Source organism: Aquitalea sp. ASV11 (assembly GCF_016429185.1).
Classification (GTDB): Bacteria; Pseudomonadota; Gammaproteobacteria; order Burkholderiales; family Chromobacteriaceae; genus Aquitalea; species Aquitalea pelogenes.
In genome coordinates this window covers 1-45,577 of the sequence record NZ_JAELUD010000030.1, presented here as the reverse complement: position 1 = coordinate 45,577, position 45,577 = coordinate 1, and the positions used below count along the sequence as shown (strand labels likewise).

Annotated in this window: 40 protein-coding genes; 19 read left to right on the top strand and 21 right to left on the bottom strand. The window is 59.2% G+C overall.

All coding sequences use genetic code 11. The features are described from left to right. The first annotated feature begins 8 nt into the window (after positions 1-8). Positions 9-155, top strand: coding sequence for a substrate-binding domain-containing protein (locus JHD62_RS23070; protein WP_370541055.1), 147 nt, complete (start codon positions 9-11; stop codon positions 153-155). Positions 156-212: 57 nt separating this feature from the next. Here the strand turns inward: JHD62_RS23070 and JHD62_RS11455 are convergent, their stop codons facing one another. Further along, entirely contained in the window at positions 213-1,142 is a 930-nt protein-coding gene (locus tag JHD62_RS11455) for a LysR family transcriptional regulator (RefSeq protein WP_199103001.1), read from the bottom strand. A 90-nt stretch (positions 1,143-1,232) separates the two neighbouring features. Between JHD62_RS11455 and JHD62_RS11450 the strand changes: the two genes are divergently transcribed. Continuing rightward, entirely contained in the window at positions 1,233-2,750 is a 1,518-nt protein-coding gene (locus JHD62_RS11450; RefSeq protein WP_199103000.1) for an MFS transporter, read from the top strand. A gap of 52 nt (positions 2,751-2,802) precedes the next feature. Here the strand turns inward: JHD62_RS11450 and JHD62_RS11445 are convergent, their stop codons facing one another. The 3 genes from JHD62_RS11445 to aroA form a co-directional block, all read right to left on the bottom strand. After that, positions 2,803-3,351 (bottom strand): cytochrome b, encoded by a 549-nt coding sequence (locus JHD62_RS11445; protein WP_045846196.1) that lies wholly within the window; start codon positions 3,349-3,351, stop codon positions 2,803-2,805. 73 nt (positions 3,352-3,424) lie between these two features. Further along, entirely contained in the window at positions 3,425-3,871 is a 447-nt protein-coding gene (locus JHD62_RS11440) for a nucleoside triphosphate pyrophosphohydrolase family protein (protein WP_199102999.1), read from the bottom strand. A gap of 146 nt (positions 3,872-4,017) precedes the next feature. Further along, positions 4,018-5,304, bottom strand: a complete 1,287-nt coding sequence (gene aroA, locus JHD62_RS11435) for a 3-phosphoshikimate 1-carboxyvinyltransferase (RefSeq protein ID WP_199102998.1) — start codon at positions 5,302-5,304, stop codon at positions 4,018-4,020. 275 nt (positions 5,305-5,579) lie between these two features. On the opposite strand from aroA, the gene cmk reads away from it, so the two are divergent. The 10 genes from cmk to cysM all read left to right on the top strand — a co-directional run bounded on the left by cmk (position 5,580) and on the right by cysM (position 15,195). Further along, positions 5,580-6,248: a (d)CMP kinase gene (gene cmk, locus JHD62_RS11430; RefSeq protein ID WP_199102997.1), complete on the top strand. Its 669-nt coding sequence runs from the start codon at positions 5,580-5,582 to the stop codon at positions 6,246-6,248. A 110-nt stretch (positions 6,249-6,358) separates the two neighbouring features. After that, positions 6,359-8,035, top strand: coding sequence for a 30S ribosomal protein S1 (gene rpsA / locus JHD62_RS11425; protein ID WP_199103003.1), 1,677 nt, complete (start codon positions 6,359-6,361; stop codon positions 8,033-8,035). A gap of 7 nt (positions 8,036-8,042) precedes the next feature. After that, entirely contained in the window at positions 8,043-8,357 is a 315-nt protein-coding gene (locus JHD62_RS11420) for an integration host factor subunit beta (protein WP_045846200.1), read from the top strand. Positions 8,358-8,498: 141 nt separating this feature from the next. Then, complete coding sequence (locus JHD62_RS11415; RefSeq protein ID WP_062789441.1) at positions 8,499-8,792, top strand: lipopolysaccharide assembly LapA domain-containing protein; 294 nt, start codon at positions 8,499-8,501, stop codon at positions 8,790-8,792. A gap of 77 nt (positions 8,793-8,869) precedes the next feature. After that, on the top strand, positions 8,870-10,030 hold the full coding sequence (lapB, locus tag JHD62_RS11410) for a lipopolysaccharide assembly protein LapB (RefSeq protein WP_199102996.1): 1,161 nt from the start codon (positions 8,870-8,872) through the stop codon (positions 10,028-10,030). 20 nt (positions 10,031-10,050) lie between these two features. After that, positions 10,051-10,797 carry an orotidine-5'-phosphate decarboxylase gene (pyrF, locus tag JHD62_RS11405; protein WP_199102995.1) on the top strand — a complete coding sequence of 249 codons (747 nt, stop codon included), beginning with the start codon at positions 10,051-10,053 and terminating at the stop codon, positions 10,795-10,797. Next, on the top strand, positions 10,794-12,113 hold the full coding sequence (locus tag JHD62_RS11400; RefSeq protein ID WP_199102994.1) for a UDP-glucose/GDP-mannose dehydrogenase family protein: 1,320 nt from the start codon (positions 10,794-10,796) through the stop codon (positions 12,111-12,113). The genes pyrF and JHD62_RS11400 overlap by 4 nt, the downstream gene beginning before the upstream one ends. A gap of 5 nt (positions 12,114-12,118) precedes the next feature. Further along, positions 12,119-13,081 carry a D-glycero-beta-D-manno-heptose-7-phosphate kinase gene (rfaE1, locus tag JHD62_RS11395; RefSeq protein WP_199102993.1) on the top strand — a complete coding sequence of 321 codons (963 nt, stop codon included), beginning with the start codon at positions 12,119-12,121 and terminating at the stop codon, positions 13,079-13,081. Positions 13,082-13,156: 75 nt separating this feature from the next. After that, positions 13,157-14,152 carry an ADP-glyceromanno-heptose 6-epimerase gene (gene rfaD / locus JHD62_RS11390; protein WP_199102992.1) on the top strand — a complete coding sequence of 332 codons (996 nt, stop codon included), beginning with the start codon at positions 13,157-13,159 and terminating at the stop codon, positions 14,150-14,152. A gap of 155 nt (positions 14,153-14,307) precedes the next feature. Next, positions 14,308-15,195 carry a cysteine synthase CysM gene (gene cysM, locus JHD62_RS11385; protein WP_045846206.1) on the top strand — a complete coding sequence of 296 codons (888 nt, stop codon included), beginning with the start codon at positions 14,308-14,310 and terminating at the stop codon, positions 15,193-15,195. A 65-nt stretch (positions 15,196-15,260) separates the two neighbouring features. Here the strand turns inward: cysM and JHD62_RS11380 are convergent, their stop codons facing one another. The 3 genes from JHD62_RS11380 to JHD62_RS11370 all read right to left on the bottom strand — a co-directional run bounded on the left by JHD62_RS11380 (position 15,261) and on the right by JHD62_RS11370 (position 18,102). Next, positions 15,261-16,439 (bottom strand): patatin-like phospholipase family protein, encoded by a 1,179-nt coding sequence (locus JHD62_RS11380; RefSeq protein WP_199102991.1) that lies wholly within the window; start codon positions 16,437-16,439, stop codon positions 15,261-15,263. A 124-nt stretch (positions 16,440-16,563) separates the two neighbouring features. Then, entirely contained in the window at positions 16,564-17,346 is a 783-nt protein-coding gene (locus tag JHD62_RS11375; RefSeq protein ID WP_199102990.1) for a 3-hydroxybutyrate dehydrogenase, read from the bottom strand. 15 nt (positions 17,347-17,361) lie between these two features. After that, complete coding sequence (locus JHD62_RS11370) at positions 17,362-18,102, bottom strand: acetoacetate decarboxylase (RefSeq protein WP_199102989.1); 741 nt, start codon at positions 18,100-18,102, stop codon at positions 17,362-17,364. 281 nt (positions 18,103-18,383) lie between these two features. Here JHD62_RS11370 and zapE point away from each other — a divergent pair, with 281 nt between their 5' ends. Continuing rightward, entirely contained in the window at positions 18,384-19,547 is a 1,164-nt protein-coding gene (gene zapE, locus JHD62_RS11365) for a cell division protein ZapE (protein ID WP_199102988.1), read from the top strand. Between the two features lie 48 nt (positions 19,548-19,595). On the opposite strand, the gene JHD62_RS11360 is transcribed toward zapE, so the two are convergent. The 3 genes from JHD62_RS11360 to earP form a co-directional block, all read right to left on the bottom strand. Next, complete coding sequence (locus JHD62_RS11360) at positions 19,596-20,138, bottom strand: DinB family protein (protein WP_199102987.1); 543 nt, start codon at positions 20,136-20,138, stop codon at positions 19,596-19,598. A 103-nt stretch (positions 20,139-20,241) separates the two neighbouring features. Next, a complete protein-coding gene (gene efp, locus JHD62_RS11355; RefSeq protein ID WP_045846211.1) occupies positions 20,242-20,805 on the bottom strand; it encodes an elongation factor P in 564 nt (187 codons plus the stop codon). 57 nt (positions 20,806-20,862) lie between these two features. After that, positions 20,863-22,020 (bottom strand): elongation factor P maturation arginine rhamnosyltransferase EarP, encoded by a 1,158-nt coding sequence (earP, locus tag JHD62_RS11350; protein WP_199102986.1) that lies wholly within the window; start codon positions 22,018-22,020, stop codon positions 20,863-20,865. 161 nt (positions 22,021-22,181) lie between these two features. On the opposite strand from earP, the gene JHD62_RS11345 reads away from it, so the two are divergent. Next, on the top strand, positions 22,182-25,523 hold the full coding sequence (locus JHD62_RS11345) for a DUF748 domain-containing protein (protein WP_199102985.1): 3,342 nt from the start codon (positions 22,182-22,184) through the stop codon (positions 25,521-25,523). 231 nt (positions 25,524-25,754) lie between these two features. Next, the gene (locus JHD62_RS11340; protein WP_199102984.1) at positions 25,755-28,622 is read left to right on the top strand and encodes an adenosylcobalamin-dependent ribonucleoside-diphosphate reductase; all 2,868 of its coding nucleotides are present in this window, start codon (positions 25,755-25,757) and stop codon (positions 28,620-28,622) included. Positions 28,623-28,679: 57 nt separating this feature from the next. Here JHD62_RS11340 and JHD62_RS11335 read toward each other — a convergent pair whose 3' ends face one another. The 9 genes from JHD62_RS11335 to JHD62_RS11295 form a co-directional block, all read right to left on the bottom strand. Then, on the bottom strand, positions 28,680-29,573 hold the full coding sequence (locus tag JHD62_RS11335; protein WP_199102983.1) for an SMP-30/gluconolactonase/LRE family protein: 894 nt from the start codon (positions 29,571-29,573) through the stop codon (positions 28,680-28,682). Next, positions 29,570-30,289, bottom strand: a complete 720-nt coding sequence (locus JHD62_RS11330) for a GntR family transcriptional regulator (protein WP_199102982.1) — start codon at positions 30,287-30,289, stop codon at positions 29,570-29,572. The genes JHD62_RS11335 and JHD62_RS11330 overlap by 4 nt, the downstream gene beginning before the upstream one ends. Continuing rightward, positions 30,289-31,155 carry a carbohydrate ABC transporter permease gene (locus JHD62_RS11325; RefSeq protein ID WP_199102981.1) on the bottom strand — a complete coding sequence of 289 codons (867 nt, stop codon included), beginning with the start codon at positions 31,153-31,155 and terminating at the stop codon, positions 30,289-30,291. Before JHD62_RS11325 ends, JHD62_RS11330 begins: the two co-directional genes overlap by 1 nt. Then, a complete protein-coding gene (locus JHD62_RS11320) occupies positions 31,155-32,108 on the bottom strand; it encodes a carbohydrate ABC transporter permease (RefSeq protein WP_199102980.1) in 954 nt (317 codons plus the stop codon). The genes JHD62_RS11325 and JHD62_RS11320 overlap by 1 nt, the downstream gene beginning before the upstream one ends. Before the next feature lie 49 nt (positions 32,109-32,157). Further along, positions 32,158-33,393 (bottom strand): ABC transporter substrate-binding protein, encoded by a 1,236-nt coding sequence (locus tag JHD62_RS11315; protein WP_199102979.1) that lies wholly within the window; start codon positions 33,391-33,393, stop codon positions 32,158-32,160. Beyond that, positions 33,390-34,523, bottom strand: coding sequence for an ABC transporter ATP-binding protein (locus JHD62_RS11310; RefSeq protein ID WP_199102978.1), 1,134 nt, complete (start codon positions 34,521-34,523; stop codon positions 33,390-33,392). The genes JHD62_RS11315 and JHD62_RS11310 overlap by 4 nt, the downstream gene beginning before the upstream one ends. After that, positions 34,516-35,754 (bottom strand): enolase C-terminal domain-like protein, encoded by a 1,239-nt coding sequence (locus JHD62_RS11305; protein ID WP_199102977.1) that lies wholly within the window; start codon positions 35,752-35,754, stop codon positions 34,516-34,518. The genes JHD62_RS11310 and JHD62_RS11305 overlap by 8 nt, the downstream gene beginning before the upstream one ends. A 3-nt stretch (positions 35,755-35,757) precedes the next feature. Beyond that, the gene (locus JHD62_RS11300; RefSeq protein ID WP_199102976.1) at positions 35,758-36,519 is read right to left on the bottom strand and encodes an SDR family NAD(P)-dependent oxidoreductase; all 762 of its coding nucleotides are present in this window, start codon (positions 36,517-36,519) and stop codon (positions 35,758-35,760) included. 358 nt (positions 36,520-36,877) lie between these two features. Next, on the bottom strand, positions 36,878-37,504 hold the full coding sequence (locus JHD62_RS11295) for a response regulator transcription factor (protein WP_045846221.1): 627 nt from the start codon (positions 37,502-37,504) through the stop codon (positions 36,878-36,880). Positions 37,505-37,697: 193 nt separating this feature from the next. On the opposite strand from JHD62_RS11295, the gene JHD62_RS11290 reads away from it, so the two are divergent. The 4 genes from JHD62_RS11290 to JHD62_RS11275 all read left to right on the top strand — a co-directional run bounded on the left by JHD62_RS11290 (position 37,698) and on the right by JHD62_RS11275 (position 44,507). After that, positions 37,698-38,924, top strand: a complete 1,227-nt coding sequence (locus JHD62_RS11290) for an EAL domain-containing protein (protein ID WP_199102975.1) — start codon at positions 37,698-37,700, stop codon at positions 38,922-38,924. Positions 38,925-39,441: 517 nt separating this feature from the next. Next, a complete protein-coding gene (locus JHD62_RS11285; protein ID WP_233160865.1) occupies positions 39,442-40,674 on the top strand; it encodes an MFS transporter in 1,233 nt (410 codons plus the stop codon). Positions 40,675-40,935: 261 nt separating this feature from the next. Then, positions 40,936-42,738, top strand: a complete 1,803-nt coding sequence (locus JHD62_RS11280) for a DUF1302 domain-containing protein (RefSeq protein ID WP_199102974.1) — start codon at positions 40,936-40,938, stop codon at positions 42,736-42,738. 89 nt (positions 42,739-42,827) lie between these two features. After that, complete coding sequence (locus JHD62_RS11275; protein ID WP_199102973.1) at positions 42,828-44,507, top strand: tetratricopeptide repeat protein; 1,680 nt, start codon at positions 42,828-42,830, stop codon at positions 44,505-44,507. 6 nt (positions 44,508-44,513) lie between these two features. Here the strand turns inward: JHD62_RS11275 and JHD62_RS11270 are convergent, their stop codons facing one another. Both JHD62_RS11270 and JHD62_RS11265 read right to left on the bottom strand, forming a co-directional pair. After that, positions 44,514-44,855 (bottom strand): FKBP-type peptidyl-prolyl cis-trans isomerase, encoded by a 342-nt coding sequence (locus JHD62_RS11270; protein ID WP_199102972.1) that lies wholly within the window; start codon positions 44,853-44,855, stop codon positions 44,514-44,516. A 74-nt stretch (positions 44,856-44,929) separates the two neighbouring features. Beyond that, positions 44,930-45,577: NnrS family protein (locus JHD62_RS11265; protein WP_199102971.1), on the bottom strand; the 648-nt coding region annotated here is incomplete at its 5' end.

Here is a 45,577-nt window from a genome sequence, read left to right as displayed (position 1 = left end):
TGTACGACATTGGCCGCACCGCCATGAAGATGCTGCTGGAGCGACTGGAAGACCCGGCGCGCAGTGCGCGCAAGGTGGTGCTGTCCGGCCGCTTGATTGCCCGTGGTTCTACCGCACACAACCTGGCAGCCGATGCCAGGCCAGATGCTCACTGATTACGTGCTGCATCTGCTGCGACAAAGGGCGTCGGGAGACGTCCTTTTTTATTGTCGTCAGTGGCTGCTGGTATGGACTGTTTGTTGTTCTGTTGCGGCGAAATGCCGCTCCAGCCCGTCCAGTAGCAGCCTGGTCTTGGTGGGCAGCAAGCTGCGGTTAGGCACCAGCGCATAGGTTTTCAACGGTGGCAGGGTCCAGTCGCCAAGTATGTTTTGCAACTGCCCTGCCGCCTGCGCCGCAGCGGCAAAATTGCGCGACACCAGACATACCCCGCGCCCGGCAATGGCCGCTTGCAGGCGCAGCCCGGCATTGGCCGTTTGCAGGTGCAAGCCCTGCTTTAGCGTGAACACGCTGCCATCCGCATGCTGCAAATGCCAGGGCAGGGCGCTGGCCGCACCCAGCAGCGGCCAGTCCTGTAGCTCAGCGGGGTGTTGTGGTCGACCGCGTGCCGCCAGCAAGGCCGGAGCAGCAAACAGCCCTTGTTGCAAGGTGTACAGGCGCTTGCCCAGCAGGCTGGAGTCCGGCAGGGGCTGGCTGGTCATGACAAAACTCAGATCATGCCCGCTGCCGAGTGGGTCGGTCTGGTTGCTGATGACATCCACCTCGATATGCAAGTCCGGATGCGCTTGCATGATGTCGCACAGCACCGGGCTCAGGTGCAGGCTGGCGAATTCATAAGGCGCGGCAATGCGTAGCGTGCCGCTCAGTGGCGCCTCAGTCAGGCCTTGCAGGTGGTCGGCTACATCTTCCAGCCGGGCAAACAGCGGGCTGATTTCCTCCAGTAAATGAAAGCCGGCCTCGGTGAGCCGCAGGCGACGGGTACTGCGTTCCAGCAAGCGTGATCCCAGTTTCTGTTCCAGTCGTGTCAAGGCGGTGCTGACTGTTGATTTGGGCAGTTGCAGTCGTTCTGCAGCCCGACTGAAACTGCCCAGCTGCGCGACACAACTGAATAGATACCAGTCATTCCAATCGTTTGTACGTGGCATTGAATAATGATTTCAATTTTGACGGTTTATTCAAAATAACATGGTCTTTATAGTCGGCGCGATCCATCCAAGTCCAAAGCCTCCAGTCGAATGAATGCCTATCCCGTGCTGTTGCAAGCCCACCCCGAATGCCGACCCTGGCAGGTAAGACTGTTTGGCCTGACGCTGGGTCTGGTGACCGGGGCGGACTTTGTCGCCGTCAGCATGATGGGGGTGGCGGGCGGGGCCATTCAGGGTGGTGTGGCAGCGGCACCGCAAGAGTATTTGTGGGCGCTTACCAGCTTTGCCGTGGGCGCGGTGCTGGTCAATCTGTTGCTGGGCCGCTTTGCCACCCTGATCAGTTACCGGCGTTATACCGAGTGGGCCTTGCTGCTGTTCATGGCGGGCAGTGTGGGCTGTGCGCTGGCGGAAGGAATCACCAGCCTGGCGGTGGCGCGCCTGTTTCAGGGCCTGGGTGGTGGCGGGCTGTTTACGGCCTCGCGCATCCTGCTGCAACTGGTGGCGCAGCCCAAGGAGCGCAAGCCGCTGATGTATGGCTTCTTGCTTGGCTTGTTCAGCTTGTCCGGAATCTCCCCGTGGTTATCGGCCCTGCTGGTGGAGGATTGGGGCTGGCAGGCCATTTTCTGGTTGCAGGCCGGTTTTGTCCCGCTGTTATTGCTACTGGTACAAATCAGCTATCCCCGGCATGCCGGTGCGCCCACCCGTGCCCAGGCTGGGGAACTGGACTGGTTGGCCGTGGCGGCGCTGGGGCTGGGGGCCTTGCTGGTATTGCATACGCTGGAAGATCTGCGCTTTTTGCGCTTTAGCGCCCGTCCCGGCATGTGGCTGGCCTTGCTGGCTGGTGTGGCCTTGCTGTTGCTGGCCTGGCGGCGCGGCCATACCCACCCGGACCCCTGGTTGCAGCTGCATGCCGTATTGCGACGGCGTTATCTGATGGGGCTGGCTTTTTATGCGCTTTATTACCTGTGCAACGGGATTTGGTCTTACCTGCTGTCTGCCATGCTGCAACACGGGCTGGGTTTCGACTTTGTCACCACCGGCTGGGCCATGAGCATGGGCAGCCTGGTGACGGTGGTGATGGCCTTGTCCTATTTGTATACCAGTCGCTGGCTGACACGGCGTCACCATGTGCTGGCGCTGGGTTTTGGCCTGCTATTGCTCTGCTGTGTGTGGCTGTCCCACGTGGCCATGCCGGGCGCAGCACTGGCCAGCGTGCTGCCGGCCATCCTGCTGCATGGCCTGGTGCCGGTGCTGTCGGTATTGCAGATTGCCGCCATGACCTATGCCGAGGTGCAGGCAGAGGATTTCGCCCATGCCTATCAACTGAAAAACATCCTGCGTGAACTGGCCATGGCCATGGGAACCGGTTTGGCTGCCTTGCAGTTGCAAGCGGGAGAGGCTGTGGCCCGCATGAGCCTGCTGGACCGTCTGGACGCTCTCAGTCTGAGGCAATGGGGGATGGGGCTGGATTTGCCTGATCTTGCGCGTTTGTCGGCCCGGGTGACGCAGCAGGCGGTATTGATTGCCTGCGACCACGCCTTGCTGGCCCTTGCCTTGTTGGCCGGACTGGCCATGGTGATGGCGCTGTGGCAAAGGGATTTGCGCTGATGCAGGGCAGTAAATGCAAACACCCCGCCAAGGCGGGGTGTTTGCATGGATATCAGGGGCGAATCGGCCCGGTCAGGCGGGTGAGGGTGTCGTCCTTGACAAAACGGTGGTGCCAGACTGCCGCTGCGGCATGGAAAATGGCCAGCCACAGCAAGAGGTTGCCCAGCGCTTCGTGAATTTCCTTCAGGTTGTGCGCGGTTTCCTTGCCCAGAGAGAAGAACACCGGCAGCGTGCTACCCAGGAAAACCACGTCCTTGCCATTGCCCTGCACAATGGCGATGCCCAGTATCGGCAGGGCCAGCATCAGTGCATACAGCAACCAGTGTGCCGCGTGAGCCAGCAGCATGGCGGCCGGCTGCGGTGCGGGGGTGATATCAGGTACGCGGTTGGCCAGTCGCCACAGCAGGCGCGGCAGGAACAGCAACAGCACGATGATGCCAGCCTGGAAATGGCCGGACTTCAGGAAGTCACGCAGCGGGCTACCCTTGGGCGCAATATCCTTGAATTCGATGAAAACCAGTGCAGCAATCACTGCCAGTGCACTCAGCCAGTGCAGGGCACGTGCCAGACGGCCATAACTGTGTTGTGAATTTTTCAGCATGATGCTTCCTTTGTTCTGTTGGCATGCCCGAATCAATCAGTTTGCATGTTACGCCGCATTTATTAAATCAGACTTAATCATTGTCAGCAGTAGGGTAATGCAATGGCTGGGCCTGGCGGATCACCGCACATTTGTCTGCGGCTTGCCAGCCTTCGGGTTTCAGAATCTTGCCATCGGCACGGCGCAGCACCTTGCCACCAATCTGCTTGCGCAGATTGGCCTGATGAATGGCCTCGGTCATGGCCTCCAGCGGCATGCCCTGCGACAGCAGCAGCCCGGTCAGCACATTCAGCACGTCCACGCCTTCTGCGGTCAGCTCTGCCATGCGGCGTACCTGTTCCTGCTGGTCGCAGCCGGCCAGCTGTTTGAATTCCTGCAAGGCGTGCAGGAATTCAGCCATTTCTTCGTGCAGCATGGTTTCCCACATGGTCAGGGTGTTTGCTTGCAGTCCGGGTTGATCTGCGGCGGGAAGGTCGAAACGCTGCATGAATTCACGACGGATGGTGTAGAGATTGGTCATCTTGTTGTGTCTTTAATTTTAAAAATATCTATATATTGTGTTTATTGTCCGGATTTGACAATGAAAAACGCCCGCAAGGCGGGCGTTAGCATTGTGGCGAGTCCCATGTGGCCTCCAGCAAATGAAGTCGGGGCCGGGAGGATGAATTAGCCGTGCAGGGTAGCCAGCACCTCGAAATAGTCCGGGAAGGTTTTGGCTACGCATTTGGGGTCGTTGATGACGACCGGCACACCCAGCAGGGAAACCAGCGAGAAACACATGGCCATGCGGTGATCGTCGTAGGTGTCGATCTCGGCATCGGCCAGCAGCTGTGCGGGTGGAGTGATGCGGATGTAATCCTGACCTTCTTCAACGGTGGCTCCCAGCTTGCGCAGCTCGGTGGCCATGGCCGACAGCCGGTCGGTTTCCTTCACGCGCCAGCTTTCGATATTGCGCAAGGTGGTGGTGCCGTCGGCAGCCAGTGCGGCCACGGCAATGGTCATGGCGGCGTCAGGAATGTGGTTCAGGTCGGCATCTATAGCCTTGAGCTTGCCAGTGGCTTTTGCCTCGATCCAGTTGTCGCCCATGGTAATGGCCACGCCCATCTGGCGCAGGGTGTCGGCAAACTTAACGTCGCCCTGGATACTGTTGGCACCTACGCCTTCCACCCGCACCGGGCCACCTGCCAGCGCACCCGCAGCCAGGAAGTAGGACGCGCTGGAGGCATCACCTTCTACATGCACTTCACCCGGAGAGATATAGTGCTGGCCGCCCGGAATGACAAAACGCTGCCAGCCCTGACGTTCCACCTGCACGCCAAAGCGTGCCATCAGGTTGAGGGTAATTTCGATATAGGGTTTGGAAATCAGCTCGCCTACCACCTCGATGGTGGTGGTTTCGCCGGTCAGTGGCAGCGCCATCAAGAGGGCGGTCAGAAACTGGCTGGAGACATTGCCCTTTACCGGAATGACTTCCCCGGCGCGCAGGCTGGCCGGACGAATGGTCAGCGGCGGATAGCCAGGCTGCCCCTGGTAGCTGATATCGGCACCGGCAATGCGCAGTGCATCCACCAGGTCGCCAATCGGGCGTTCGTGCATGCGGGCCACGCCTGACAGCTGATAATGGCCTTGCATCAGTGCCAGTGCTGCGGTCAGCGGCCGAAAAGCCGTGCCGGCATTGCCCAGGAACAGGTCGGCACTCTTGACCGGAAACTCGCCGCCCACGCCTTGCACGCGGAAGTCACGGCTATCGCCGATCTGTTCCACCTGCACGCCCAGCAAGCCCAGGGCTGCCAGCATGTGGCGGATGTCATCCGAATCCAGCAGGTCGCGCACCAGCGTGCTGCCACTGGACAGTGCGGCCAGCAACAAGGTGCGGTTGGAGATGCTTTTGGAGCCGGGTAGCTTGATGGTGCCGGCAAGGTGCGGTGTCGGAGTGAGGCGGAGCTGTTCCATGGCGGTGCGTCGTGTCTCTGTAGTGTCTGGGTAAGTTGTCCGGGTCTTGTCATCACGCACCCTGCCTGCAGGCAGTAGTGTGCGTTGCAGCCCACCACTCTAAAGGGCAGCGGGGTAACGTGCAAACTACAATCATGGCCATTGGCGGCATTTTTTATCTATTCCCACCAGAAAATCCGCCCGAAACCGTTCCTGAGGCAAGGGGGCTGCGGTAAAATCAGCATTTTGGCCGTGCGCGCCTGTCGCGGCCTGCCTTGCGGATGCAAACCAAACCCATGTCTGTCCCTGTCATTACCATTGATGGTCCCTCTGCCTCCGGCAAGGGAACTGTCGCCGCCATCGTCGCCCAACGCCTGGGTTTTCATTATCTGGATTCCGGTTCGCTCTATCGCCTGCTTGCCCTGCATGCGCGCAAGCTGGGGGTGAGCTGGGACGATGAAACGGCGCTGGCCGCCCTGGCTGCCGCGTTGCCTGCCGCATTCGAGCACGGTGTGGTGTTGCTGGATGGCAACGATGTCAGTGCGGAAATTCGTGCTGAGGAAATCGGCATTGGCGCTTCCAAGGTGGCTGCGCTGCCGGCAGTACGTGCCGCCCTGTTACAGCGCCAGCGTGATTTTGGCGTGGCACCGGGCCTGGTGACGGACGGTCGGGACATGGGTTCGGTGGTGTTTCCGCAGGCTGCGGTAAAGATTTTTCTGACCGCCAGCGCGGACGAGCGCGCAAGGCGCCGCTATAAGCAGTTGATCGGCAAGGGAGAATCTGCTAACCTCCCGCAGATTAAGCAGGACATTATCGATCGGGACACGCGTGACGCGGCCCGGCCGGTAGCGCCGCTGCGACAAGAGCCGGACGCCTTTCTGCTCGACACCACGGAGCTCACCATCGACCAGGCGGTCGAAACGGTCCTCCGCTGCTTCGGGCAGTACCAGGCCTCCGGCATATGATTTTTTAAAGGGGCAATTCCTGCTGCATTGCAAGATGCGCCCTGTGTTCAACCCTAACCCCGCACGCCGCAAGGTGTGCACCGAGAGTAAGCTTGATGACTACCCTCTCCATGGAAAACTTTGCCCAGCTGTTCGAAGAAAGCCTGACCCTTCACGACATGCGCGTGGGCGAGGTGATCACTGCCGAAGTCGTTGCAGTTGATTCCAACTTCGTAACTGTAAATGCCGGCCTGAAGTCCGAATCCCTGATTCCGGCCGAAGAATTCAAGAACGACGAAGGCGTTGTTGAAGTTGCCGTTGGCGACTTCGTGACTGTTGCCATCGACGCACTGGAAAACGGTTTTGGCGAAACCAAGCTGTCCCGTGAAAAAGCCAAGCGTCTGGCTGCATGGGTTGAGCTGGAAGAAGCGCTGGAAACCGGCAAGATCCTGTCCGGCCTGATCTCTGGCAAGGTCAAGGGTGGCCTGACCGTTATGGTCAACGGCATCCGCGCCTTCCTGCCGGGTTCCCTGGTTGACGTACGTCCGGTGAAAGACACCACCCCGTACGAAAACAAGAACATCGAATTCAAGGTTATCAAGCTGGATCGCAAGCGCAACAACGTGGTTGTTTCGCGTCGTTCCGTTCTGGAAGAAACCCTGGGCGAAGAGCGCAAGGCTCTGCTGGAAACCCTGAAAGAGGGCGCCGTTATCAAGGGTATCGTCAAGAACATCACCGACTACGGTGCATTTGTTGACTTGGGCGGCATCGACGGCCTGCTGCACATCACCGACCTGGCATGGCGTCGTGTGAAGCACCCGTCCGAAGTTCTGGCTGTTGGCGACGAAGTAGAAGCCAAGGTCCTGAAGTTCGACCAGGAGAAGAACCGTGTATCCCTGGGCCTGAAGCAACTGGGCGAAGATCCGTGGGTTGGTCTGTCCCGTCGCTACCCGGCCAGCACCCGTCTGTTCGGCAAGGTAACCAACCTGACCGACTACGGCGCGTTCGTTGAAATCGAACAAGGCATCGAAGGCCTGGTACACGTGTCCGAAATGGACTGGACCAACAAGAACGTACACCCGTCCAAGGTAGTTCAGGTTGGTGACGAAGTTGAAGTCATGATCCTGGAAATCGACGAAGACCGTCGTCGTATCTCCCTGGGCATGAAGCAGTGCCTGGCCAACCCGTGGAACGAGTTTGCCGACAACTTCCACAAGGGCGACAAGCTGAAGGGCGCGATCAAGTCCATCACCGACTTCGGTGTGTTCGTTGGTCTGCCGGGCGGCATCGACGGCCTGGTTCACCTGTCCGACCTGTCCTGGAACGAAACCGGTGAAGATGCCGTACGCAAGTTCAAGAAGGGTGACGAAGTTGAAGCCGTTGTTCTGTCCATCGACGTGGAAAAAGAACGCATCTCCCTGGGCATCAAGCAACTGGAAGGTGATCCGTTCAACAACTACGTTGCCATGAACGACAAGGGCGCCATCGTCAAGGGTACCGTGAAGACTGTTGATGCCAAGGGCGCTGTTGTGGCTCTGGACATGGACGTTGAAGGTTACCTGCGCGCTTCCGAGCTGTCCCGTGACCGCGTGGAAGATGCTCGTACCCTGCTGAAGGATGGCGACGAAGTGGAAGCCGTGATCATTGCCGTGGATCGCAAGTCCCGCAATATCAGCCTGTCCATCAAGGCCAAGGATGCTCAGGAAGACAGCACCGCGATGAAGAACCTGTCGGTTGACAGCGCTTCTGCCGGTACGACCAACCTGGGTGCTCTCTTGAAGGCCAAGCTGTCCGGCTCCAACGAGTAATTGCATCATGACCAAGTCTGAGCTGATCGCACGGCTGGCAGAACGTCTTGCCGAGCGCAATTCTCAGTTGGTCTACAAAGATGCTGAGCTGGCCGTCAAAACCATTCTGGATGCGATGGCCAGCAACCTGGCACAGGGTAGCCGTATTGAAATCCGTGGCTTTGGTAGCTTCGACCTGAACTACCGTCCGCCCCGCGTAGGGCGGAACCCGAAATCAGGTAGCAGTGTCTCGGTTCCTGAGAAATATGTGCCGCATTTCAAGGCCGGCAAGGAATTGCGCGAACGGGTAGATCTGTCCCTTCTGGAGCAGACCCAGGCCTGAACGCCATGACCGCTGGTCTCGCAAGCCGAAACAAAGCGCCGCTTATGCGGCGCTTTTTCTTTGTTTGACCATCCTCTTGCTTGGGTTGCAGCACACTATCGTTTAAACTTGCACTCCGGTCACCCCTTCCGAGTAAAAAGCATGCGCTACATCGTGCGTATCATCGAATTGGCCCTGCTGGTTTTTCTGATTGCCGTCACCGTGCAGAACAGCCACATGGTCGAATTCAAGCTGTTTTTCGGCCAATCCTGGTCGGCACCGCTTATCGTGTTCCTGCTGGTGTTCTTTATTGCCGGTGCAGCTGTCGGTTTGCTGGCCACATTTTCCTATTATCTGCGCATGCGCAAAGAGCTTTCCCTGCTCAAGAAAGAGCTGCGCAGTCGCCCCCCCTCCAGCAAGGTTGCGGTTGATCCCAGCGATGCGCTGGCGGATTGATCCGGCCTGTCTCTACTGACGCCGCGGTGCGCATGGCACGCGGCGCAGAATCTTACCTCTGTTGAAGGAAGCTTTCTTTGGAACTGGATCTGTGGTGGCTGTTGCTGCTCCCGGCATTTTTCGGGCTGGGCTGGCTGGCAGCACGGGTGGATATGCGCACCGTATTGAAACAGGCAAAGTCGGTCCCTACCGGCTTTTTCCGTGGTCTGGACGCCCTGGTGGATGACAAGACCGATATTGCAGCCCAGTCTTTGGCCGAGGTGTCCCGGCAGCAAGGCTCTGCACCGGAATTACAGCTGACCCTGGGCAAGCTGTACCGCAAGCGTGGTGAAAACGACCGTGCCATCCGCCTGCACCAGCGCATGCTGGAGTCGTCTGATTTGCCCGCCGAACAGCGCGACATCGTGCGTAATGAACTTGCGCAGGATTTTCGCAAGGCCGGCCTCGTGGACCGGGCCGAAGAAATCTTGCTGAAACTGTTGAACGGCAATATGACCCTGGCGGCGCGCCGTCAATTGCTGGATATCTACCAACAGGACAGGGACTGGTACAAGGCGATTGAAACCGCCAGGGAGTTGCGTAGCGATGCCCATTCCTTCCAGCATGAAGTAGCGCAGTTTTATTGTGAGTTGGCACAGGGCGAGTTGTACCGCTCCAATTACCTTGCCGCCCGCGAACTGGTGGCCGAGGCCATGCATGTCAATCGCAAATGTGTGCGCGCCAGCCTGATCCTTGGCGATATCGAGTTTGCCGAAGGCAAAATCGAGGCTGCCATTGCGGCATGGCAACATATTGAAAAACAGAATGCGGAATACTTGTCGATGGCGGCAGAGCGTCTGTTTGATGCTTATGAAAAGCTGGACAAGCCGCAGGAGGGCATTGCGCTGTTGCAGGGTTACCAGAAAACCTTCCCGCAACTGGAAATGACCGACTTGCTGTACCAGAAACTGTCGGCCTACGAAGGTGAAGAGCGCGCGCTGGAGGTGGCACGCCAGGCCGTGCATGCCCGCCCCAGCCTGATGGGTGTATATCGCTTGATCGAAGCGCAAATGGACGAGCTGTCACCAGAGGGGCGCATGGACGCTGAAGTGGCGCGTGCCCTGATTCAGAAGCATGCAGCGCGGCTGACCGTACACCGCTGCAAGTGTTGCAATTTCCGCTCGCGGGCCTTCTTCTGGCATTGCCCCGCCTGCGGCGAGTGGGAAAGCTTTACGCCCAACCGCTCGGAAACCCATTGAGAAAATATTCAGGAGAAAGAATGAATCCGCTAATTGCCGCCGGTATGGATCTGGAACCGGCATCTCCTGTGGTAGTGGCGCTGGATTTTGCCGATGCGCCGTCGGCCCTTGAATTTGCAGCCCGTCTGGACCCGCAGCAATGCAGGCTCAAAGTGGGCAAGGAGCTGTTTACCGCTTCGGGCCGCAATCTGGTGGAAAGCCTGGCTGCCCGTGGTTTCCAGGTATTTCTTGATTTGAAATTCCACGACATTCCCAATACCGTGGCACACGCTTGCAAGGTGGCGGCGGATGCCGGTGTCTGGATGGTGAATGTGCATGCTTCCGGCGGTCGCCGCATGATGGAAGCCGCACGTGAAGGGCTGGCCCATTACAGCCAGCGTCCGCTGCTGATTGCCGTGACGGTGCTCACCAGCATGGAAGCAGCCGATCTGGTGGATATCGGCATCACCGCTTCGCCGCAGGAGCACGTATTGCGTCTGGCCACGCTGACCCGCGATTGTGGTCTGGATGGCGTGGTGTGCTCGGCACAGGAAGCGCCCATGCTCAAGTCGGCACTGGGACAGGAATTCAAGCTGATCACCCCGGGCATCCGCCTGGCCGACAGCGCCGCTGATGACCAGCGCCGGGTGATGACGCCGGTAGCCGCCTTGCAGTCCGGGGCTGATTATCTGGTGATCGGCCGCCCGATCACCCGCGCGGATGCGCCGCTGGAAGTACTGCGCAAGATCAATGCCGATATCGCTAACTACCGGGCTACGCTGTCATGAAAATTACCGTTGTTGGTTCCGGCTACGTTGGCCTGGTCACCGGTACTTGCCTCGCTGAAATGGGCAACCATGTTCTGTGCCTGGACGTTGACCCGGTCAAGATTGCTACCTTGCAACAAGGTGGTATTCCCATCTACGAGCCCGGCCTGGAAGACATGGTCAAGCGCAATGCGGCAGCCGGTCGCTTGTCCTTTACCACCGATGTAGCCGAGTCGGTTGCGTTTGGTGAGATCCAGTTCATTGCTGTGGGTACTCCTCCTGACGAAGATGGTTCAGCCGACTTGCAGTATGTGCTGGCCGCTGCACGCAATATTGCCCTGCACATGTCCGAACCCAAGGTGGTGGTGGACAAATCCACCGTGCCAGTGGGCACGGCTGACAAGGTAAAGGCACAGATTGCTGCTACTTTGGCCGAGCGTGGGGTGGACATTGCATTCAGCGTGGTTTCCAACCCGGAATTCCTCAAGGAAGGTGCGGCCATTGATGACTTCATGCGGCCGGATCGCATTGTGCTGGGGGTTGAGGATGAGCGTGCGATCGAACTGATGCGCCGCCTGTATGCACCGTTTCACCGCAATCATGATCGTATTCTGGTAATGGATGTCCGTTCGGCCGAACTGACCAAATACGCGGCCAATGCCATGCTGGCAACCCGTATTTCTTTCATGAACGAACTGGCAAATCTGGCGGAATCGTTGGGTGCGGATATTGAACAAGTTCGTCTGGGCATGGGTTCCGATCCGCGTATCGGCTACCACTTCCTGTACCCCGGTGCCGGCTATGGCGGCTCTTGTTTTCCCAAGGATGTCAAAGCCCTGGTGGCCAGTGGTCGCGAACAAGGCCATGCCATGCGTGTGCTCAATGCTGTGGAAGAAGCCAATGAAGCGCAAAAACGCCGCTTGGTTGACAAGCTGGTCAAGCGCTTTGGCGAAGACTTGGGCGGGCGGCATTTTGCCCTGTGGGGCCTGGCATTCAAGCCAAATACCGATGATATGCGCGAAGCTTCCAGCCGGGTGATCGTGGCTGAACTCACGCGACGTGGCGCCACCGTGGCTGCCTTCGACCCGGTAGCGGCCGTTGAGGCACAACGCGTGATGGGCGACAACCCGTCATTGAGCTTTGCTCCTGACATGATTTCTGCGCTGCACGGTGCTGATGCCTTGTTGATCGTGACCGAATGGAAGATGTTCCGTACTCCGGATTTTGACGCCATCAAGGCCAGCCTCAAGCAGCCGGTGATTCTGGATGGCCGGAATATGTATGACCCCGCCTGGCTGCGCGAGCTGGGCTTCGACTATCAGGCGATAGGACGCTGAAGAGCATGAATCTGTTGCAACAACTTGGACTGGACCGCAGCAAGCTGGCTGCTGACCTTGCTGGTGCCCGCGTATTGGTGGTGGGGGACGTGATGCTGGACCGTTACTGGTTTGGCGATGTGTCACGCATTTCACCGGAGGCACCTGTGCCGGTTGCCCGTATCGGCCGCATGGAAGAGCGTGCCGGTGGCGCTGCCAATGTGGCGCGCAATATCGCCAGTCTGGGCGGCAAGGCTTCCATTTTGTCCGTGGTGGGCGATGACGAGGCGGCCACTGCACTGGAACGGCTGATGAAGGACGATGGCATCACCACCTTGTTCAAACGGGATGCCGCCATCTCCACCACCATCAAGCTACGGGTGGTGGCGCGCCAGCAGCAGTTGATCCGGCTGGATTTTGAAGATGCACCCAGCCATGAAATCCTGGCTGACAAGCTGGAGCAATACCAGTCGGTACTGGCCAGCCACGACGTGGTCATCCTGTCCGATTACGGCAAGGGTGGCCTCACCCATGTGGCGCGCATGATCGAACTGGCACGTGCTGCCGGCAAACCGGTGCTGATCGACCCCAAGGGCGATGACTATGCCAAGTATGCTGGTGCTACCTTGCTGACTCCCAATCGCAGCGAGTTCAAGGAAGTGGCAGGCAGCTGGCAGAACGAAGAGCAGCTGATTGCCAAGGCGCAGGCACTGCGCAACCAGTTGCAGCTGGATGCGCTGCTGGTGACCCGCAGCGAAGAGGGCATGACCCTGTTCCGCGCTGATGGCGCCTTGCACCAGCCTACCTTCGCCCGAGAAGTATTCGATGTCTCCGGTGCCGGCGATACGGTCATCGGTACGCTGGGCCTGGCCATGGCCGCCGGTCTGCCCCTGCCGACCGCCATGAGTCTGGCCAATGCCGCCGCCGGCATCGTGGTGGGCAAGCTGGGTACCGCCGTTTGTACCCAGCAGGAGCTGTTTGCCAGCTGATTGGCACGACACCGCATCATGCAGCCGGATGACAGGAGGGATCCCTGCCGGCTGCAAATAGAAAAAGGATGAATCATGACTATCGTGGTGACCGGCGCAGCCGGCTTTATTGGTTCCAATATCGTCAAGGCGCTCAATGCGCGTGGCATTACCGACATCATTGCGGTAGACAATCTCACCTCGGGTGACAAGTTCCGCAATCTGGTGGACTGCGAAATCACCCATTACCTGGACAAGCATGATTTCCTGAATCTGCTGCTGGAAGGCGAGTACGAGGGCGAGATCAGCGCCATCCTGCATCAGGGTGCCTGTTCGGACACCATGAATCACGACGGCAAGTACATGATGGACAACAACTATCAGTACACGCTGGCGCTGTTTGATTACTGTCAGCACGAGGAAATCCAGTTCCTGTTTGCCTCCAGTGCGGCCACCTATGGCAAGGGCACCATCTTCAAGGAAGAACGCCAGTACGAAGGCCCGCTCAATGTCTACGGTTATTCCAAGTTCCTGTTCGACCAGGTACTGCGCCAACGCATGAAAGAAGGCCTGTCCGCCCAGGCGGTGGGTTTCCGCTATTTCAATGTCTATGGCCCGCAAGAGCAGCACAAGGGACGCATGGCATCGGTAGCCTTCCACAACTTCAACCAGTACCGCGAACACGGCAAGGTCAAGCTGTTCGGCAGCAATGACGGCTGGGGCAATGGCATGCAAAGCCGGGACTTTGTTTCGGTGGAAGATGTGGTCAAGGTCAACCTGTATTTCCTGGACAATCCGGGCAAGAGTGGCATCTTCAACCTGGGTTCCGGTCGCGCTCAACCCTTCAATGATGTTGCGGTGTCCACCGTCAATGCCTGCCGCCGCCACGAAGGCAAGCCGGCCCTGAGCCTGGACGAACTGGTAGCCCAGGGCATCATCGAGTACATCGACTTCCCGGACGCACTGAAGGGCAAATACCAGAGCTTTACCCAGGCCGATATCGGCAAGCTGCGCGATGCCGGTTACAGCGCGCCCATGCTGACGGTAGAGCAGGGCGTTGATCGTTACGTAGATTGGCTGATCAGCCGCTAAGGCTTGTTCACCCCGACCAAACCGCCATGCCATGCGCTGGCGGTTTTTTCATGCCCGCTGCGAGCAGGCTGGAAATGGTTATTTGATTAGAAATAACGGTTCGACTGGAAGGTGGCAGCAGGCCGTATAATGGCGCTCTCGCAAGGAGACCCACTGTGTACAAGTATCTGGAAGATTTCGTCGGTCACACTCCGCTGGTACGGCTCAAGCGCATGCCGGGTGACAGCAGCAATATCGTGTTGCTCAAGCTGGAAGGTAACAATCCGGCCGGTTCGGTCAAGGACAGGCCTGCGCTGTCGATGATCCGCCGGGCCGAGGCGCGCGGCGATATCAAACCGGGTGACACCCTGATTGAGCCGACCAGTGGCAATACCGGTATTGCACTTGCCATGGCAGCGGCGATGATGGGCTACAAGATGATCCTGCTGATGCCGGAGGGTTCCAGTGCCGAGCGGGTGCAAACCATGCGTGCCTATGGTGCCGAAGTCATCCTGACTCCCAAGGAAGCCTCCATGCCCGGTGCCATTGACGAGGCGCACCGCATGCAGCGTGCCGGGTTAGGGGTGATTCTGGATCAGTTTGCCAATCCGGATAACCCGCTGGCGCATTATGAAAGCACCGGTCCGGAAATCTGGGCCGATACCCAGGGACAGGTCACTCACTTTGTCTCCAGCATGGGCACCACCGGTACCATCATGGGTAACAGCCGCTTTCTCAAGGAAAAGAATCCGGCCATCCAGATCATCGGCGTGCAGCCGGAAACCGGCAGCCAGATTCCCGGCATCCGCAAATGGGAAGATGAATACCTGCCCAGGATCTGCGATTTCAGCCGTATCGATCAGCTGATTCATGTATCGCAGCAAGAGGCAGAAGACACCGCGCGCCGACTGGCTCGCGAAGAAGGCATTCTGGCCGGCCCGTCCTCTGGCGGGGCGCTGGCAGTAGCGCTGCGGCTGAACCAGCAACTGGAGAATGCAGTCATCGTTTCCATCGTCTGCGACCGGGGCGACCGTTACCTGTCGACCGGCCTGTTTCCGCTGTAAGACGAGCAGTGCAATACAAAAGCCGTTTCCATCGGGAAACGGCTTTTTGCTTTCTGCGAGGTGGTTTAGCGATGAATATCGTGGGTCACGCAGGGGTTGGCGGCATCCGGCATGTCCAGCCAGCCAGGGCGCTGCAAGCTGTTGCGAATGTCCTGATAGCCGCTGTGCCAGTGCTGGCGCATGGTTTGCATGCCAAACTGGTAGTCCTTGTAGTGATCGTCGTAAACCTTGTCCTGATAGATCAGATGGATGATATTCAGCCGCTGGCTACCGGCGGCCCGCCGCGCAGCCTGGAATATTTCCTTGTCGTGATGCTCGGCCGGAACCAGCTTCATCAGCTCGGACAGCATTTCGCGAACGTGCAGTTCATGGCGCAGCACATCGGTTGTCATCCGGGTGCGACTGGAGTACTGAATGTCTTTCTGCCGCATGGCCACTTCCTTCATATTGCAGGGCAGATCGCCACGCGCGCTCCACAGGTCCACCTGGAATGCCAGGATATTGCTGTGCTCGTCTGCATCAATCAGCTGCCCCAGCGGGGTATTGGATACCACGCCGCCATCCCAGTAGAACTCGCCGTCGATTTCCACCGCGGGAAATCCTGGTGGCAATGCGCCCGAGGCCATGAAGTGTTCTGCGCGCAGCGTGTGCCGCGTATTGTCGAAACACACAAAGTTGCCGGAACGTACATTGACCGCGCCCACTGACACCCGCATCTGTCGGCTGTCATTCAGCCGATCAAAATCCACCAGCTGTTCCAGCGTCTGCTTGAGCGGGCTGGTGTCGTAAAAGCTGACCTCTGCCGGACTGCAATTCGGGTGAAAACGCCAGGGCAGGCGCGGACGATAAAAACCGTTCTGACCTTCCAGCAGCGAGCGCCAGGCTTCCCAGCCGGCCAGCATGTGTTGCATCGGGTCTGGCCATTGGCTGGTATCCAGATGACTCAATGGCGTTGAGGGCAGCAATGGTGGCTGGCAGATGGTTTCCCAGAAGCGCCGGAGCTGATCCACCCGTTTGTCTGGCGGATTACCGGCAATGATGGCGGCGTTAAGTGCGCCAATGGAGATGCCCGCAACCCAGTTGGGATGCAAGTCTGCCTCTGCCAGGCCCTGGTAAACCCCGGGCTGATAAGAACCAAGAGCGCCGCCCCCTTGCAGCAGCAGGGCCACTACCTGGTATTGATGACCTCGGGGCAGGCTGTGACTGCGATAAAGCGGAAGATGTGCTTGGCGGGAAACACCCATGCCATGACTCCTGTGTCGATTTGCGTACGATTCCGGGGCAGTGGTGCTGCAATGCAAGACCAGCCTGCACCGGATGGTGCAGGCTGGCGATGTGGCCCAGCGCTTGTTGCTGCTGGGGCCGGACTTACTGCATGTACCAGCCGTGGCTCACCACAAAGGACTGGCCGGTCAGTGCCGCGCTGGGGAAGGCCGCCAGGTACAGCGCGGTTTGCGCGATATCGTCCACCGTGGTGAATACGCCATCGACAGTATCACCCAGCATCACGTGCTTGATGACTTCCTCTTCGGAGATGCCCAGGGTCCTGGCTTGTTCCGGGATCTGCTTTTCCACCAGCGGAGTACGGACAAAGCCGGGGCAGATGACGTGCGAGCGCACATTGTATTCCGCCCCTTCCTTGGCCAGCACCTTGCTTAAGCCCAGCAGCGCATGTTTGGCGGCGACATAGGCTGACTTGAGCTTGGAGCCTTCGTGCGAGTGCACCGAGCCCATGTAAATGACAGTGCCGCCGCGCTTGTCCTTGTACATGTGGGAGAGGGCGGCCTTGGTGGTGAGGAAGGCGCCGTCCACATGAATGGCTTGCAGGCGTTTCCAGTCGGCAAAGCTGAAGTCCACCAGCGGGCTGATGATCTGGATGCCGGCGTTGGAAATGAGAATGTCCATCTGGCCAAAGGTATCCACTACCGCCTGGGTGCCTGCATTGACGGCCTCTTCATTGGTGACATCCATCGCCACGCCCATGGCCTTGCCGCCTGCGGCTTCAATTTCCTTTGCAGTTGCCTGTGCCGCTGCCAGATTGATGTCGGCAATGGCAACTGCAGCCCCTTCTCGGGCGAAGGTTTCGGCGATGGCACGGCCAATACCGCTGGCGGCACCGGTAATCAGGGCAACTTTTCCTTGCAGCTTCATGAGACTTCTCCTGTTTCAGGCCAGATAATCAAATTCGACTTTACCAAGACCCAGTGTCAGGTCGGCAACGTAATGCTTGGCACCCAGTATCTCCAGTACCGGCAAATCATGCACCGGGGCCAGTGCATGGGGGAAGAGCGACAGTGCGGCAGGGCCAGTCCAGGCACCGTGCACTTGCACATCCAGCATCGGGAAGCTGACCAGCTCGCAAATGCGCGCGGTGCCGTCAACATGCGGGATGATTTTCAGCAAATAGTTGGGTGTGGTGCGCAGGCTTTCGGCAATGGCTTCTCCGTCCAGTTCCCGGTGTTTGTAACCCATGCTGCCGGTGGCGATACGCACCGGGCCGTAATCAAGCTCGCCCACCAGGGTGTCGGTATGCACTTTCAGGCGGGGACTGGCCATTTTCTTGGGAAAACCCCACAGCTCGCGCCCCCCGGCTGTGGGCGGGTGATCGTTCAGGTACATGGCATGGGTGTAATTGCCGCGCTGCCCCTGGTACAGGACCGGAATCACCTGCCCGCTTTCGGTATAGTCACCAAAACCGGTGGAATCCGGCATGCGGATGAACTCGAAATTGACCACTGGTTCGGCCATTTGCAGCGGGGCCGGAATAAGGGCACGCAGCTTGTCCGGGTCGGTACGGTAACTGATGATGAAGAATTCCCGCTGGTAAAAGCGATAAGGGCCGGGCGGGAAGGCAGGGCTGCTGATGGGCATGGCAAAGGCCTGTTGGCGAATCTGTTCGATTTCCATTGAGGTTCCCATAGTGGTGGTGGGCGGATGAGGGCATGGTTCGCAGCTGAACCGTTGGCAAGAATGGGGGGGATGCGCAGCATATGCCAGACGACAGAGCTGGTAGAGGGGCTGGTTTTTTCAGAAGAGCTGGCACTGGTGTCGGCAGGCCATGCGCATGAGCGGTTTGCGGTGGAATCGGGTTATCATGCTGGCTTAACTGTCAGATGGCCGGCACGACGCATGGTCATCCCGCGTGGGCTGCTGCCTGCGCCATAACGCCAAGAACACAAGCACACACTATGTCTCAGCACACCTTTTCTCCCGATGGAACGGCGCTGACCAGCCCCAAGGCCTGGTATCAGGCAGCCAGTGAGAAGCCCGGTTTCATTCACGATGCTGCCCAGGCTGCCGCGATCGAGCAACTGGATGCATTGTGGCATCAACTGTTGGAATTCAAGGACAAGCGCAACCGCTTTCTCGGACGCAGCCTGCGCAGCCCGGATGTGCCGCGCGGCCTGTATTTCTGGGGTGGGGTGGGGCGCGGCAAGAGCTTTCTGATGGACGCTTTCTACGCCTGCGTGCCGTACCGTCGCAAGCGTCGTATCCATTTTCACAATTTCATGGCCGAGGTGCATCGCGAGCTGCGCCAGCTGGCCGGTAGCAAAGACCCATTGCTGGCCTATGCCGACAAGATTGCCCGCGAGACCCGTCTGCTGTGTTTTGACGAATTCCATGTCAGCGACATTGCCGATGCGATGATGCTGGGCCGCCTGCTCAGTGCCTTGTTCGAGCGCGGCGTGGTGTTGGTCACCACCTCCAACTATCCGCCGGACGGCTTGTATCCCAATGGCCTGCAACGGCAGAACTTCCTGCCAACCATTGAGCTGATCAAGCGCGAGCTGGATGTGCTGAACGTGGATGGCGGCAATGATTACCGCCTGCGCGAGCTGACGCGCGAGCCCTTGTTCATGGTGCCGGACGACGCGGCTGCCGAGGCGCGGATGGAAGGCATGTTCACCCGCCTGAGCAGTGAAGCATTGATTGCCAAGCAGGAAATCGAAGTGCTGGGGCGGCAGATTCCGGTGAAAAAACTGGCACCGGGCATCATCTGGTTCGACTTTCTGGCCATTTGCGACGGTCCGCGTGCGCAGACCGACTATCTCGAAATCGCCACCGAATTCCATACCGTGTTCATCAGCGGCATCCCCAGGCTGGCGGCCAAGGATGCCTCCATTGCCCGCCGCTTTACCTGGCTGGTGGATGTGTTCTACGACAACCGGGTGAAGCTGATAGCCTCAGCGGCGGTGCCCATCGACGATATTTACACCGACGGCGTGCAGGCCAGCGAATTTTTCCGAACTGCCAGCCGACTGACCGAGATGCAGTCCAAGAGTTATCTGGAACTGCCGCACCAGAGTGCCGGCCAGACGCACGACCAGCCGCCGCCAGGCGTGGTGATCTGACGCTTGTTCCGCTGTGTAACGGCCAGACTTTGTCTGGCCGTTTTGCTTTCAGGCTTCCGGAATGTCGTCGATCAGGGCAATCAGGTCGGTGACACCGACGTCCTCGCCCAGCTGGGACAGCAAGGTGGTGGCCTGGCCACGGTGGTGGGTCTGGTGGTTGAAGAAGTGCAAGAGCAGGGCATGGAAGTTCTTGCACTGCGCGATGCCGCGGGTGTTGTGATAGGCCAGCGGCTGATCAAGATCGCTGTCCTCAAGCTGGCGGCATAGCCGGATGATGACTTCGTCCAGTAGCTGTCGTCGCGCCGCCAGTGCTGGCAACTGGTCAAACAGCAGGCCGTTCAGGGAGGTGGGGGCCGCAATAGCCTGCAGCGGCTGCAAGGCGGAAAAACCGGCCGGATGCTGGAAAAAGCGTTGCAGCCACAGGGTATCGGCCACCACGATGTGATTGAGCGTGCCGAACAGCGAGCCAAAAAACGCGCCGCTGTCCTGTTGCAAGGCAGCCCCCGGCAAGCGGGCGGCTGCCTGGTAAAGCCTGTCATTCATCCACTGGTTGTAGCGGGCTTGCAGCGCAAGCTGTTCGAGTCGGTTCATGGTCCCCTCCTGAAAACAGCACGATAACGCAGCATTTGCCGGAATGACAGGCAAAACAAAAGCGGCCATCAGGCCGCTTTTTGCACAGCATTCAAACAGGCGATCAGGCGCGCTTTTTGAATTCGCCGGTGCGGGTATCGATTTCGATCTTTTCGCCAGTGTTGACGAAGGCCGGAACCTGAACTTCGAAGGTGGTGCCCACCAGCTTGGCCGGCTTCAGAACCTTGCCCGAAGTGTCGCCACGTACGGCCGGCTCGGTGTATTCCACTTCGCGGATTACGGTGGTCGGCAGTTCCACGGAGATGGCCTTGCCATCGTAGAAGGTTACCTGGCAAACATCTTCCATGCCGTCAACGATGTAGTTGATGGTGTCGCCCAGGTTGTCGGCTTCTACTTCGTACTGGTTGAATTCGCTGTCCATGAATACATACATCGGGTCAGCAAAGTAGGAGTAGGTGCAATCCTTGCGGTCCAGAACCACGACGTCGAACTTGTCGTCAGCGCGGTAAACGGCTTCAGAGCCGGCGCCGGTCAGCAGGTTCTTCATCTTCATCTTCACGACGGAAGCGTTACGGCCGGATTTGCTGAATTCGGCTTTTTGCACGACCATCGGGTCGTTGCCTACCATGAATACGTTGCCAGCGCGGAGTTCTTGTGCGGTTTTCATTACGTGTAAAGTCCCAAACTCTTGATTGAACTCGGAAAACGGTTTCCGAAAAACGGGCTATTTTAGCCGGTTTTGTATGAATTGCACCAGCCGCATCCCCAAGTCACCATGTTGCAGCAGTTTGTCGGGCCAGTGGCGGCTGTGCAGGTGCCATTGCGGCAGCTGTTTTTCCAGTTGTTGCCAGGCGGCCACCATGCCCTGGCCGTGGTTCCAGGCATGGCTGACGGCACGCAGGACCGTGGCGGTCTCTGCATCCAGCGCAGCGCAATAGTGTGACAAAAAGGCATCAAGCTTCACCATGTGCGCAGCGTCGTCTTGCGGGTAGATGTGCCAGATGAAAGGCCGTCCGGCCCATTGCGCCCGCACGAAGCTGTCTTCGCCGCGCACGAAGTTGACATCACAAGACCACAAGCTCAGGTCGTAACTGTCCTGATCGGTCATCGGCAGCACATGCACGGTGAGTGAACCTTGGCTGACATGCTGGCCCGCCTTTAACGGCTGGCCCATCACGGCTTCCACGTCAGCCAGCACCTTGCCTTCCGGCACCATGCAGTGCACCGGCAGCGTGCTGTGCGTCCAGTAGTCCAGCAATTCGCGTGCCGCCGGGTTTTCGTAGGCAAACAGGCTGACGCGCCATTCTTCCGGCTGTTTCTCCTGGATATCGAACATCTGCCAGAAGGCGCGCTGTGCCAGACTGTCCTGTTGCCACTGCTGGCGGGTTTCGATCAGACCGTCCTCGCACAGCAGGCCGCCGGTGCGATCGGTAAAGCCCGGAAAGAAGAAATGCTTGGTCAGCGGCAGGCGCGGGTGGGGCGAGGCCATGCCATGGCAGCCTTCCACCCAGTCTTCGGCCGACAGGTATTCCAGATTGATCCAGACCGGTTTGACATCAGCCCTTGCCATGGCTTGTTCCACGGCCTCGGGCAGCCGGCAGCCAAATGCTTCTATCACCACCTGTGCCGGTTGGTAGTCGACAAATGCGTCATCCGCGCGCCAATGGCATATGCGGATGCCGTCCAGCTCCTGGCTGGCCAGGCCCGGTTCCAGCAGCGGGGCAATGCGGCCGAAGCTGGCCAGGTCGTCCACCCACAGCCGTACCTCGTAGCCAAAGTCGTGCGACAGTCGGCGTGCCAGCCGCCAGGCGACGCCGATGTCGCCGTAGTTGTCGATGACAGTACAGAAAATGTCCCAGCTGAGGGTGGAGGAGTCGGGCATGGTGCAGGCATCCGGGAAAAAGCTGGCGCAGCATAGCACGGCAAGGTGACAGTGTGAGGAAGATGCCGGGCTCTCTGCGGTACATGCTTGCTAACAACATGTAACTAACACTGTTTGATAAAACAGTTAAAATGAAATTTGCTGTCAAAAAGAAGAAGGTCATGAGCGCAACTGATCAAAGTACTGGTAAATCCCCTTCATCGCGCCCGCCGCGACGCTGGCGGCGCTGGCTGGCCGGCATGGCTGCCGTGCTGCTATTGCTGTGGGGGTTTCTGGCGGGTATTGCGCCGGGCATCGTCCAGAGTCAGGCGGCCAAATGGGCGGCAGGAATCGGCCGCAAACTGAGCCTGGGAGAGGTTTCGATCAATCCCTGGCGCATGGCCGTGGAAATCCGCCAGCTCAAGTTGGCCGAGGGCAAGGGCAGCCCCTTGTTTGCTGCAGACCGGGTGTATGTGAATCTGGACCCGACTGCCTTGCTGCTGGGGCGCTGGCAGTTGTCGGAATTCAGCGTTGATGCCCCGCAGGTATGGGTGCAGCGTGACGGCCAGGGCCTGTGGAACTGGGCGCGCCTCATGAGTGATGCCAGTGGCCCGGCCCAGCCCAAAAAGGACGATGGCTCACCGACCAAATTCCTGCTGCAGGCGCTGAACATCCGCAATGGCCAGCTCATGTTCCAGGACCAGCTGGCCGGTAGCGACAGCTTCAAGGTGTCACCGCTGAATCTGGCGCTGACCGATCTTTCCACCTTGCCCGAAGCTGGTGGCTATCGTCTGCATGCCGCGCTGGGCGACGGCACGCAACTGGACTGGAAAGGCAGCCTGCAGTTGCAGCCCTTGCAATCACGCGGCGAAGCCAGCATCCGCGGCTTTACCCTGGCCAGCATCTGGGAATACGTCAAACCGCATTTCAATATTGCCAGGCCACAAGGCACGCTATCGCTACAGGCCAGCTATCAGTTTGATCTGAAAGGCAAGACGCCACAGTTGCAGATCAGCCCCTTCAGCGCTGAACTGAAGGGCTTGCAGATGCAGGCTCCCGGTACGCAGCATCGCTTTGTCCTGCCTTTGTTGCAGCTCAAAGGGGGGCGTTTTGACCTGCAACATAGCCAGTTGAGCCTGCAACAGATTGCGCTGGATGGTGGCAGCCTGGAAGCACAACGCATGGCGGATGGCAGCCTGGACTGGCTGGCAGCCCTGCCGGCCAGCCCGGCTGCGGGTTCCACATCCACTGCAAGCAGCAAAGCAGCCCCTTCGCCGTGGCAGGTGAAGGTGGAAGACATCAAGCTGGCCAACTGGCAATACCGCTTTGGCGATGCCGGTTATGCCACCCCGCTGCAAGTGGCGGCCCGCCTGCCGCTATTGCACGCCCGTTTTGAGCTGGACCCGAAACGCGGTTTTGCGGTGGACAAGCTGGCGGGTGAACTGGCCGACATCACACTGGGCAATGCCGCGCAGCCCGCCCAGATTGCCCTGGCCAAGCTGGTGTTGCAGCCTTCGCGCATTGTGCAGCAGGGGCAGCTGATTGAACCGGGTGCGGTTGATCTGCAAGGCTTGCAGGTAGCGGTGGAACGCAACAAGCAGGGGCAGTTGAACCTGGCGACACTGTTTGCGCCGGGCAAGGGGGGCAAGACAGCCAGGGAAGTCAAGACGGCCGCCAAGGCCGATGCTGACCAAAAACAGACCGGCTGGCAGCTGCACTATCCCTTGCTGAATCTGCATGAAGGGCAGATCAGCTGGACCGACCAAACCGTGCCGCGCCCGGTCAGTGCCACGCTGCGCGATGTCACGGCCAGGCTGGAGGCAAAAGATGCGCAGCAGTTGGCCGTGGATGTAGGCGGCAAGCTGGAATCCGGCCAGTTTACCGCTGCATTGCAGCTGGACCCGAGCGCGGCAGCCATCAAGGGCAAGGTCAATGCCCAGTCGCTGCCGCTGGCGCCGTTTGCACCCTATGGCCTGAGTGGTACGCCATTGCGCATGAGCGGCGGTCAGCTCAATGCCGAGCTGAATGTGGAATCGGCCAGCCAGGGCTGGAAAGTTGCCGGGACGGCCGGCATCAGCAAGCTGGCCATCATGGAGCCGGGTGAAAAACTGCCGCTGCTGGGGTGGAGTAATCTCAAGGTCAATGGCATCAAGGCGCAAAGCACAGCCAGCCTGCCGCTGAGTGTGGCAGTGCAGGACATCCAGCTGGAAGCCTTGTCGGCCCGGCTGATTCTGGATGCCAAGCGCCAGCTCAACTGGCAGCGCATTTTTGCCGCCAAGTCTGCGGCTAATCCGCCGTCGGCCACGCCAGTCACGCCAGCGAAGGTCAGTGCGATTCCACCAGTGGATATTCGCAGCATCCACCTGAATCGCAGCAAGGTGCAGTTTGCCGACCAGAGCATGAACCCGAACTTTGCCACCCAGATGCACCATCTGCGCGGTTCGATTCAGGGCCTGTCCACCCGCCCGGGTCGTACGGGCACCATCACGCTGGATGGCGATGTCGACCAGTACGGTGATGTGCGGGTACGCGGCGCGCTGGCCCCGATGGCGGTGACTGACAATACCGATGTCACGCTGTCCTTCCGCAATATTCCGCTCAACAACCTCAACCCCTATGCCACCACCTTTGCCGGCTGGCGCATTAATGACGGCCGCCTGACGGTGGACCTGCATTACCTGCTGGACCACCGCCAGATGAAGGGACAGAACCGGGTGGTGATCAACACCATCCAGCTGGGCGACGAGGTGCCGGACTACAAGGGTACGCACCTGCCTCTGCGGCTGGCGGTAGCCTTGCTGGAAGATAGCGACGGCAAGATTGATCTGGATTTGCCGGTATCCGGCAGCCTGGATGACCCGCAATTCAGCTATGGCCAGGTGGTGTGGAAGGCACTGGTGAATGTGGTCACCAAGGTGGTGACGGCACCGTTCCGCGCGCTGGGTGCCCTGCTGGGCGGCGATGGTTTTGACAATGTGTTCTTCATTCCCGGTGAAGCCAATGTCGCTCCGCCGGAGCGGGAAAAGCTGGAAAAAGTGGCGGGCCTGATGAGCAAGCGTCCCAAGATGCAGTTGCAGCTTGCCGGCAGCTTTGACCCCGAGCTGGACAGCAAGGAGCTGGCGCGCGCGCGCGTAGACAGTGCCATCCTGCAAGCTGCCGGGCGCAGCCTGCTGCCGGGCGAGCCGCTACCCGTGCCGGACCTGTCCGACCCGGCCATGCTGGATGCCATCAAGACAGTCTATGCGCGTGAGCTGGGCCGTCTGAAACTGATGTCACGCACCCTGAATCCGGGTGGGCCATCCGGCGCTGCATTGGCCAAACTGTTGCGCGGTGAACTGATTGCCGCGCAGAAAGTGGATACGGCCGCCTTGCAGGCACTGGCTCGTCAGCGTGCGGAAAATGCCCGCAAGGTGATGATGCACAATGACAACACTCTGGCCGATCGCATCACGCTGGGCGACCCGGCCAAAACCCGCGCCGAACGGGACGGTGTGCCACTGGGGATCAAGTTGTCCAGCAAGTAGCGCATAAAACGGCTTGATGTCCATCAATAAACGGCGTAACTACATATGGTGTAGTACGCCGTTTTCTTTTGCCAGATGTTGTGAGTTTCTCGCAGCACCCACCATCGGCGCGCTATCGGCAAGCGGGTGTGCATTGCTTGGCGAACAGGCGTAAAGTCATGGATTGCCAAAGTGGCAAGGCTGCAGAAGTCAGGAAAATTCTCAAAAATTTCAGGAAATCGAGGGGCCGGAATGAAGCGTGAAAACAGTGCCGTCATGCTGGAGCAGGATATCTCGCGCGAGGTATTGCTGGAAAAGTATGCCAAGGGTGATGAACAGAGCGTCAGCGAGGTCAGACTGCGGGTAGCCCGTGCCCTGGCGGCGCTGGAGCAGGACCCGGCCCGCTTCGAGCCGCTGTTTTTCCAGGCACTGGACAATGGCTTCATTCCCGGTGGCCGCATCAATTCCGCCGCCGGTACCGAGCTGCGCGCCACGCTGATCAACTGCTTTGTGCAGCCGGTGGGCGATTCGGTCTCCGAACCTTCCAATGGCAAGGCCGGTATTTACGAAGCCTTGCTGCAGGCCGCCGAAACCATGCGTCGTGGCGGTGGTGTGGGCTACAACTTCTCGCGCATACGTCCCAAGGGGGCACGGGTAAAAGGCACCAATAGCCGCGCTTCCGGGCCGGTATCGTATATGCGGGTGTTCGACCGCAGTTGCGAGACGGTGGAATCCGCCGGTGCCCGCCGTGGTGCGCAAATGGGTGTGCTGGATGTCAGCCATCCGGACGTGGAAGACTTCATCCACGCCAAGGACAAGGGCGACCTGCGCAACTTCAATATTTCGGTTGGTGTATCCGACGATTTCATGCGCGCGGTGGAAGCCGACGCCGAGTGGGAACTGACTCACAGCGTGGAACCGGCCACCGACGCCTTCCCCGGCCACTACCAGCGTGCCGACGGCCTGTGGGTGTACCGCAAAGTGTCTGCCCGTGCGCTGTGGCAGCAGATCATGGAATCCACCTATGACCACGCAGAGCCGGGCGTGCTGTTCATGTCCAAGATCAACCAGGACAACAACCTGTCCTATTGTGAGGTGATTGAATCCACCAACCCCTGTGGCGAACAACCGCTGCCGGATTACGGCTGCTGCGACCTGGGTTCGGTCAATCTCACCAAATACGTGCGTCAACCGTTTGGTGCCAAGCCCAGCTTTGATTTCAAGGCCTTCGAGAGCGTGGTGCGCATGTCCATCCGCATGCTGGACAATGTGCTGGACCTGACCGTATGGCCGTTGAAAGAGCAGGAGCGCGAAGCGCAGTCCAAGCGCCGGGTCGGTCTTGGTTTTACCGGCCTGGGCGATGCGCTGATCATGCTGAAGATTCGTTACGACAGCGAAGAAGGCCGACGTTTTGCCGCGCGCATTTCCGAATCCATGCGCGATGCAGCCTATGATGCCTCGGTGGACCTGGCTATCGAGAAGGGCGCTTTCCCGCTGTTTGATGCCGACAAATATCTGGCCGAACCGCATTGCGCCAGCCGCCTGCCTGACAGCATCAAGGCCCGTATCCGCAAGCACGGCATCCGCAACTCGCACCTGCTGTCGATAGCTCCTACCGGCACCATTTCGCTGGCGTTTGCCGATAACGCCAGCAATGGCATCGAGCCGCCGTTCTCCTGGTTCTACACCCGCAAAAAGCGCATGGCCGATGGCACGACCCAGGAATACCTGGTGGAAGACCATGCCTATCGCGTCTACCGCATGCAGGGTGGCGACACCCAGGCGCTGCCGGACTACTTTGTCTCGGCACTGGAAATGAGTGCGCTGGACCATATGCGCATGGTGGCTGCGGTGGCCCCGTATATCGACACCGCCATCTCCAAGACGGTGAACGTGCCGGCGGATTATCCGTTTGCCGATTTCGAAAGCCTGTATCTGGAAGCCTGGCGTAATGGCCTGAAGGGCATTACCACTTACCGTCCCAACAGCGTGCTCGGTTCGGTACTGTCGGTGGAACCGGCCAAGGAAAGCGCCAAGGAAGCTCCGCAGGACCTGTCCGCCAGCCAGGATGGCGACCCGGACCGCCGCATCACCCTGAATACCGCGCCCAGCCCGGCGCTGGCCAGCCTGAAGTGGCCGAACCGGCCCAAGCTGAAAGAAGGCAACCCCTCCTGGACCTATATGGTGGAAGGCCCGGCCGGTGACTTTGCCGTGGTGGTGGGGCATGTGGAAAATGGCCGCATCACGCCGTTTGAGTGCTGGGTGAATGCCACCGAAGAACAGCGTGGCCTGGGCGCGATTGCCAAGACGCTGTCGATGGATATGCGCTGCCGCGACCATGCCTGGCTGTCGGCCAAACTGGATGCCTTGTCGCATACCAATGGTGACAAGCGCTATGTGTTCGAGCTGGGCGAGCGCACCGTTTATGCCACTTCCGCTGCCGCCGCACTGGGGCAGGTGGTGCGTCATCGCGTGGAGCAACTGGGCGCACTGACTGCCGACCAGCACGAGCCCACCCCGGTGATGGATGCGCTGTTTGCCCGCAAGGAACCGAAATCCGGCACCGATGGCACCATGAGCTGGTCGGTGGATGTGGCCAACCCGCAAACCGGTGACGATTTCGTGCTCTTCCTGAAAGAGCTGGTATTGCCCAATGGCCAGCGCCGCCCGTACTCGGTGTGGCTGGCCGGTAATTACCCGCGCGAACTGGATGGCCTGTGCAAGATGCTGTCGCTGGACATGCGGGTGATCGATCCGGCCTGGATCGGCATGAAGCTGCGCAAGCTGTTGAGCTATGCCGAGCCGCAAGGCGACTTCTTTGCCCGCATTCCGGGTCAGGAAAAATCGCAAAGCTGGCCGTCCACCGTGGCCTATATGGCGCAGCTGATGATTCACCGCTACGCCATGCTGGGGGTACTGACCCAGGATGGGGTGCCGCTGGAGGAAATGGGGGTGATGGTGCCGGAGCAGAGCGATCTGTTCAGCCCGGAAACCGCTGCCCAGCCGGCACTCAAACCCTTGTCCGGCAAGCCCTGCCCGGAATGTGGCAATCATGCGCTGATCAAGAAGGATGGTTGTGAATTCTGCACCGCTTGCGGCCATGTAGGGGCTTGCGGATAAGGTGTAGTGCTTGCGGGTGGGGCGCTCTGTAAGCTGACCTGCCTGCAGGCTGGAGCCTCAGCCATCGTCTCGATAGCGGTTTTCCGGCAGGCCCCGGTGGCCAGTGCGGATGGCCAGTACCGCACCATCCTGTGGGCCGGGCTGGCTCAGGCCGAAGCGGGCGGAAGTAATCAGCAGGGTATCCAGTTGTTTGCCACCCTGTGCATTCCCAAAGGTACAGCTGGTCGGGTTGCGTACCGGCAGCGGGATGATGCGGTCGGTTTTACCTGTTGGTGTGGTACGCACGATGCAGCCTCCGCCAAAGCGGGCCGTCCACAGACAGCCGTCCTCATCCATGGCCGAACCATCGGGAATGCCCGGCCCGCCTTGTTGCAACACCCGGCGCTGACTGATGTCGCCGGATGCCGCGTCGTAGTCCCACACCCAGATGGCATTGCGTTGGCTGTCGCCAGCATAAAAGCAGCGCTGGTCGGGCGACCAGGCCATGGTATTGGGGCAGCCGAATTCGGCTGCGCTCAAGGCGATGGCTTGCTCCCCGCTGGTACGCCACAGGCGACCGGCACAGCGGGAGGTGGCACGTGGCTGGCCATGGTGGTCCAGATTGTTTTCCATGCTGGCCACCCAGAAGCGTCCGGCCGGATCACACTTGCCTTCATTCAGCCGTAGCTGCGGGTCGGTTTCCGGCCGGGTGAGCCAGTGCAACAGCCCTTGTGTCGGCGTCCACAGCGCGGTGCCGCTGGCGAAGGCCACCACCGCCATGTCGCCCTGCCGGTTCAGCGCCAGTGCGGCAGGCAGTTCGGCAGTGGGAAAGCTGTCGGTGCGGCCATCCGGCCAGCGGCGGCGGATGGCCTGTGCCGTCATGTCCACCGACCACAGGCAACCGTGCTCAGCATCCCAGAACGGGCTTTCGCCTACGTGGTCGCGTTGCCTGCCCCAGATGGCTATTTTCATGATTGTGATTCAGAAAAATAGTGTGGAAACAGGGCTTGCGCCTGCTCCAGGAACGAGAAGATCCGCCGCAGATGCAACTGCAGGCAGGCTTCCGCTGCCATGCCATCGCTGCCGGCAATGCTGTCGCGTATGGCCTGGTGCTGGGCAATCACCATGGCCAGATCCTCTACCGAGGCGACTGTCAGTTGCCGGAAACGGTCCATATGCACCTTGACGCGGGCAATCTCCTCGATCACCGGGCCGCAGCCGGCAAACAGGGCGATATGGCGGTGAAAATCCTCGTCCGACTGATAAAAGCGTTCCAGATCGCCCACTTGCAGATAAGTACGTTGCAGGGTGATCTCCTTGTCCAGCTGCATCAGCAGGAGCTGGCGATCTGTCATGGCCATGACTTTGCGCAGCATGGCGGTTTCCAGTGCTTCGCGCATGAATTGCGACTTTTCCAGATCGCTGCGGCGCAAGGGCAGTACACGGCTGCCCCGCTGCGGCATGACTTCCAGCAGACCCTGTTCCGCCAGCCTGGCCATCGCCTCGCGTACCGGGGTGCGGCTGACGCCCAGAGTGGCGGAAAGCGTAGCTTCTGAAATCAGCTGGCCCGGTTCCAGTTCAAAGCGGCAAATCCGCTCCAGCAGCAACTGGTATAGCTGGCGCGCCAGCGGCTGGCGCGGATCCGGTACAAAGGGTTTGGGCGTAGCCAAGGCTGCGGGCTTGCTCATCACACTTGCAGACCTTGCATGAACTGACGGCGCAGCAGCCCAAACAGCAATAAGGTGGGCAGCGAGGCCAGCACGGCGGCGGTCAGCATGATATTGGGCCCGCTTTGCGCATAACTGCCCTGGAATACCAGCAAGGCATTCATGATGGAACGGGTCTCCGGGCTATTGCCCAGTACCGAGGAAAACAGCATGTCGTTCCAGATCCAGGTGAATTGCAGCAGGAACACCGCCGACATCGGGCCGCGCAGATTGGGCAGGATGATGCGCCAGAACAGCATGAATTCCGACGCCCCATCCAGCCGTGCCGCCTGGTCGATTTCCAGGCTCAGGTTCTGCATGTAATTGCGTAATACCAGCACCGGGAAGGGAATGCAGATAGCGGTATACAGCAGGCACATGCCCAGATGCGTATCCAGCAGCTCAGCCCACTGGAAGCCGAAGAACAGTGGAATCAGGTACATCTGGAAGGGAAACACCGTGCCGGCAAACAGCAGCAGGAACCACAGATTGCGATGCCTGAATTGCATGCGTGCCAGCGGATAAGCGGCCATGGCGGCCAGCAGCACCGCCAGCGAGGCACCCACCGCGGCATACAAGCTGGAGTTGAGCATGGCCTGTGCCATATCGCCCTGTTCCCAGGCCATGCGGATATTCTCCTGCAAGGGGGACACACCCTCGGGCAGGGACAGCGGAGGCGAGGCGGCATACTCGGCGGTGGATTTGAAGATGGCCAGCAAGACATAGCTGAAGGGCAGCAGCCACAGCAAGGCGATTGCTAATCCGCACAGGGCCTTGCCCCAGCGTGGCGGAGATGCCGGCGGCGGCAGGGCCAGCCATTTGGCTTGTTGCGATGTCAGGTTTTGCATCAGCGGACCATCCTGTCTACACGGGCTTGCAACAAGGTCTGGAGCCAGGTGACGGCCAGCACCACGCCACCAATCACCACGGCGGTGGCGGCAGCAAAGGCCCAGCTGTTTTTCTGGAAGGCTTCGAAGTACATGAATACCGCCAACGACAGGGTGCGCTGCTGCGGATAGTTGGCCCCCATCACCCACAGCAGATCAAACACGGTAAAGCCAGCCAGTACTGACAGAATCACCACCATCAGCAAGGTGGGGGAGAGCAAGGGCAGGGTGATGTGGCGGAACACCTGCCAGGGCCGGGCACCATCCATGCGGGCAGCATCCAGCGGGTCGCGCGGTAGCGCAGCCAGCCCCAGCAACAGCAAGACCATCACCAAGCCGCAGCTTTGCCAGACAAAGGTCAGGATGATGGCTGGCGTGACCAGCTGTTCTTCAAACAGCCAGCCGGTTTCCTCCGGCATGCTGGTGAACTGTCCCAGCATCTGGTTGAGCATGCCTTGTGGTGCGTAGACGTAGTACCACATCACACCCACCGCCGTCGGGGCCAGAATGCGCGGCAGAAAAATGATGGATTTGAACCATTCCTGACCGGGCATCCGGCGGAACAGCAGCGCCAGTCCCAATCCTACCGTGAGGGGAAACAGCACCGACGCCACCACCCACAGCGCGGTATTGCCCAGCGCATCGTCAAAATAGGGGCTGGACCACAACTGGTGATAGTTTTCCAAGCCGGCGAACTCGTCCCGGCCCTCAAACAGTTGCCATTGGGTAAAACTGAGCCAGATGTTGTACAGCACCGGTAGTAACAGCAGGGCTGTCACCAGCAGCAGGGCAGGTGCCATGAAGCGCAGTGCCAGGCGAAACTGACGCCCTTGCCGGGCGCGTTCGCGAGCCTTGATTTGTGCCAGTCCGATGCGGGCCAGCAGTTGTTGATCATGCTGCAAGAGCGGGTTCATGCCGGTCTCCGTTCAAGTGCGGGTGGCTGGCCTGTGGCCAGGCGATGGATCAGGACTTCTTGCGCTTGCTCCAATAAGCCGCATTCAGGCTTTGCATGCGCTGCATGACGTTCTGGGCGGTGTTCATGTCCGGTTTGAGCATGAAACGGTTGAATTCCGCCACCATTTCGCCTTGCAATGCGGTGGGCACGCCTTCCCACCAGCGCAGAAACATGGCATGCCTCGTTTGGGCCAGTTGGGCATTCACCTGGCTGACAATGGCATTGGGGGCAGCAATCTTGTTGTTGCCGATATAGTTGCCCGATGCCTTGCCCCAGGTTTGCGCACCCTGGTTGGAAACCCAGAAGCGCAGCGTCTTCATTACATCAGGATTGGCTGCTCCCTTGCGGGAAACCACAATCGGTGCGCCTTCCACAATAATGGCCGGCTGCTGCACACCAGGCGCATTGGGCAGGATGAATACGCCCAGCTCCTGAAGTGGGAAGCCCGCCTTACCCAGCAGGCCGACTGCCCAATCGCCGAACAAATACATCACCCCCTTGCCCCGGACGAAGTCGTTGATTTCTTCATTGGAGCGCGGGTCGGAAAACCAGCCTTTGGCATACATGTCGGCCCATATGCTGAATACCTTGCGTACCGCCGGGCTGTCATAGGCCACGCTGCCATTGTTCAGGCCGACATAGGCCTTGGGGTCGGTGCGCAGCAGCAATTCCTGAAACCAGATGAAGCCGCGCCAGCCATCCTGGGTGGTAGCCAGAAACGGCGTCTGGCCGGCAGCTTTGATGCGAGCAGCCAGGGTTTGCAGCTCGGCCCAGTTGCTGGGTGGTTTCAAGCCCAGACGGGAAAATACGCGCTTGTCGTATAACACCACCCAGCGCGACAGCTGCAAAGGAACGGCATAGGGCTGCCCCCCCACGCTGAACAGGTCCTTGACGCCTGGCTGAAAGCGGCCATCGGCTTCCATCTCTTTCCACAGTGCGTCCAGTGGCGCCAGCTGACCGGTGGCTGCCAGCGTATTCAGCGATGCGCCGGTCCACCAGGTAAACAGCTCCGGTGTACGGCCAGAGGCGACCGAGGCCTGAATGAAAGTCTTGTATTGCTCCGCATTGGCATAAGGTGAAATTTTCAGGCTGATGCCATCGGTGCGCGCGGCATTAGCCACGGCCTGCAATGGTGCACTCCAGAAGCCTTTGTCATTGAACAGTTGTACTTCCTTGGCCGAGACAGCAGTGCTGAACAGGCAGCCAGCTAGCAGGGCAAAACGGAGCAAGGCTGGGCGTGTCATGGTGTATTGGTCTCCTGACGCTGCTGCTGATCAGCACGTAGCGATATGCCGCTATCGGCATCGAACAGGTGCAGGTTTTCGGCTCGGACGGTAAAGCGCAGGGTCTGGCCATCGGCAACCGGGAGCGGGGGCAGTTGGCGGGCAATCAGCGGCCCGCTGGCGGATTCGGCAAACAGCAGGGTTTCATTGCCCAGCATTTCCGACAGCGTGATGGTGGCGGCAAAGGTTTCGGCCTCTGGCGGAGCTTCATCCGGCCAATGCGGCACGATGTCTTCCGGGCGCAAGCCGGCGCAGACGCGCTGTCCATGCGTCAATGCTGTGTCAAAGCGAGTCCGGTCCAGTGGTATGCGCAGCGCCGGCGAGGCAAAGAAGAAGTGTTCCCCCTCCTGCTGCAGTGTGCCGTGGAAAAAGTTCATTTGCGGTGTGCCGATGAAGCTGGCGACAAAGTGATTGACCGGATTCCGGAATACATCCAGCGGGCTGCCTTGCTGCACGATGGCGCCGTCTTTCATCACTACCATGATGTCGGCCAGGGTCATGGCTTCTACCTGATCGTGGGTCACATAAACGGTGGTGACCTTGAGCCGGTGTTGCAGGCGCTTGATTTCCACCCGCATCTGGTTGCGCAGCTTGGCATCCAGATTGGACAGCGGTTCGTCAAACAAAAACACCTTGGGCTCGCGCACGATGGCCCGTCCCATGGCAACGCGCTGCCGTTGGCCCCCGGATAGCTCGGCCGGTTTGCGGCTAAGGTAGGGGGTCAGCTCCAGTGTTTTTACTACGGCATCAATCCGGTCCTGCCGCTCGGCGGCAGAAATGCCGGCCAGTTTCAGCGAAAAGGCCAGGTTTTCCTGCACCGTCATGTGCGGATAAAGCGCATAGGACTGGAACACCATGGCCACGCTACGTTCCTGGGGCGGCAGCTCATTAGCCAGTTTGCCGTCAATCAGCAACTGGCCATGGCTGATGCTTTCCAGTCCGGCAATCATGCGTAGGGTGGTGGACTTGCCGCAACCGGAAGGGCCGACCAGCACCACGAAGGCTCCATCAGGTATATCGAGATTGATGCCGCGCACCACCACCTGCTGTTCGTATACCTTGACCAGGTCGCGCAGGCAGACTTCAGCCATGGTGCACCCCCACCTGCTTTTGGTGCGGGTCGGCCCAGCGCCGCTCCGGCAAAATGCCATACCAGCCGGGTCGGCCGGGGTCCCGGTCATAGGCATAGCCACCCACGCTGCGGTAGTGCTCGGCATACTGTGCCAGCTTGTCATGGCACACTTCGACCCCAAGACCCGGCCCGGACGGCAAGGTAATGGCTCCGTTCTGATAGCTGAATTTGCCCCCCACCAGAATATCGTCGCTCAGGTGATGGTAATGGGCATCGGCCGCGAAATTGAGATTGGGCAAGGCAGCACCCAGATGCAGCATGGAGGCCAGCTGGATGCCCAGTTCGCCGGAGGAGTGAATGGCGGCGGAGTGCTGGAAGGTTTCCAGCACGGTGCCCGCCTTGTACGCCTGCCGCAGTCCGCCCCAGAAGGTGGTATCCAGCAGGATGACATCCACCAGACTGTGGCGCATGCATTGCGCCAGCTGTTCAAAATTGACCACCACCATATTGGTTGCGGTGGGAATGGGCTGGCGTTCGCGCACGCGGCGCATGCCCTCCAGCCCCCAGGTGGGGTCTTCCAGATAATCATTCGGCAGATGGGCGATGGCGCGACCGACGCGCAGGCTTTCTTCCACCGACCAGCTGGCGTTAGGGTCCAGTCGCAGCCGGTCGCCTGGCAGGGCGGCGGCCAGCGCTTCCATGACCGCGATATCGTGGTCGGGCGCAAAGTGCCCGCCCTTGAGCTTGTGAACCCGGAAACCATGGCGCTGCTTCAGTTCCAGCGCATGGCGCACCATGTCTTCCGGCATGGTTTCACCGCCGCGGCCATTGTGTTCATAGCGGTAGAACAGGTAAGCGGCAAAATCCACCTGCTCGCGCAGCGCACCACCGAGAAAATCACAGGCACGCATGCCCAGCTGCTTGCCGGCCAGATCCAGACAGGCCATTTCAATGGCGGCATGCAGTTGCAGACGGTTGTTGTACAGGCTGGCCGTGGGATTCATGATTTTCCAGCGCAGTTGCTCGAACTGCAGCGGATCATGTCCCTTCAGGTAGGGCAGCAAGGCCTTGACGGCCGCTTCGGCACTTTCGCCGCCACCGCCCAGCTCGCCCCAGCCGGACAAACCGTTATCGTCGACCACCTCCACCACGGTGCGGACAAAGCGCTGCCAGTGCACGCCGGCGGAATGTCTGAGCGGAGCTTCCAGAGGAACGGCAACCGTTGTTGCCTTGATATCTACAATGGCCATATTTCAGTCCTGTAAGGGTGAGCCGCCAATTAGGGCAAGCAGGCCACCATCAATGCGGATGACTTCTCCGGTAATGAAGGCGGCACGCTCAGACAGCAAAAAGGCCACCAGCTCGGCAACCTCGCTGGCATGGCCTGCGCGGCCCAGGGGGTGCATGCTGTCGATTTCTGTACGCAGGGCGGCAGGGGACGGGGAGCTGGCGATGGCATCGCGCAGCATGGGGGTGTCGATGGAGCCTGGGGCGATGGCATTGGAGCGCACGCCCTGGCTGGCAAAATCCACGGCAATGGATTTGCTCAGGCCGATCAGCCCATGCTTGGATGCCGTATAAGCAGCCACATTGCGCTGAGAGGCCAGGCCTTGTACCGATGCCATGAACACCAGGGCACCACGGCTGGCGATCAACTGGGGCAACAAGGCCTGGGCCAGCAGGAAGGCTGCGCCCAGATTGGTCGCCATCACCTCGTCCCAGCATTGCTGCGAGGTGTCCAGCGCCGAGCCATAACGTTGGATACCCGCGTTATGGGATAAGCCATGGGCGCCGCCCAGTTCTTGCGCCGCTGCTGCCGCAGCATTGGCTGTCGCTCGGTCGGTAACCGAACCGATGACCAGTCGATGGGGAAGGTTGCGCGGCAAGGCCTCTGCCATGCGCGCCAGCCCTTTGGCGTCGATATCCACCAATACCAGTGGCTGACCATCTGCCGCCAGTCGCATCGCGACCGCTTGCCCAATGCCGTTGGCAGCCCCACTGACCACTACGCTCATTACCATCTCCCGCTTGGATTTGAGCGCTACCATACTAGTGGCCGAAAAGCTGGGTAACCGGTCAAAGGGTCAGACGAGGCTTGGTTTCATTGTCGTTTTGGCGAGAAATGACAAACCAGCCAGGGTGCATGATTGTTTGCTGATGGCCCATTGGCAGTATGACGGAATGGATGCAGCCATGGCGAGCCATACCCTGCACCAGACATGGTCTGACACTTGGGTCAGGGAGCCACTACCCGACTCGCGTGTACAGTTCCCCAGCGGTCTGCGGACGTGTCGAATCAAAGAAAGGGGTGCAAGGGGCGGTGGAAAAGTCCGACAGCTTTAAGACAGAGGCGAGCATCAGTCGCCTCCGGGCTCAAACCAGTTTGTTGTTGCGGGCAAAGTCAGTCAGGTCCACCACGTTCGAAATACCCAGTTTTTCGAAAATGTTCACCTTATATGTGCTGACCGTCTTGTTGCTGATGAACAGCCGGTCGGCAATGTCCTTGTTCGACAAACCCTGGGCAAGGTGTTGCAGCACGGCAAGTTCACGGTCAGACAGTTTTTCGATACGACTGTCGATCTGGTTTTCGTCATTAAGCTTGGCGCCGGACACCACGTCACGGGGAAAGAAACTGTAACCTGCCATGATGGCATCCGATGCCGACAGGATGGCGTTGAGGTCTTTGCTTTTGCTGACAAAACCGTCTGCGCCGGCCTGCATCGATCTTGAGGCATAGACCATTTCATCCTGCGCCGACAAGACCAGCAACTTGATGGCGGGATGTTGATTCTTGATGCGCTTGATCAGTTCCAATCCACTGATGCGGGGAATGTTCAAGTCGATGATGATGAGATCGGCTTTATGTTCTCTGACCAATTCGATGACAGACTGGCCATTGTCGGTTTCCCCGATGACTGCATACCGGCCGGATTTTTCCAGAACGGAACGGACAGCCAGACAAATGGCCGGATGATCATCGACAATGATGACACTTTTCATGATTAATCTCCGGAAATGATCAGGATTGGAAGTTTTTATTCGTTATGGGACTGTTGGAGAGTAAATGGGTTTGTTGAAAAATTTCATAAGATAAATCTAGTATTCAATCAGAAATTTCCCATCATCAATCAGTGCTGAGGCAAAGATAATATAAAACTTATAAAAGCAATGTAGCACATTTCAGGTGAATTTCATGTCAGGGTTATTCAATGCCGGACGTCATCGTCCGCTGCAGATTCTTGTCGCCGAAGATCATCCGGCGCAGCGCCAGGTCATTGTTTCCATGCTGGAGCAGCATGGTGCATGCATGGTGGATGAGGTGGGAGATGGCCTGCAGGCACTCTCGTTACTGAAAACCAATAAGTATGACCTGATGATCTGCGACCTTGGCATGCCTGGACTGGATGGCATTCAGTTGATGCGGCACCTCAGCCAAATGGACGATCTGCCGCAGCTGATCTTTTGCAGTTCTCATGCCGAGGACATCCTGCAGAGCGTGCAGCGGTTTGGCGTTCACTACCATCTTCCAGTACTTGCTTGTCTGGAAAAGCCGTTTTCTGCGAGCGAACTGTCCACCCTGTTACAGCAATGTGTAAGGCAACTGTCGGATGATACGGCGTTGAAGGCCATGGAAAGCATGGTGTTTTCCCGTCAGGAGCTGGAAGAGGCGATGCAGGCCGGCCAGATCAAACCCTGGTATCAGCCCAAGATCGACCCGCAAACGCTTGAGGTACTTTCGGTTGAAGCCCTTGCCCGCTGGGAGCATCCGGTACATGGCGTACTGACGCCCGATGTGTTCCTGCCGCAGGTGGATGTGTTGAATCTGAGCGAGAAACTGCTTTGCACCATTTTGCGCCAGGCTGCACGGGATTGCTGTGCCTGGGATATCAAGTTTCCGCAGAAAAGGCTGGGTGTGGCAGTCAATATTAATGTCCGCGAATTTGATAAACCCGATATGCCTGAAAAATTGAACTCCATTATTCAATCCATGCATTTGTCACCAGGTCGCATTACTCTTGAATTGACAGAAACCCAGCCGCTGAATAACTTGATTTTGTCATTGGAAAATGCCATTCGCCTGCGGGTGATGGGTTTTAATCTGGCACTGGATGATTTTGGCGCCGGATATTCCGGCTTTCATCATTTGCGTGAAATTCCGGCCAACTCTGTCAAAATCGACCGCTTGCTGGTGCATCAGGCAGCAGGAGACCCGGCAGCAGAAAAGCTGCTGGGTTTTGCCGTACGCATGTTGCAAAGCCAGAATGTTTCGGTGGTGGTCGAGGGCGTCAGCCGACAGCAGGACTTTGAGCTGGTGAAACAACTGCAAGTGGATCTGGTACAGGGTTTTCTGTTGGCGGAGCCGATGTCGCGCAGTCGCTTGGATTCCTTCATGATGACACCGGCTGGTATGGCCAACTAGAAGCGGCGTAGTGACCGCAGCGCCAGTCCAATCAGGCTCATACTGCACAGCTGCCAGTTGTCCAAGGTATGGTGATAAACCTGGCAGTCCACCACGATGGCGGTTGCCGGATACATAACACATTACGGCAAAGCGACTGGTTGATATCTGGTTCCTGCTACTGTCGAGCAGTGCGTAAGCAAGACCAGTGTGCAAGCTGCCCAGACCGGTCAGCCAAGCACAATTGTTGGCTGTTGCCGGTAATTCATACAGCAGTGGCCACCAGTCGGTGACTATCACTCCGACTGCACATTGCCACCAGGCAAAGGTAAAAGAACTGATGTCCGGTTTTTGCCTGGCAATGGTGGGCAGGCCGGCATACGACAGCGATCCGCCAATGCACATCATCACACCTCCCAGAAAACCATCAGGCAGAAATAATATTGACAATATCAACAACAAATCATATTGTTGATAATGTCAATCAATATGTCATGCGCTTGTTTTCCGGACAAAACATACCTGCAAGGAGTTGCCCTTGGCTGAATCAAGCCCCTCGCGCGAACGCGGCCTGTTGTGGTTGCTAGCGCTTACCCAGTTCACCATCATCATGGACTTCATGGTGATGATGCCGCTGGGGCCGCAAATCATGCACGCATTTGCCATCAGCCCAGCGGCGTTTGCCACGGCTGTCTCGGCTTATTCATGGTGTTCCGGCCTGTCCGGGCTGTTTGCGGCAACCTATATCGACCGCTTTGACCGTCGTCGACTGCTGTTGGTGATATACGGCCTGTTTGCCGTCTCCAACCTGGTGTGCGCGATGGCGGGGAATTTCCACATGCTGCTGGTGGCACGTGCGTTTGCCGGTTTGAGTGGTGGGGTACTGGGGTCCATCATCATGGCCATTGTCAGTGACATCATCCCGGTTTCCCGCCGTGGAGCGGCCACTGGTACCATCATGACGGCCTTTTCGCTGGCGGCAATTGCCGGGGTTCCGGCCGGCATCGTGCTGGGCGCGCACCTGGGTTGGTCTTCGCCGTTTTATTTGCTGGCGGTATTGTCGGTGCTGATCTGGCTGGCCGCACTGGTGCTGGTGCCTTCATTGCGGCTGCATTTGCAGGTGGCACCACCGCCATTGCGTCAGGTATTGCCTGATTTGTGGCGTTTGCTGAGTAATCCGCTGCATCTGCGGGCGTTCGGACTGACCTTTGTCATGCTGGTGTCGCACATGATGGTGATTCCCTTCATCTCGCCGGTGTTGGTGGCCAACCACGGTATCGCCCCGCAGCAGATTGCCTGGATTTACATGGCAGGCGGGGCGGCCACTTTCTTTACCTCCCGGCGTATCGGCAAACTGGCCGACCGCTATGGCAAACATCAGCTGTTCCGCATCATGGCCTTGTTTTCCATGCTGCCGGTGCTGTTTGTCACCCATTTGCCGGATTTGCCCTTCATTGCCATCGTGGCATTTTTTCCGGTCTTCATGGTGGCCTTGTCCGGCCGCATGATTCCACTGCAGGCCTTGCTGACTACCGTGCCACAGCCGCAAAACCGTGGGGCATTTCTTAGTGTCAACAGTGCCATTCAATCCCTGGGCAATGGTTGCGGGGCCTGGCTGGGTGGTTTGCTGTTGAGCAATACCGCCAGTGGCCAGATTCTGGGTTATGGCCTGAATGGCTGGTGTGCCGTGGTGCTGGTGAGCGTGGCCTTGTGGTGGGTGGGGCGCGTCCATGGGCAAGTGACGCCCGAGCTGGCGAAGGCGCACACCTGAAGGCAAGGGGGAGTGGCCAGGTAATGCGATATGGCTGGTGGATGAGAAAATGTAATGGTGTTGTGCTGGTTGAAGTTTTGCTGCCGACGTTAGAATGACGACCTGATCTGATACGCAGCCAGCAGCCGATTGAGGAAACGGCGTGGCATACAAGGCGTTGCGGATGTGATGGTTTGAATTCGGGGCACAATCATAACAAGCATGCAAAACAAGAATGGCAGGACACCATGGGCACGGTCATGGTTAAGCGGCAGCAGCAACTTGCTGCTTGGGGCAGGGCTGAGTGCGCTGTGCTTGCCACTGTGGGCAGCGGAAGTCAGCAATGGCATTACCACCATCAAACCGCAGCTGGGGGAGGCCACGTCGCTGGATTTCGGGGCTGCCAACCTGTCCGTGCGCGGTTGGCTGGGCCTTGGTACGGTAATCCGCGCGGCCAACCCTGACCCGGTACTGGTTAAGGGGGCGTCCATGAATACCCTGAACGATGGTGATCAGAACTATCGTGCCGGGGATGCCGTTTCTAGCGCGATTGAAAGCTATGTACAGGCCGACTTGCAATACCAAGGCCTGGGGCTGCGGCTGGCTGGCAAGGCCTGGTATGACTACACCCAGGCACAGCAATCGGTGCTGCATGGCAATGTGACCAACCATTACCAGTCTGGCGCTCCGCTGAGTGATGAAGGCTTCGTGCCTTTGGGCCGATTTGGCAATGTGGTGCTGGATGATGCCTATGTATATGGCACCACTGCGCTGGCCGGCTATCCCCTGCAGTTGCGTGCCGGGCGGCAAACCATTCCCTGGGGGAGCCCCACTGCCGGGGGCATGCTGTCCCAGGTCAATGCCACCGATTACGCAGCACTCAGTCGCGCCAGTTCGGTTGCAGCCGAGTCGGGCATTCCGGACTGGGCCGTCTACGGCAAGCTGAACCTCAGCGAGCGGCTGACTCTGGATGCCTTTTACCAGTTTGCTTTTGCTCCCAATGTCTATCCCGGTTGCGGTACCTTTTATTCCACTGGCGATTATGTGCAGCCAGGGTGCAATCAGCTCACCCTGAACGGTGCCTTGTTGTCTGCCATTGCCCACCGCAGCATCAGCACCAGCGATGCGCAGTCCGTGAGTAACGCGCTGGACTATGTCAGCCGCGCTCCAGACCGTCTGCCATCCGGTGGGCAATATGGTGCCGGCCTGCAATATCTGCTGAATGGCGTGGGCAGGTTTGGTTTTTATGCGGCCAATATCGACAGCAAGGTGGGTTATACCGGTGTACAGCACAATACTGCGGGCGTGCTGACCCCCTTGTTGGCCAATACTGGCCAGGCGCAGGCTACCGGACTGAGCAGCCAGTATTACCGCAGCTATCCGGCTAATCTGCATTTGTTTGTGTTGAACTTTGCCAGCCGTCTGCCGGACCAGACCGGGCTGTATGCCGAGCTTGGCTATATACCGGACCAGCCACTGGCCTGGAACGGCGCTGATTTTCTCAACGGCCTGTTGCTGGGGCGTGGCCCGCTGGCGCGCTTGTACAAACTGCCGGCAGGTGCCAGCGCAGATGGCTATGACCGCTATCAGGTGATGAATCTCAGCCTCGGCGCGGAGCGTCCGCTCGGCAAATGGGCTGGTGGTGATTTCAAGTTGGCGGCTGAACTTGGTTTCAAACATGTATTCTCCCTGCCGGACCCGGCCGTGATGCGCTATGGCCGAGCCGGCTGGGGTATGGCGGCCAGCCAGGCTTATGCCACTTGCAGTGGCGATGCCGCTACCTGCCGGCTGGACGGCTTCATCACCAGCAATGCCTGGGGTGCCCGGTTGCGGCTGGAGGCCCGCTATGCCACCGGCTGGCCGGATATCACGCTTACCCCCGCACTGACCCTGGGGCAGGATGTGCGTGGCTATTCCTATGATGGCCAATATTCTCAGGGGCGGTTTACCACCATGTTCAGCCTGGCGCTGAATGTGCGGCGAGACTACCAGCTGGACCTTAGCTATCTGAAAACCGGCGGTGGTGATTACAATGTGCTGCGTGACCGTAGCCTGGTTTCCCTGGGACTGGGCATGCGCTTGTAAGCGGCCTGCCCTGTTTGCCAGTACCGGGACCGCCCCTTACACTGGCGGCGCTGTTCTCCCCGCCCACCCATGCCAATACCCAAGTCGCCATGAACCAACAACTCGCACTCAACAAGATCAATCAGGCCATGCAGCAACTGCAACAGGGAAAGGCTGCCATGGCGCGTGACAGTTTGAGTCGCGTCCTGAAGGCCTTCCCCGACAGCCCGGAGGTGCATTTCCTGCTGGGTCTTGCCTTGGTGCAACTGGTGCAGCCCAAGGGAGCACTCGCCCATTTCAATAGTGCCATCGCGTTGGCACCGGACCTGGCCGAAGCCTATGTCAATCGTGGCATCCTGTTGAAAAACCAGCAGCAGTTGACCAGGGCCTTGCAGGATCTGGACCGCGCCGTTGCTTTGCGTCCTGGCATGGCGGAGGCCTACAGCAACCGTGGCAATGTGCGGGTATTGCTGGACCAGCCCGAACAGGCTGGTGCGGACTTTGCCATGGCGATACGGCTGGACCCGCACAATGGCGATGCGCTGGTGAATATGGCGGCATTGCTTGCGAGTAGCGGCGATTACATGCAGGCACTTCCATTACTGGAGCGTGCTGTTGCCCTCAACCCGCAATTGACAGAGGCACAGATCAATCTTGCTAATGTGGAATATCGTCTGGGGCAGGAGCAGCAAGCCATGCAGCGGCTCAATGCCGTGTTACAAAGGCAGCCATCCAATGTTCGTGCCTTGGGTGCCAAATCACATCTGCTGGCAGAAGTCGGGGATGTCGCGGGTGCCCGTGCCTTGCTGGACAAAGCCTTGTCACACGCCCCGGCAGATGCGCTGGCCCGCTACGACAGATCGCTGCTCCTGCTGCTGCAAGGCGACTATGCCCGTGGCTGGCAGGACTACGAAGCGCGCAAACTGGACAAGCAGTTAAGCCAGCGTGCCGGTTTGCAGCGCTTTTCCCTGCCGGAATGGCAAGGTGAGGACCTCTCAGGCAAGACGCTGCTTTTGCATCAGGAGCAGGGCCTGGGCGATGCCATCCAGATGCTGCGTTACCTGCCGCAGTTGCAGGCGCAAGGCGCTCGGGTGCTGATCTTGCTCAATGCGGCGCTCTCACCCCTGGCCAGCCAGCTGTTGCCGTCCGGTCAGGTGTTTACCCAAGGTGAGGCACTGCCGCATTTTGACTTGCACTGCCCGGTGATGTCGCTGCCCTTGCGCATGGCCACCATGCTGGACAACATTCCGGCCGCGCAGGGCTATCTGGCGGTGGATGAAGCTTGCCAGCAGCATTGGGCAGGCTTGCTGGGAGAGAAAAAACGCTTGCGTGTCGGGCTGGCATGGTCCGGTTCGGCAAAGCATCTGAATGACCGCAAGCGCAGCCTGACGCTGGCTGCGCTGTCCGGCCTGCTGCAACCCGATCTGCTGCAACTGGCTGTCGAGTGGCACAGCCTGCAACGCGAATACCGCGAAGATGCAGGCGAGCGGGCTGCCTCCGGCATCATCGACCATGCCGCACAACTGCACACCATGCAGGATACCGCCGGGTTGATCAGCCAGCTGGATCTGGTCATCAGTGTGGACACCTCGGTGGCGCACCTGGCCGGTGCTTTGGGCAAACCGTGCTGGCTGCTGCTGCCGTTCAATCCGGATTTCCGCTGGGGGCTGGGCCGTAGCGATAGCCCGTGGTATGCCAGCATGCGTTTGTTCCGCCAGCCGCAGCCCGGTGACTGGGCCAGTGTGCTGGATGAAGTTGCCGGCCTGTTGGTAAAGCAGGCGGCTGACTGAAGTCTGTCAGTCGTCGCGGGTGAGCACTTCCAGCACTTCGATTTCAAACAGCAAATTGGAGTGCGGCGGAATGCGCGTGCCGATCTGCCGCTCGCCATAAGCCAGTTCTGCGGGTACCCACAGCTTGCGCTTGCCGCCCACTTTCATGCCCATCAGGCCGATATCCCAGCCCTTGATCACCCGGCCGGTGCCGATCACGCACTGGAAGGGGCGTCCCTTGTCATGCGAGGAATCAAACTTGCTGCCATCTTCCAGCCAGCCGGTGTAGTGGGTGGTAATCAGTGCGCCGCGCACCACTTCCTTGCCGTCACCAATGTGCAAGTCTTCGATTTTCAGTTGCTGGTCCATCTGTTCCGTTACCGCTCAGTTGCATGTCAGGCGGCATTTTAGCTGCCCTGTGCCAGCGGGAGAAGCAAGATGCACTAGCCGGGCTGGCCATCGCTACGCGCTTGCAGATACAGCCGGACAAAACGCAGGCTCCAGCCCAGTAGCAACAGCAGGCAGGCGCAGGCGCTCAGTACATACAGGCGGGCTGACCAAGTGGCGGGCAGGCAGTCGGTGGCCACGCGCAGCAAGGCCATGCCATGCACCGCCAGATACAGCCGCCACAGCCAGTCAGGTGCTTGCAGCGGCTGACCGGCATGGCCGAGCGACACGCGGGAGACAAAGGCAATCACCATGCTGATGAAAAAGCCGGTGGTGATGGCATGCAGCGGCGCCAGCCCCAGCGACACCGGCAGCAGCCCGGCCAGGCTGTACAGCAAGAAAGCCAGCGGCAGCCAGGCAAATGCCAGATGCAGCATGCACAGCAGACGATTCTGCCCGGTACGCCAGCCCTGCCAGCGCCGACAGATATAAACCAGCAACAGGCAGAAGGGCAGGTCAGCCGGCACGGTCGTCAGCCCGGCGATAGACAGCAGGCCGTGTAGCCAGCTGCCGCTCAGCATGGCCCACAGCAGCCAGTCCGGCTTCCAGGCCGGAATGTTTGGCATGGCGCTGACGGTGAAAAACGGCAGCATGCGGTGGCAGACGGTAAGGAATACCGGCAGCAGAAAGCCCCACAAGGCCAG

What these genes read in the sequence shown, in the direction of transcription:
- JHD62_RS11455 (WP_199103001.1), bottom strand. Translation starts at nt 1,142, where the DNA reads ATGCCACGTACAAACGATTGGAATGACTGGTATCTATTCAGTTGTGTC.
- JHD62_RS11450 (WP_199103000.1), top strand. Translation starts at nt 1,233, where the DNA reads ATGAATGCCTATCCCGTGCTGTTGCAAGCCCACCCCGAATGCCGACCC.
- JHD62_RS11445 (WP_045846196.1), bottom strand. Translation starts at nt 3,351, where the DNA reads ATGCTGAAAAATTCACAACACAGTTATGGCCGTCTGGCACGTGCCCTG.
- JHD62_RS11440 (WP_199102999.1), bottom strand. Translation starts at nt 3,871, where the DNA reads ATGACCAATCTCTACACCATCCGTCGTGAATTCATGCAGCGTTTCGAC.
- aroA (WP_199102998.1), bottom strand. Translation starts at nt 5,304, where the DNA reads ATGGAACAGCTCCGCCTCACTCCGACACCGCACCTTGCCGGCACCATC.
- cmk (WP_199102997.1), top strand. Translation starts at nt 5,580, where the DNA reads ATGTCTGTCCCTGTCATTACCATTGATGGTCCCTCTGCCTCCGGCAAG.
- rpsA (WP_199103003.1), top strand. Translation starts at nt 6,359, where the DNA reads ATGGAAAACTTTGCCCAGCTGTTCGAAGAAAGCCTGACCCTTCACGAC.
- JHD62_RS11420 (WP_045846200.1), top strand. Translation starts at nt 8,043, where the DNA reads ATGACCAAGTCTGAGCTGATCGCACGGCTGGCAGAACGTCTTGCCGAG.
- JHD62_RS11415 (WP_062789441.1), top strand. Translation starts at nt 8,499, where the DNA reads ATGCGCTACATCGTGCGTATCATCGAATTGGCCCTGCTGGTTTTTCTG.
- pyrF (WP_199102995.1), top strand. Translation starts at nt 10,051, where the DNA reads ATGAATCCGCTAATTGCCGCCGGTATGGATCTGGAACCGGCATCTCCT.
- JHD62_RS11400 (WP_199102994.1), top strand. Translation starts at nt 10,794, where the DNA reads ATGAAAATTACCGTTGTTGGTTCCGGCTACGTTGGCCTGGTCACCGGT.
- rfaE1 (WP_199102993.1), top strand. Translation starts at nt 12,119, where the DNA reads ATGAATCTGTTGCAACAACTTGGACTGGACCGCAGCAAGCTGGCTGCT.
- rfaD (WP_199102992.1), top strand. Translation starts at nt 13,157, where the DNA reads ATGACTATCGTGGTGACCGGCGCAGCCGGCTTTATTGGTTCCAATATC.
- JHD62_RS11380 (WP_199102991.1), bottom strand. Translation starts at nt 16,439, where the DNA reads ATGGGTGTTTCCCGCCAAGCACATCTTCCGCTTTATCGCAGTCACAGC.
- JHD62_RS11375 (WP_199102990.1), bottom strand. Translation starts at nt 17,346, where the DNA reads ATGAAGCTGCAAGGAAAAGTTGCCCTGATTACCGGTGCCGCCAGCGGT.
- JHD62_RS11370 (WP_199102989.1), bottom strand. Translation starts at nt 18,102, where the DNA reads ATGGAAATCGAACAGATTCGCCAACAGGCCTTTGCCATGCCCATCAGC.
- zapE (WP_199102988.1), top strand. Translation starts at nt 18,384, where the DNA reads ATGTCTCAGCACACCTTTTCTCCCGATGGAACGGCGCTGACCAGCCCC.
- JHD62_RS11360 (WP_199102987.1), bottom strand. Translation starts at nt 20,138, where the DNA reads ATGAACCGACTCGAACAGCTTGCGCTGCAAGCCCGCTACAACCAGTGG.
- efp (WP_045846211.1), bottom strand. Translation starts at nt 20,805, where the DNA reads ATGAAAACCGCACAAGAACTCCGCGCTGGCAACGTATTCATGGTAGGC.
- earP (WP_199102986.1), bottom strand. Translation starts at nt 22,020, where the DNA reads ATGCCCGACTCCTCCACCCTCAGCTGGGACATTTTCTGTACTGTCATC.
- JHD62_RS11345 (WP_199102985.1), top strand. Translation starts at nt 22,182, where the DNA reads ATGAGCGCAACTGATCAAAGTACTGGTAAATCCCCTTCATCGCGCCCG.
- JHD62_RS11340 (WP_199102984.1), top strand. Translation starts at nt 25,755, where the DNA reads ATGAAGCGTGAAAACAGTGCCGTCATGCTGGAGCAGGATATCTCGCGC.
- JHD62_RS11335 (WP_199102983.1), bottom strand. Translation starts at nt 29,573, where the DNA reads ATGAAAATAGCCATCTGGGGCAGGCAACGCGACCACGTAGGCGAAAGC.
- JHD62_RS11330 (WP_199102982.1), bottom strand. Translation starts at nt 30,289, where the DNA reads ATGAGCAAGCCCGCAGCCTTGGCTACGCCCAAACCCTTTGTACCGGAT.
- JHD62_RS11325 (WP_199102981.1), bottom strand. Translation starts at nt 31,155, where the DNA reads ATGCAAAACCTGACATCGCAACAAGCCAAATGGCTGGCCCTGCCGCCG.
- JHD62_RS11320 (WP_199102980.1), bottom strand. Translation starts at nt 32,108, where the DNA reads ATGAACCCGCTCTTGCAGCATGATCAACAACTGCTGGCCCGCATCGGA.
- JHD62_RS11315 (WP_199102979.1), bottom strand. Translation starts at nt 33,393, where the DNA reads ATGACACGCCCAGCCTTGCTCCGTTTTGCCCTGCTAGCTGGCTGCCTG.
- JHD62_RS11310 (WP_199102978.1), bottom strand. Translation starts at nt 34,523, where the DNA reads ATGGCTGAAGTCTGCCTGCGCGACCTGGTCAAGGTATACGAACAGCAG.
- JHD62_RS11305 (WP_199102977.1), bottom strand. Translation starts at nt 35,754, where the DNA reads ATGGCCATTGTAGATATCAAGGCAACAACGGTTGCCGTTCCTCTGGAA.
- JHD62_RS11300 (WP_199102976.1), bottom strand. Translation starts at nt 36,519, where the DNA reads ATGAGCGTAGTGGTCAGTGGGGCTGCCAACGGCATTGGGCAAGCGGTC.
- JHD62_RS11295 (WP_045846221.1), bottom strand. Translation starts at nt 37,504, where the DNA reads ATGAAAAGTGTCATCATTGTCGATGATCATCCGGCCATTTGTCTGGCT.
- JHD62_RS11290 (WP_199102975.1), top strand. Translation starts at nt 37,698, where the DNA reads ATGTCAGGGTTATTCAATGCCGGACGTCATCGTCCGCTGCAGATTCTT.
- JHD62_RS11275 (WP_199102973.1), top strand. Translation starts at nt 42,828, where the DNA reads ATGAACCAACAACTCGCACTCAACAAGATCAATCAGGCCATGCAGCAA.
- JHD62_RS11270 (WP_199102972.1), bottom strand. Translation starts at nt 44,855, where the DNA reads ATGGACCAGCAACTGAAAATCGAAGACTTGCACATTGGTGACGGCAAG.